Consider the following 43,154-nt stretch of genomic DNA (forward strand, 5'->3'; position numbering starts at 1 on the left):
CGCGATGCGCAGTTCATCGAACGGGCCGATGCAAGAAAAACTCTCCCCGCATCGACTGCGCTTCGCGCAGTCGATGCCCAGAGGTCCAGGGCTGGCCCTGGTTCGGGTCGAGGGGCGAACAGCCCCCGCGGGGTCCGGGGCAGCGCCCCGGCGCGACGGCTCTCCTTGTTACCGGACCGCTGGCAAGAGCGGATCGCTCCCCATTTTCGTCGCGACGATGGGGCCTTGCGCGCCCGAGCGCCACGGCAGATCGGGCCACCAGCGCGCGGGGGGCGGCGCCGCGCCCGGCTCGACGCTCTCGCCTGGCCGCGGCACTACGGTTGTCACGCCGGACGCTTGGGCGGCGACGAGCACGCGCTCGATGGGCTCGGTCCAGCCGTGGAAGGCGAGGTCGAAGAGCCCCCAGTGCACGGGGAGCAGCACGCGCCCTTGCACCATCTGGTGCGCGATGACGGCCTGCTCCGGCCCGAGGTGCCAATCGGGCCACGCGCGCCCGTAGGCGCCGACCTCGATCATCGTCACGTCGAAGGGCCCAAGCTTCGCGCCGATGTCCCGGAGCGCGGGAAAGAGCCCTGTATCTCCCGAGAAATATGCCCGATGGTTCGCCCCGACGAGCGCGTAGCCGGCCCATAACGTCGCGTCCTTGTCGGAAAGGAAACGCCCCGATGCGTGCCGCGCCGGCGTGCAAACGATTTCGAGCTCCCGGACGCGCGTTTTTCCCCACCAATCGAGCTCGACGATACGCGCCTCCGGCACGCCCCAGTACGCGAGGTGCGCGCCGACGCCGAGCGGCGCGACGAAGAGCGTGTCGCGATCCTTCATCGCCTCGATCGTTGGCTGATCCAGGTGATCGTAGTGATCGTGCGAGATGATGACCGCGTCGAGCGAGGGCAGATCCTCGAGCGGCAGCGGCGGCGCATAAAAACGCGCCGGGCCGATCCAGGTCAGCGGCGAGGCGCGCTCACCCCAGACCGGATCCGTCAAGATGCGGTGCCCGTCGATCTCGATGAGCATCGAGGAATGCCCGAGCCACGTGATGCGCAGGCCGCTCGGGGGCGGCGTTTCGAATCGCGCGCGGCCAGGCTGGACCGTGGGCAGGGCTTGGGACGGCGTGGCGTACGGGCTCACGTCGAGCATGCCTTTGATCATGCCCCATCCGTCGTTCCAGAGCGGCTCGGGGTTCTGAAATTGCCCCTCGTTATACTGGGGCGACGCTTCCATCCGTGCGCGCCGCGACCCCTCCGCGCGGCGCCCGAAGGCCCTCCAGCCGTCGACGATCCCGACGAGCACGAAGAGGAGCACCGAGGCCCCGAGGACCACGAAGGCCCGGCGCAACCAGAGGCGCCACGCGGGCTTCGCTTTCGGCTTGGGCTTCGAGGCCGGCTCTGCCGCGGAGGACATGCCGGCCACGCTATCGCCTTCCCCCCTTCACTTGCAAGCGGGGCACTCGCAGAGGACGTTCTTCTCCGAGGCCTGGATGCAGGTGAACCCATCCCCGCAGACCGGCTCCGCGCAGGCGCACGAGAGCGGATCCGGCCCGCAAGGATCGGGGACGCATTGGTATTCGGACCCGAAGGCCTGCTTCGTGACGCAGACGTACCCCTCGAGGCACTGGAGCATGTCGCCGCAGAGCAGGGGCACATGGCACAAGGACGCCGAGCCACTGTGCCAGCGGTCGTCGTCCCCGCACGTCACGGTGAACAACACGTCGCTTTGCGCGCAGTTATAGGTGCACGGCGACTCCTGCGCGCACCCCGACTTGCACGGGGCTCCTTCCAGAGGCGGTGAGGACGGGCAGGGATTGGGCGGCGCGCAATCGACGTCGGCCTCGGACCAGCTCCCCGCCGTGCACGAGAACAGGCGCGGGCAACACGCGCCGTACGTGCACTCCTGATCCGCCGACAGATGGCAAGGCGCGCCGTTGACCGGCGGATCGACCGGACACGTGGTGCTGCCGGAGCCGCCCTGACCCCCGCCGCCGGCGCCACCGGATCCGCCCTGGCCCCCGCCGCCAGGGCCCCCCGAAGTTTGCTCGACATCGACCTTCCCGCTGCAGGCCACGAGGACGGGGAGGACGAGAAGAAAAGCACGATGGATGGGAAAAAGCATGCGCGCGATTCTACACGAGCTCTCCCGCGCGGCGCGCTTTCTCGACAGCGGGGCGACGGGCACCGCCGTTGCAGTCTCGCCCGCGCATGCCGGCGACCGTGGCCCTCGTGCTCGCATGCCTCCTCGCGGCGCGCCCTGCCCTCGCGCTCGCGTGCCCGGACTGCCCACTCGCGCGGAGGACACGCGCGTTCATTCTGGAAGATCCGAATACGTGGGCCCACCTCGCGCTCCTGCTCCTCCCCTTCTTGGTCGTCTGGCTCGTGGCGATCTGGCTTCACCAGCGCGGGCAAACCGCGGGAACGGGAAAGGACGGGTGACGTGATGGGACGGGACAAGAAAAAGGGCGGTGGTCTCCTCGCGGCGGGGATCCTCCTCGGCGTGGGGCTCGGGGGGTTCGTGGACGGCATCGTGTTCCACCAGATCCTCCAGTGGCACAACATGCTCTCGTCGTGGCTGCCGCCGACGAACCTCCTCGACATGAAGGTCAACATGTTCTTCGACGGCCTCTTCCACGCCGTCGCGTGGACGACGACCGTGATCGGCCTCGCCTTGCTCTGGCGTGGCTTCAAGAAGGACACGATTCCCCGCTCGACGCCGATGTTCGTCGGCGCGATGTCGCTCGGCTGGGGCCTCTTCAATTTCGTGGAGGGCCTCATCGACCATCAGCTCTTCGGGCTGCACCACGTGCGGCCGGGCGAACGCGAGCTCGTGTGGGACATCGGCTTCCTGGCCTCCGGTCTTGTGCTCGGCGGTATCGGGTGGGCGCTCATCCGGAAGGGGCGCACCGCGAAAACCGCCTGAACGCCAAACTTGGCCAGGGCTCCTCGCACGCACGACGATGGCGCGGGGGAGAACTCGCGTGTCATCCGATCGCTCGTCCCGCTTCGGGCCTCCTGCCAGGCCCCCGCATCCGGCTACCGTGGCGCAGCGGCGTGCCGCCCCGCCCGGGCCGCCCGCCGCATTGCCGCCCCACGCCGCGACCGCACCGTTCGGGCCCTCCAAGGCCCTGCCGCCGCACGCGGCGACGGTGATGCAGCGGCGCCCAGCTCCGTTCGGAGCTGCCAGCGTGTCCGGAACGGCCCAGCGGGCGCAGCTCGTGAATGAAGTCAACCAGAAGGGAAAGATGCTCGCGTGGTCGACCGGGGCCGCCGTCCGCGTCGGCCGGCGCGTGGCGTTCTTCGACAATTCGCCCGCCACGCATGCCGTCTTCAGCGTGAACAACGTGGTCTACGGCCTCAAGGGCGACTTCAACGGCGGCGAGATCGACGTGGACGACAATTCTCTCGACGCGCCGTACACCTGGGTGACGGAGGTCGTCGGCCTGGGCTCCCAGGAGATGAACCTGTTCTGGGCCGTCGCGCAGAAGAAGGCCATCGAGATGACGTACACGCTCGTCACGCACAACTGCTACACGCCGGTGACGGCGGCGCTCGTGGTCGTGCGGGATGCGATGAACGAGCAGGACAAGCGCGTGCAGACCATCAACAAAATGCTGAAGGACCTGAGCGCGGACAACTTCGGCCTCGGCGCATACAAGCACACGCACAAGCACAAGGACGTGCTCTGAAAGGCCGCGCCCTCAGTACGTCGAGAATCCCGAGCAGCTCGACGTGATCTGCATCGACTGCGATCCGCTCGCCACGAAGCTCGAAATGCCCTGATCCCGATCGTCCACGATCCACACCGTCTTCGGCCCGCCGCCCGAGTACGACGAGGTCGTGTTCGAACCGAGCGACGTCCGCGTCCCGCTGCCGAACTTCGGGTTGTCCCCGAAGAACAATTTTACCGTACGCGAGCAGCTGTTGTGCAGCCTCAGCGAATACGTCGATCCGCCGCCGCCCGAGCTCGCCCCCCCTGCCCTCGCGGCGCGCTCCTGGTCCGCGCGCGCGCGGCTCGCGTCGAAGTCCGCGCGCATCTGCGCCGAGTGCGCCTCCTGCTCGGCCCGGTACGCCGCTTTTTGCTGGACGATCTCGTTCGTTTTCTGGTTGTAGAAATCGACGTCCGCCTGCCCCGCCCACGCGAGCCCCTTCTCCGCCGGGGCGCCGTGCGAGTGCTGCAAACAGCTATCGAGCAACGCGAACCGCTCCTCGTCGTCCCGGGCCGCCGGCCGCGCCTTCTTGCAATGGCCGACGACCTCCCCCGATCGCCCCGCGTCGTCGAGCTCCTTGAGCAGCGGCACGCACGCGAACACGGTGGGCCGCGCGGCCATCGAGGCCTCCAGCGTCGTCATCGCGTCCGCGTTCCGCTTCGCGTGGATGAACAGGATCCCCTTCGAGGCGAGCGCCTCCGCCTTCTGATCGGGGTTTTTCTTCGTGGCCTCCTCGAGCGCCGCGTCGACCTCGGCGAGCGCCGCCTCGCCGTCGAGCTTCTTCCGGTCGACGATCCCCAGGACGAAACAGGCCCCCACGCGCTGCGCGAGCAACCGCGCCGCGTTCATGTCGCCAGGGCTCGCCTTCACCGCGGCGCGTGACTCTTCGAGCTGCGCCAGGATCTGCGCGTCATTCTGCGCCTGCGCGTCGGCCATCACCTGCTGCTGCTGCGCTTGCATCGCCGCGGGATCGAAGAGGCCCGCGTAGGGGTTGAAGCAACCCGCGGAGGAGATCGCTGCGAGGGCGGCGGCGGTGAGGAGAGAAAAACGGTTCGTCACGGGGAGAGCTTTCTACCAGAGCTGCGCCGGGCGGGAAGAGAGAAGCTCGCCGGACGTGCAAACGGCTTCGTGGTACGCTGGCCCCGCCGGAGGCCCTCCATGACGACCGAAGCCGGGACGTTCCAGAAGACCGCGTGTATCCTCTGCAGCCTCAACTGCGGCATCGAGGTGCTCGTCGAGGATCGCAGGCTCACGCGCGTGCGCGGCGACCGAAAGCACCCGGCGTCGCACGGGTATCTCTGCGAGAAGGCCCAGAAGCTCGACCATTACCAGAACGGAAGGGATCGCCTGCACACGCCGCTCCGGCGGCGGCCCGACGGATCGTTCGAGGCGATCGACTGGGACACGGCGATCCGCGAGATCGCGGGCAAGCTCGCGAGCATCCGCGATACCCACGGCGGGGCGTCGATCTTTTATTACGGCGGCGGTGGCCAGGGCAATCACCTCTGCGGCACCTACGCCACCGCGACGCTCGCGGCGCTCGGCTCGGTGTACCGCTCGAACGCGCTCGCGCAGGAGAAGACCGGCGAGTTCTGGGTCGACGGCAAGCTCTTCGGCCGCCCCCGCTGCCACACCGCGCCCGATTTCGAGCACGCCGAGGTGGCCGTCTTCGTCGGGAAGAACCCCTGGCACTCGCACGGCTTTCCCCGCGCCCGCCACGTGCTCAAGGAGATCGCGGCCGACCCCGCGCGCGCCCTCGTCGTCATCGATCCGCGGCGCTCCGAGACGGCCCGGCTCGCGCAGTATCACCTCGCGGTGCATCCCGGCACGGACGCCTTTTGCCTCGCCGCCATCCTCGGCACGCTCGTGCAGGAAGACCTCGTCGATCATCGCTTCCTCGCCGAGCACACGACCGACGCGGAGCCCGTGCTCGAAGCCCTCGCGCGCGTGCCCGTCACCGAATTCGCGGAGCGCGCGGGCGTCGAAGAATCCCTCGTGCGCGAGGTCGCGCGGCGCATCGCCCGCGCGAAGAGCGTCGCGATCCAGGAAGATCTCGGCGTCCAGCAGGCGCCGCATTCCACGCTGGATTCGTGGCTGGAGAAGCTCGTGTACCTGCTCGTCGGCAGCTTCGCCAAGGAGGGCGGGATGAACATTCATTCGCGGATGGCCTCGCTCGGCGGGGGCGGCGGCGGGGGCAAACGCGGGAGCACCACGCCCGTCACGGGGGCGCGGATCATCACGGGGCTCGTACCCTGCAACGTGATCCCGGACGAGATCCTCACGGACCACCCCGGGCGGTTCCGGGCGATGATCGTCGAGAGCGCGAACCCCGCGCACTCGCTCGCCGATTCGAAGCGCTTTCGCGAGGCCTTCGCCGCGCTCGATTGCCTCGTCGTGATCGACGTCGCGCTCACGGAGACCGCGCGGCTCGCGCATTACGTGCTCCCCACCGCGTCGCAGTTCGAGAAATGGGAAGCGACGTTTTTCACGCTGGAGTTCCCGAAGAATGCCTTCCAGCTCCGCGCGCCCCTGCTCGCGCCGCTCGCCGGGACCTTGCCCGAGCCCGAGATCCATCGCCGCCTGGTGCGCGCCCTCGGCGCGCTCGACAGCGTGGATCTCGCGCCGCTCGCCGAGGCCGCCCGGGCCTCGCGGGGCGAATACGCCATGGCGTTCATGGGCCTCGTCGGGGCGCGGCCCGAGCTCATGGCGCTCGCGCCCATCATCCTTTACGAGACGCTCGGCCCGACGTTGCCCGAGGGCGCCGAGGCCACGGCCGTGCTCTGGGGCATCGCGCAATCGTGTTTCATGAGCTTCCCCGAGAGCGTACAACGCGCGGGTTTTCCCGACGCCGACGCGCTCTTCGACGCGATCCTCCGCGAGCGCTCGGGCATCACGTTCACCGTCGATCCGTACGAGGAGACGTGGGCGCGGCTCGATACCCCGGACAAACGAATTCGCCTCACGGTCCCGGAGCTCTTGCCCGAGCTCGTCGGCCTCGCGACGGAGCCCTCGCCGGCCCGAGACGCGCGTTATCCCTTCATCCTCGCGGCCGGCGAGCGACGATCGTCCTCGGCGAACACCATTTTTCGCGATCCCGCGTGGCGCAAGGTCGACCTCGACGGCGCCCTTCGAATGAGCCCGGCGGACGCCGCGGAGCTCGGCGTCTCCACGGGCAGCGTCGTGCGCATCGTGACCGAGGGCGGCAGCGCGACCGCCACCGTGGAGGTGAACGACGGCATGCGGGCCGGCCACGTGAGCCTCCCGAACGGCGGCGGGCTCGTGTATCCGGATGCGGCGGGCGGAGAGCGCAAGCACGGCACGGCACCGAACGAGCTCACGCACCACGCGCAGCGCGATTGGCTCGCGGGCACGCCGTGGCACAAGCACGTGCCGGCGCGGATCGAGCGGATCGACGCGGCGTAGACGTCAACGACGCCGCTTGCCGATCCCGTAGGCGATGCCCTGCTCCAGGCTGCCCAGCGTCACGATCCCGCGGAGATCCGAGCCGAGCTCGATGAGGGTCTTCGCAACGTCGCGGCCCACGCCAGTCAGCACGAGCTCGGCCCCGAGCAGGCCCACGGCGCGCGCGGCGCGCGTGATCGCGTCGGCGGCGTCGTGATCCACGTGCGGGACGCCGGTGACGTCGAGCAGCACCACGGAGGCGCCGCGCTGCGCGACGCCATCGAGCAGCACCTCGAGCAGCCGCTCGGCGCGCTCGGCGTTCACGCTGCCGACGAGCGGGACCGCGACGACGTGCCGGGCAATCGGCACGAGCGGGGTCGAGAGCGCGCGCAGGGTCTCGTTTTGCGCGGCGATGACCTGCTCGGCGAGCGCGCGACGTTCCTCCTCGACGGCGAGCGTCGCCGTCACGTCGGCGATGATGAAGGCCTCGCAGGAGGGCCCTCCGTCCTCGTGCAAGGCGAACGCCGTGAGGTGCCCCTGGAACACCGACCCGTCGGTCCGCCGGAACGTCCCGATCTCGCCGCACCCCTTGTGGCCTCGCGCGCGCTCCTCCGCCACGCGACCTCCTGCCACGAAGGCCGCGACGTCGATTCCGACCCCGGCGCCTTCCACACCGAAGAGCGCGCGGCTGGCGTCATTCGCATAGATCGGCTCCCCTCCCGTTCGGGTCACCGCGATCGCGCTCGGCGCATGATCGGCGAGCGCGCGAAACAGCCGAACGGAGCGCAGGGATTCTTCCAGCTCGGCGGTGCGGCGCGAAAGCGCCTCCCGGTTGAGGTGCGCCTCCGTCGTATTGCGGACCAGCATGACGATCTGCTCGGCATCCAGAGGGACGATACGCGCCTCGTACCACTCCACGCTGGGGCCCATCGTGAGCGAATACTCGGTTTGCCCCACCTTGCCACATGCGAGCGCCTTCGCGACGACGTGGAGGAGCTCTGCGCCCACATCGGGAGGCAATACCTCCTGCATCCGCTTGCCGAGGAACACCTCGGGCGGGACGTACAGGTCGCCGTCCGTCCTGGCCCGGTAATCGACGATGGTCCCGTCCCGCGTCAGCCGAAAGAAGAGATCCGGCAATGCACGGAAGAGCGCCCTCACGGTGTCGGCTTCCTTCGCCTGCGCCTCGCGCTCCTGTTCGAGACGCGCCACGCGCTGCCGGAGCGCCTCGTTCTCGTTCCGGAGCTCACAAACTTCCGCGTCGACGGTCATCAGCGCTGTCCCCCTGCGGTACGTCAGGGGCACACTAGCACGATTTCGTCGCCCGGGACGGAGTTCAGGGCGGGGCAGGACGCGATGGCTACGTCATGCCATTGACGCAGGCCGCGATCACGCCGCCCCGATCCACGACGCCACGAAATCGAGGTATGCCTCACGAAGCTCGGAGAACACCGTCACGTTCGGGATGTGGTTCAGCTCGAGCAGGTGCTTCGTGCCGTCGGGCTCGACCATGTAATCGATCGCGAACATCTCCAGGCCGAACGCCGCGCCGATGCGCCGCGCATCCTCCACGAGCTCCGGATCGGCCTCCGCCTCGGGCAGCAGCACCGATCCTGCATCGTGGATGGACTTGAGCCACGTCGCGCCGGCCATGCGGATCTGCCACGCGCGCTCGCCGAGCACGTGGATCCGCGTTGCCTCGCCGCGCACGAACGGCTCGATCAACGTCGGCTCCTCGGCGCGCCGCGCCCCCGTGAAGAGCTCTTTGTTCTCCCCGCAATGCCACTCGCCCCATTTCGCGACGAGCGTCTCCCCTTCCCTCGCCGAGACCGGCGAACCCCGGTCCGCGAGCCCGCGCTTCATTGCCCCAAACCGCGTGACCGCGAGCGCCCGCACGAGGCACGGGATGCGTGGACGCGCGTCCATCATCCCCCGCGCGAGCGGCAGACACGGGCCGCCCCAGAGCGCGAGCGCGGTCAGAAAGGGCATGTCGTCCTCGAAGATGCCGTGAAACACGACGCGCGAGACCGGCACGTACACTTCGTACGCATTCGGCCGCTCGACGAAGAGCTCACCCGCTTCGAGCTTGATCCGCGGCAGGACGGGGCAGGACAGGAGGGGGATCGGGGTTGAGAGGCGTGCGCGGAGATCACGCACCTCGGGCTCGTCGAGGCCCACGAGGAGGAGACGGGTCATGGGAGGTTACCTCCGCGCATCCGGCAACGGATCCCTTGGCGCGTCAATCACCAAACGGTCAACCATCTTTCGTCGCCCGCGACGGACGCACGGGGGAGCACGACGCGACGGCTACGTCGCGATGCGACGGTACGCCTCCGTCATCGTGCCGTCATTGATCCAGGAGGCCACGAAATCGAGGTAGGCTTCACGATGCTCGGGGAACACCGTCACGTTCGGGCTGTGGTTCAGCCCGAGCAGGTGCTTCGTGCCGTTGGGCTCCACCATGTAATCGACCGCGAACATCTCCAGGCCGAACGCCCAGCCGATCCGCCGCGCGTCCTCCACGAGCGCTCGATCGGCCTTCGCCTCGGCCAGCACCACCGCTCCGGCATGGTGGATGGCCGTGGGCCACCTCTCGCCGGCCATGCGGATCTGCCACGCGCGCCCGCCGAGCACGTGGATCCGCGTCGCCTCCCCGCGCACGAACGGTTCGATCAACGTCGGCTCCTCGACGCGCCGCTTCCCTGTGAAGAGCTCCTTCTTCTCCCCGCAATGCGACTCGCCCCATTTCGCGACGAGCGTCTCCCGTCCCCTCGCCTCGACGCACGCACCGAGGTCCGCATAGCCGCGCTTCATCGCCCCGAAGCGCGTGACCGCGAGCGCCCGCACGAGGCACGGGATACGCTGACGCGCGTCCATCATCCCCCGCGCGAGCGGCCAGCACGGGCCACCCCAGAGCGCGAGCACGCTCAGAACGGCGAAATCGTCCTCGAAGATGCCATGAAACACGACGCGCGAGACAGGCCTGTACGACGGGCTCGAATGCGGCGCGACGAAGAGCTCGCCCGCTTCGAGCTTGATGCGCGGCAGGACGGGGCAGGACTCGACGCGGGCCGAGTTGTAGAGGAGCGGGCGGAGATCACGCACCTCGGGCTCGTCGAGGCCCACGAGGAGGAGACGGGTCATGGGAGGTACCTCCGCGCATCCGGCAACGGATCCCTTGGCGCGTCAATCCCCCAACGTTCACAATCGTCCCCCTGGAGGACCGAACTTCATGCGCGAACGGACCATCGCTTTCCTCGTCTTCCCCGAGATCACGCCCCTCGACCTCGTCGGGCCCTTGCAGGTGCTGAAGGCCCTCGAAGGGTCTTCCGATCTCCGGACCGTCACCGTCGGCGAGCGCGTCGAGCCCGTCGAGACCGATTTGCCTTTTCGTATCGTCCCCGAACGCACGCTCGATGAGGTGCCCGAGCCTTACGGCATCGTCGTCCCGGGGGGCCTCATCGGGCCTTTTCACGCGATGGCCAGCGATCGCATCATGGGCTGGCTTCGCGCGGCTGCGCCGAAGGCTGCCTTCGTGAGCTCGGTGTGCACGGGCTCGCTCGTGCTCGCGGCGCTTGGCTTGCTCGAAGGCAAGAAGGCCACGACGCACTGGTCGTTCCTGCCGCACCTCGCGCGCTTCGGGGCGACGCCCGTCAAGGGGCGCTGGGTCGAGGACGGCAACGTGATCACGGCGGCCGGCGTCTCCGCGGGCATCGACATGGCGCTTGCGCTTGGCGCTCGCCTCACGAGCGAGGCTGCGGCGAAGGCGGCGCAGCTCGTCATCGAATATGAGCCTGAGCCGCCTTTCGGGCCCATCGCCTGGGAGGGCACGGGGCCGCTCGTCCAGGCCATGGGCGGCGTCGTCGCGCAGCGGCTCCCCGCGATTCTTCGCGACAAGCCGGAGCTGCTCGCGAAGTTCGCGCCGTAGCGCTCGTCCTCGGGGGCGTGGATGTGCAAGGATGCGCCCTCCATCATGACGAACATCGCACAAGGGCAAACCCTGGAGATCGGCCCCCACCGCGCGCGCTTCGAACCACCGGACGTCATTCGCGTAAGGTGGCAGGGATCCATGAACGCCGACGTCTTCGACACGCTCTTCCAGTGGTCGGACGAGCTGCTCGGCGGCGCGAGGCATTTCGTGATCTCCGACATGACGCACCTCGATACCGTGAGCCCGTCCGCGCGCAAGGCGGCGGCGACGGATCCGAGGTCCCCGCGCATTGCGGGCATCGCCATCGTCGGCGCGAGCGCCCACATGCGGGCGCTCATGGGGCTCTTTTTGAAGGCCCTCGAGCTCATGTACGGCGAGGGCACGTTCCGGAGGGCCTTTTTCGATTCGGAGGACGAGGCCCTCGCCTGGGTGAATGCGCAGCGCGCGGAGCTCGGCCCCGCGTCGCAGGCGGGGTCCGAGCGCGCCCGGTTCGCGCCTACTTCGGGATGATGATCGGATCGCAGTTCGTGAAGCTCAGGGTCGACTGAACCTTGAAGTTCGATCCCGTGCTGTGCCGCTCGGCGTGGAAGAAGTCGAGCGTGTACTCGTTGCCGGGCACGATGCCGAGCTCGGCGGCCTTTGCGTCGAGGTTCAGCGTGTCGGTCTGCGGCGGGTGCAGGCCGCCGAGATCGATGGCGAGGCGGTTGTTCACGAAGACCCAGAGGTCGTCGTCGCCGCTGAACGCGAACGTCTCGCCGCCCTTGTACTTGAACGTCATGTGCAGCTCGTAGGTGAACCCGTAGTTGTGGTCGAAGTCCTCGTTGCCGAAGAGCTGCCCGTCGATCGGGAAGAACGCGGTGCTCTCGAACGTGGCGATTCCGGTCGCCGGGTCCTCGGTCAGCGTCACCTTGAACGGCATCGACATGTTCACGCCTTCGACGTCGCGGTACCACTGGTTGAACTCCGTCGCGCCCGTCGTGTGCGCGGTGGGGCCATCCGGGGCGTACACGGGCTTCTTGTCGGCCCCGAGATCGAACTTCACGAGGCCCTTCAGGCCGTCGCCGCTGAAATGCTCGAAATCGGGGTGACCATTCGGATATCCCTTGAAATCGCGCACGATGCCCACGAGCTCGGGCGAGCAGTTCCCGCCGCCCGCGCCGCCTGCGCCGCCGCTGCCGCCGGGGCCGGCGAAGATGAAGCCGCCGTCGCCGCCTTGACCGCCCATCCCTCCGAGACCGCCCATCCCTCCCGAGCCGCTCTGGGAGGACGAAGAATTGCCCGCGCCCGCGCTGCCGCTCGGGTCGCCGCCGCCTCCGCTGCAGCCGATCGCGGCGCCGGTCAAAAGGAGCGACGTCGTCATGGTGAATGTAAGGGCCGCCTGTCGTAAAAGCATCATTCCTCCTACGTGAAGCTGAATCGCATCCGCGTGAGCAGACGAACGCGAGCCTACAGCTTGAATTTCTTTCTTGCGAGCAAGAACGTGGCTGCTATCTTGCTCGCCCCTCTCGGAGGACTCCGCCCTTGCGCCTGTTTTCCTGAATCCAGCCGTTCATAGACGTGCCGTGACGCCCGGCGCCCTGCCCCGACGATGAAACGCGGGGGACGCGCGGGCCACCGATTCAGGAGAACAGAATATGTTATCGCTTCATGCGCTGCGCGTAGCGTTTTCCCATGGGGATGCGACGTCTCTGCTCGAGGACGTCGAGCTTCACCTCGGCCCGGGATGGACCGGGATCGTGGGCGAGAACGGCACGGGCAAGACCACGCTGCTCCGCCTCCTCGCCGGTGTTTTGCGGCCCGAGCGCGGACATGTGCGGCGTGATCCGGCCGAGGCTCGCGTGGTGCTCTGCCCGCAGACCGTCGATTCGCTCTCCGATTCGATCGCGCGGTTCGCCGAGGATCTCGACGGGGAGGCCGCTGTGCTCCGGGGCAGGCTCGATCTCGTGGCCGAGGACCTCGAGCGCTGGCCCACGCTCTCGCCCGGCGAGCGCAAGCGCTGGCAGATTGGCGCGGCGCTCTTCGAGGCGCCGGAGATCCTCATGCTCGACGAGCCCGCGAACCACCTCGACGCCGAGGCGCGGCGGCTCCTCGTCGGGGCGCTGCGCCGCTTCGACGGCGTCGGGCTTCTGGTCTCGCACGATCGGGCCTTGCTCGACGCGCTCACCACGACGACGCTCCGGATTCATCAATGCCGCGTGCACCTCTACCGCGGCCGTTATGCCGATGCGCGGTCCGCGTGGGAGGCCGAGTCGGCGCACGCGCGGGACGAGCGCGAGGCGGCCAAGAACGAGGAGAAGCGCGCCGCGCGCAGGCTCGATCAGGCGCGGCGCGAGCACGCGATGGTCGACGCCTCGCGCAGCATGAAGAACCAGATGAAAAACAAAAATGATCACGACGGCCGGGGCATGCTCCGGAAGATCGCGATCGAATCCGCGGAGAAGCGCGCCGGGCGATCCGTGGGCGTGGCGCGGGCCGAGCTCGCGCGGGCGAGCGCCGAGCTTTCGCGGCACCACGTCGAGAAGGAGCTCGGCGGCGAGATTTACGTCGGCTGGGAGCGACCGACGCAGCCCTGGCCTTTCGTCCTCGATCTGCCCGTCCTTCGCGCGGGCGAGACGGAGCTCGTTCGGGACGTGCGCCTCTCCGTCCCGCGCGACGGCCGCATTCGTATCGAGGGACGAAATGGCGCGGGCAAGAGCACGCTGCTCGGCGCGCTCGCGGCCGCTTCGCGTATCCCGAAAGAGCAGCTCCTCTACCTGCCGCAGGATCTCCCGGTGGAGGCGCGGCGGGCGCTGCTCGCGGAGGTCCGCGCCCTCGATCCCGAGGCGCGCGGACGCACGCTCTCGCTCGTGGCCACGCTGGGCACGGATCCCGAGCGGATCCTGGCCTCGGCCGAGCCTTCGCCGGGCGAGGCGCGCAAGCTCGCCATTGCGCTCGGGCTCGGCCGCAGGGCCTCGGCGCTTTTGCTCGACGAGCCCGAGAACCACCTCGACCTGCCCTCGCTGGAGCGCCTCGAGCGCGCGCTGGAAGGGTATCCGGGGGCGATCGTGATGGTCAGCCACGACGCCTCGTTCGCGCGCCGGGCGACGCGCACGGTCTGGCGTATCGAGCAGGGCCGCGTCCGCGAGCTCGACGCGGCTCAGGGCACGGCGATCTCCACCGGCGTGCGCTGAATGGGCTCGCGATCTCCCAGCGCGAACACGCTCCCCCAGCAGTAAATCTCTCCCTCCCGCGTGAGGCCGCAGTCGCGCGCGATCTGCACGACCCCGGAAGCGGGCAGCCCCTCGATCCGCCGGAACGTCGCGACCTCGCCTTTTTTCGTCGCCGTGCGGTCGAAGCAAAACACCTCGCCTCGCTCGGTGCGCACGCAATCGGTGTCGACCTCCGCCACCTCGGTCAGGACGACCTTCGGTCCCTGGGCCGCGCCCATGCAGACGAGGCGCGCGCCCTCGTCGACGGCGCAACGCGCGGCGTACAGCACGGCGCGGAACTTTCCGGGGACCCGCGTCTTTTCGCCGAGGGAGTCGTCCGGAAAGACGGCCGTCCCGTCGGCGAGGATGGCCCTGCGAAAGAGGGTGAGGTACGTGGCGTTCGCCAGCTCGTCCTTCGGGTCGAACCATTCCACGCGGAGGGGCTTCGGCCTTCCCTCGTAATGGAACATCCCCGCGCCGCCGCCCCGCTTGGCGACCGCGATGCCGACCCCGTTGTTGACGTTCACGGTGACGTCCTTGACCGCCGCGCCGCTGGTGTCGACGAGCAAGGCGAAGTCGTCCTTCATCGTCCCCAGGAAAAACGAACGGTTCCGGCAGTACCATTGCCCCGACTTCGCGCCGCGCACACAGAGCGGCATGCCACCTTCGATCGCATCGACGGCTGGCTCGGGCAGCACGAGATCCTGTCGGGGCACGTGCACCATGTTGGCGATCGCGCCCCAGCAGGAGACGCGGGTCGTGCCGAAGCGCGCGCAGACGACGCCGTCCTCGGCGCCGATCTCGCTCGCGCCCGTGATGCCGGGGACCATCGCGGCGCGTTCGAGCTCGCGCGACACGCCGTCGCCGAGCATGCCGCCGTTATGCGCGCCGAAGCAGCGCACGCGATGATCCTTCCCGAGCGCGCAGACGTTTCCCGGACGCACGGCCACCCCGAGCGACGCATCGACCGTCGGGAGCACGTCGTACGTCTTTTCAAATTCCCCGCAGGGCCGCTCGAAGGAGCAGGAGCAGCGCGACACGCCGTCCTCGCGGCTCACGCACAGGTTGTACCCAGCGGACGCGAAGAGCCGCGTCACCCGCTTGCCCTCGGCGAGCGCCTGGAGTTTTCGATCGACGAGGGAATCGTCGCAGAAGATAGTCCCGTCGGGCCGCCGCGCGCATACCTGGCGCCCGAGCTTCTTGACGCGGGCGACGAGCGCTTCTTCCACGGGCCCTTTCAGGGGCATGAGCGTCACGCCGTAGCCGGGGACGGGCTTGCCGAAGCGCGTCGTTTCGGCCCTGTCGAGGTTCCAGCAATAAAAGCCGCCGTCCACGCCCATGCCGCATTCCTGATCGGAGAGGGCACGCATGGGCGGGGCCTGCACCCGTAGAAAGGCCGCGTCCGTGGAGTCCATGCCGAGCGAGCAAAACACCTCGCCCTTGTCGGACAGCAAGCAATCGTGGCTGCCGGCGACGATCCGCGCGGTCCCGGGGGTCGTCATGCCGAGCGAGTACTGCGCGATGTCCTCGGGCTTGGGCTGCGCGACCCGGAAGCCCTGCACCACGCGGAAGGGTTTCGTCGCGTCATCGCGCACCACCCGGAACAGCGTGCCGGCCGCGTCCCAGCCGACGAGCACGCCGCCGGTGAGGATGGTGAAGCCTTTCAGGTTGGAGAGACCTTCGATGCGCACGGGGCGGTCGTGCCCGTGTCGGGCCATCTCGCCGGGGAGGGCCATGCCGCCCCAGCAATAAAGGGAGCCCTGCTCGGTGCGGGCGCAAAACCCGCCCTGCCCGCCGCGGACCTCGACGAACGTGTGATCCTCGGGGGGCGGCGCGGCCGGTGCGGACGAGGCCGCGGGGGCCGGGATGGCGAGCGTCGTCGGAGGCGCGGGCGCGAGGTCACGCGCCGTGGGCGGCGGCGGCTGCGCGGCGGTCGTGCAGCCAAGGAGGAGGAGGGCGGAAGCGGGGGCGAGCGCGCAGCGCATGGCGGTCACTCTACCGCAGGGGCCCGTGACCGAGGAAGGATCCGGAGGGCGCGGGGATCAGGCGGGCAGCGCGGCGGAGGCGGGGGCGATGGGCGGGGAGGCGCCGTTCGTGGGCTCCTTCGTTTTCGAGGACGTGGACGACTTCTCGCGAAAGAAGAACGCCTCCGCCGCTTGCGGGCTCGCCTTGTAATGGTCGCGGAGCCGGCCGAACGCGCTCACGAGTTGCTCCCGCACGGCGCGACGCGCCTCGCGCTCCTCCGCGAAACGTATCTCGACCTCGGCCACGACCATGTTCACGGTCTGCAAGGCCGCACGATGTTGCGCCTCCGCGAGATCGAGGCCGGCGAGGGCCTCGTCCATGTCGCCCTTCCCTGCGAAGGGCGCGAGCCGGATCCGGAGGGGCGGCAGCACCTCGAGCTGCGCCGGGCCGTCGGGCTTGATCACCGGGGTGATGCCCGCCGGGAAGATCGTGCGTTGCGCCGCGAGCGAGGGGTCTTTGCGGTCGATCTTCTTCGCGGCGGCGTCGATCTCGCGGATCGCGTTTTCGAGGAGGCCTTCGGTGCGGGCGAGGCAGGCCGATGCGGCGGTGGCCGCGTCCTCGGCGTCCTCGCGGGCGCGCAGCGCGTCGCGCAAGCTCGCGTAAAGGATGCTCGCCTCGGCGTGCAGCGTGTCGTGCAAGGGGCTCACGCCCTTGGTCGCGGATGCATGAAACCGGATATGGCGGCGGTGAACGGAGCTTCCATCGATCTCACGAGGGCAACGCATGGCTTCTCTCCTCCCCTACCCCCGCGAGCGGGAGCGGGGTCGTCTCGGGTTCGCGCGTTAGACGTTCGGAGCGGATCAATCGTGCGACAGCGGACGCAGAGGAGCATGAAAACGTCGGAAGCCCACGGGGAAACGGTGCAACGGGCGCTTCCCGGCGGGGAAACGAGCCGCGAACCGTGGCGGGGTGCATTTCCTGGCGGAGAAACGGGCCGCGGCGTGGAGGCGCAAAGCGTTTCCCGGCGGGGAAACGGCGCTGGATTCGGCAGCGAGGGGGGATGCGAGGAAGGGAAACGCTTGCGGAAGCGTGGACGGGTGTGTTTCCCGGCGGGGAAACGAGGAGGGAGGCGGAGGCGCGTGGCGTTGAGTCGCCGGGAAAGGGGCCGCGTGGTGGCGGCGGGGAGCGTTGAGAGAAAGGGAAATCGGTTGGGAAGCGGATCCGCGACGGTTGCGAGGGAGTGAAGGCGGTTTCGAAGGGGAGCTCGGGCCGGAGGCGAGGGCGGAGGGGAGCCGCAAACGCATCAGTCCGGTAGCAATGCCAGCAGGTCGTGGATGCCGGCGAGGATCGTCCGGGGGCTGAGCGTCCCGGCGACCCGCTCTCCGAGGCCGTCACGGTCGCTGTCGACGCCGAGAATGGTTGGCTCCACTTCCGGATCATTTTCGACGCCGAGGTAACGTTCGACCAAGGAATCGCCGAGGTCGTAGACGACCAGGTTCCCATTCGAAGCCCCAACCGCGAGGAGGCCATCGTCCGGTGACACGCTCAGGCAAGAAAGGGTCGCCCCGGGCACCTCGAAGGGCAGCAGCCCGAGCGCTCGCCCGCTGCGAATCGAATGGAACATCACGCCGCCCTTGCCGACGCTCGCGACCCAGCGCTGGCTCCGGGCCATCGTCAGCAGCGGTTTGTCGCCATAGGGATGTCCCAAGATCTCCGTGCCCCATACATGCACGTCGGAATCGAGGTTCCACTTGTAGATGCGCGGCCGGATCGGATCGTCATCACGGTTGAGCATGGATTGCACGACCACGGCGCATCGCTCGGAGGAGAGCATGAGGCCCTCCCCGAAGGCCGTGTCCCTGTCGCCATGAATCCGCGCGATCTCCGCGCCCGTCCGCGTGTCGAAGCCCACGAGATCCCACTCGAAGAAGCACCACAGCTCCTGGCCGTCACGCGCCAGCGACAAGCTACAATCAGGCTCGAAGGAGTGAATGTCGCGGAGGAGCGACTTCGGGGCCTCACCAGGGAGCCACGACCACACGACGGTGCCATCGTCGCCGAAGCCCGCCCAGTACACCCCGCCGGCCGGAGACACGCAAAGCGCCCGGGGACGGAGCATCTGGTGCGCACGCGCGAGCTCGCTGCCGCTTTCGAGCTCGTACACACGCGCGACCCCGTCGTCGAACGTGGCAGCCAGCCGGTCCCCGGTCGGGAACAGGCGAGCCTTGTTGACGCCTTTCGCGATCTCGAGCCTTGATATCGTTCGCGCGGCTTCGACGTCCCACACGCACACGGTGGGGTCGTTCGAGGCCACCGAGACGAGCCGGGACCCGTCTCGGGAAAAGTCTGCGGCGAGGATACTCGTAAAATGGCCGCTGAGCTTCGTGCCCGGCCTGTGAAGGTGCTTCGTCATCGAAATCATGAGGAGTGGGGACGCACCCGTCCCGCGCGTCAAGCCCAAACCGCGGATCCGGCCCCGTCCCTCGCGCCGCCTCCTCAGGCGCTCGCGACCTCCTTCGGCGCGGCGGATGCCGCTCGAGCGCCGACCCTCCAGCAGGCAGCGGTATCGCCCTGGCCGCTAGGCTAGAATCCGCCCCATGCCCGGCGGCCTGATCCACCACGACGACGGCCCCCCCATCGCCCGCTGCACCCGCTGCGGCGCCGTAGCCGCCGGCCCCTGCGCCCGCTGCCAAGCCCCCGTCTGCGGCGACTGCTGCGTCCTCACCGAAGGAGGCACCCGCGTCTGGGCCATCTGTCTCGCCTGCGAAGACCGCGGCGGTCGCTCCCTGCGCCGCAGATGGATCACCGTCCTCGGCTGGATCGGGCTGCCCATCGTCGGTCTCGCCGTGCTCGTCGCCTTGCTGGAGTGGCTCGCGAGGCGGTAGGGAGGCGCCGCGCCGGGGTTTCACCCCGCTCGCTCGTCGTCTTGACGCCGCCCGTGACACGGGCGACGGTCCCTCCATGACCGAGAGCGACTCGCTCGGCGCCGTGGTCGGAACCATGCGGCATCGGACGCGTTATCTTCTCTTCGGCGCGCTCATCCTCCTCGCCGTCTTCGCGGTGCTCGTCGCGTGGAACTGGCTCCGGCGCGGCGACCGCACCGCGATGCTGATGTCAATCCTCATCGGCGGCGCGGCGATCCCCGCGTTCGCCATGTACCTGAAGACGCCGAGGCGCGTCGTCGTGCGGGAGCGTGGCATCGTCATCGAGCCTTACGTGGGCGAAACGCGGCGCATGTCGTGGAGCGACATCGCGATCGCACGCTTCTGCGAGCCTACCGGCGGACAGCGTTCGAGGACGCTCTTGGTTCGCGGCCAGGCGCCGCCTTCCATCCTCTTCGGGGACGTTGTTTACGACGATTTCCGCGTGCTCGTCGACGCGCTTCACGAGAACCTCGGCGACCGCTTCGAAGAGGGTGGCGCACCGCGTTGACGCGCGAACCGCGACGGAAGCGGCGACAAGTCGAGATCGACGAGTCTCTCGCTCGCGCGGAGGATGATCCCGACTCACGGGCGCTCGAGGAGCGTGAGCTTTTTCTCCCCCTCCCACAACCACTATAGCTTTCGTGCCGATATCGGTGTATACACGCCCCGTCTATCGAGTGCGCACATCGACTTGCTGATGCCCACTCGCCAGGACCCCATCGTTCCTTTTTCTGACGACCACCACGGTCGTTTCTCCTGAGGTGTGCACATGAATAAGCTCGGTCTTTTTGGTGCTGCTGCGATCGCGACGGCTCTCTGCTTCCCCTCGGACGCGCAGGCCGATCCCGTGCTCAACGCGTCCATCTCCGCCCACGCGGTGGCCCTCATCGGCTCGAACACGGGCAACGGCGGCGCCTTCGTCACCAAGGCGGTGAAGGACGCTCTCGCCTGGTCGAGCAGCCAGTGGCTGTACTGCTTCGACTCCTCGACCCTGAGCGCCGCGCAGTGGTACGCAGACATCACCGCGGGCAACAACTTCGTCGAGATCACGAACATCGCGGACGTCGAGGCGGGTCACATCATCGCGATCAACGCCACCGGGTCGTACTCCGGCCATGCCGCTGTGATCGTCGGCGATCCGATCGACATCACGCCGCCGAACGCGTTCTACACGCCGTACCGCACGGCGCAGAAGCAGTGGGCGCTGCCGATCGTCGACTCGACAGGCAGCGAGCACGGCCAGAACGTGTCGTACCCCGATAGCCGCCGCAACGGCGCCGTCTTCACGCCGAACATCGGCGGCTCGGCCTACCTGCGGATTTACTCGGACGAGGCGACGGGCGAAATCCTGTCCTACGGCTGGAGCGTGACTTCGACCACCGAAGCGAACGTCTACGATCAAAGCGAGCGGCCGTTCGCCATCGGCGAGCTCGACATCACCGCCTGCCTCTGATCACGAGCCGCCGCGCCGGGGTTTCACCCCGAACCCGACCAGGGGTTGTCCACCCCTGGACCCGGACCAGGGCCAGCCCTGGACCTTTTGTGGAAGAACTGCGCGATGCGCAGTTCTTCCAACAGGAGCCCGTCTGGAAGGTCCGCGCACGTGCGAGCGTTCGACGCGACCATGCCTCCGCGCTGGACACGAAGACAAACGCTACTCGGCACCCTCGCCACGCTGGCGGCCGCGTGCGCCCCGTCCCGCACCGCCGTCCCACCGGTCACCCCAAGCCGCGCAGAACGCGTCCTCGCCGAGATCGAGGCAAGCGTCGGCGGGCGCGTGGGCGTCTTCGCCCTCGACACCGGCACCGGCCGGCAGCTCGCCCACCGACCCGACGAGCGCTTCGCGATGTGCTCGACGTTCAAGTGGGCGCTCGCCGCGGCCGTGCTCGCGCGCGTCGATCGCGGGCAACTATCACTCGAAGAGCGCGTGCCCTATGGCCCGACCGATCTGATCGAGCACGCTCCCATCACGAGCGAGCATGTCGCCGAGGGATCCATGACCGTCGACGCCCTCGCGCAAGCCGCCGTCACGGTCAGCGACAACACGGCAGCCAACCTGCTGCTCGCGAAGGTAGGCGGTCCCGCGGGCTTCACGCAATTCGTCCGTCAGCAGGGCGACGCGGTGACGCGCCTCGACCGCAACGAGTTGTCCCTCAACAACAACGAGCCCGGCGACCCCCGCGACACCACGTCGCCACGCGCGATGGTGGGCCTGATGCGTCAGGTCCTCTGCGCGGACGCCCTTTCGCCTGTCAGCCGCGAGCGTTTGCTGGGCTGGCTACGCGCGTGCGAGACGGGCAAGGACCGCCTCCGCGCCGGCCTGCCCCGGGATTGGACCACCGGCGACAAGACGGGGACGGGCCTGCGCTGCGCCGTCAACGACGTGGCCATCACCTGGCCGCCCGGTCGCGCCCCCATCCTCATCGCCTCGTACATGAGCGACGGAGAAGCGGGGCTCGCCCGCCTGAAAGCGGCCCATGCGGACGTCGGCAGGCTGATCGCGCAGGAGCTCTGAATCCACCCGGGAGATGTTCGGCGCGTCGGCCGATCGAAACGAGCCCGCGAACCGGTCAGGTGAATCCGTTGTCGTAGCGAGGCCCTTCGAGGAAGCGGGCCGCCGGCGGGTTCGTCCATCGCGCGACGCGCGCGGCGTGCTCCTCGGCCGTGAGGGGCGTGAGCGAAGGGAGTGGCAGGAGGGGCGAGCCGACGTGGAGCCGCACCGAAGGCCTGCGCGCGATGAGCCGCTGGCCCGCTTCGGGGAGCCAGACGGTCGCGGGCTCGACGACGCGGACCTCGACGAGGTTCGGGAAGAGCTCGGTGGATTCCAGCGCCGCCCAGGCCGCGGGGTCCTTGTCGTCGCTCATGCAGATGGAGACGTAGGGCACCGGCCGGTCGATGGCGCAGAGGAGCGCGGGCGTCGCTTGGAGCTGGCGCACGGGCGGGAGCAGCGCGACAGGGCCGGAGAAGATCACGCTCTCGACGGTGGACCAGGCGGGGTGGCCGACGAGGGGGTCGCCGGGCACGGCGTTCCACTCCACTTCGACCGGAAGGCCTTGGTGGAAGGTGCGCACGCGGCGGAAGGGGTGGTGCACACGCGGGTCGGCGAGGAGCTGCTCGTGACGCTTGAGCTTTCGGTGGGTGAGATTCTCGGCGCAATCGAGGGGGATGAACTCGCCGCGAGGGTCGCCGAGGGCGGTCAGCTCTTTCGCGCAGGCGAGGCGAACATCGAGGTCCGTCGGATGGGCCCACAGGCGCGCCAGGATGGCGTCGAGAGAACCGGCGTTCGCGCTGGGCGGGGGCGGCTTCGGAGCGGCGGGGGGCGCCCGGTCCGTCACGCTGGAGGGCCAGCCGCAGAGCGCGTCGGGGTCGCCGACGTCGAGCTTCCGGTCGTCTTCGTCGAAGTCGAGGCCGTCGCAGGGGTCGAAGAGCGACTCGGCGCGTGTGGCGAGGCGAGCACCGTAGCCCTTTGCGGCGAACGCGTCGAACCAGTTGATGCAAGCGATGAGCTCGGCTCGGGTGGACTCGAAGCGGTGGGTGTTGAAGACGAGCACGCCGGGATTGTGGGGGGCGCAGGCCTTCTCGACGGCGGCGAGGAACGAGTGCAGCGCGGCGTCGAGCTCCGGCGTGATGTGGGGCTTCAGTGCTTCGAGCCGTTCGTGGGCGCGGGCGACGGCCGGGGATGCGGGGCGGCGGAGGAGCGAGTAGGTGCTGCCGTCGTGGTTCGAGCGCACGGAGGCGAAGTCCGTGGCGTCGAAGAAGAGAAACCAAGCGGGCGGGAGGAGGCCCTTGGTGCTGAAGAGCCCGGTGCCGCCCGAGGCCGGGTCGAAGACTTCGGAGCCGTAGCACTCGAGAAACGCGGTGACGCCCATCGCCACCCCCCCTAACAGGGAGGCCTGAATCTGTAAATCTCCGACCTTCGGTCCCGTTCGATGAACTGCGCATCGCGCAGTTCATCGACCTTCGGTCCAGCGCGGGCGCTGGTCCAGGTCCAGGAGCGGACAGCTCCTGGTGGGGCCTGGGGCAACGCCCCAGCGAGACGCCCTCGAAAGAGAAAAAAGGACCCCTGTCGATTCTGCGTAACCTTTCGCGACCCCTGATCGTGCCTGCCCTGAGAGGTGCGATCATGGCGACGAACACGGCGGCACGGGTGGTGGTCATTGGGGGCGGGCTCGCGGGGCTCGCGGCGGCGGCGTATGCGGCGCGGGCTGGCGGGCGGGTGACTGTGCTGGAGAAGGCGACGGAGCTTGGGGGGCGCGCGGCGACCCACGAGAAGAAGGGGTTTTCGCTGAACATCGGGCCGCATGCGCTCTATCGAGGCGGCGAGGCTGAGCACGTGCTCACCGAGCTCGGGGTGGAGACGAAGGGTGGGCCGCCGCCGACGGGCGGGGGCGCGTATGCGATCGATGGGGAGATCCTTCGGGCTCTGCCGATGGGGCCCGTGTCGCTGTTGACGTCGTCGCTCCTGCCGTTCGTCGGGAAGATCGAGGTCGCGCGCTTGCTTGCGGGCCTCGGTTCGCTGGATGTCGCGACGGTCGCGGGGATGAGCTTCGAGGCGTTCCTCCGGAAGAAGGTGCGCACGCCCGAGGCGCGGGACGTGGTTCGGGCGCTCATCCGGCTCTCGACGTATACGTCGGATCTGGAGCGGCTCGCTGCGGATGCGGCCATTTCGCAGTTCCAGCTCGGGACGACCCGCGGGGTGATCTACCTGCACGAGGGCTGGCAGACGATGGTGAAAGGGCTCGCCGGCGTCGCGCGGGCCGCGGGGGCGGAGATCGTCGCGAGTGCGAAGGTGGTTTCCGTCGTCCGGGAGGACGGGCGTGTGAAGGCGGTCCGGCTCGCGGACGGGGCGGAGATTCCCGCGGATGTGGTGATCATAGCGGCGAGCCCTTCGCTTGCGGCGTCGCTGCTCCCCGACGTTCCGGCCCTTTCGGACTGGGCTGCGGCGGCCATCCCGGTCACGGCTGCGTGCCTCGACGTCGCGCTCTCGCGCTTGCCGCAGCCGCGGAACACGTTTGCGCTCGGGATCGATCGGCCGCTGTATTTCTCGGTGCACTCGGCGGCCGCGCGGCTCGCGCCCGAGGGCGGCGCCGTGATCCACGTGGCGCGGTACGGCGCGCTCGAAGATCCGCGGGCCGCGGAGCGCGAGCTCGAAGAGGTGCTCGAACGCCTGCAACCCGGCGCGAAGCACCTCGTGGTCGAGCGGCGGTTCTTGCCTTCGATCACGGTGGCGCACGACTTCCCGCAGGCTTCACGCGGCGGCGCGCGCGGCAGGCCCGGGCCCATGGTGCCCGGCGCGCCCGGGGTGTTCGTCGCCGGCGACTGGGTGGGGCCCGCAGGCATGCTCGCAGACGCGAGCCTCGCGAGCGGGCGGGCGGCGGCGCAGGCCGCGACGCGGCGGGAGGCGAAAGTGCTTGGCGAGGTGGGGCGAAAGGTCTTGGATGCGAGGGCGTGAACGTGATGGCAGCGGCGGACGCGGACGGGCTCGCGCGGGAGCATCGGCGATATCTGTGGGGTCTCTGCTATCGGCTGACCGGGTCGGCAGCAGACGCAGACGATCTCGTGCAGGAGACGCTCTTGCGCGCGATCGAGCGTCCCCCCGTCCGCACCGATGAACCCGTGCGGCCATGGCTCACGCGCGTGGCGGTCAACCTCGGAATCGACCGGCTGCGCGCGCGGCGGCGTCGCGCATACGACGGGCCCTGGCTGCCGTCGCCCGTCGAGACGGAGGGCGATTTCGAGCAGGAGATCGCAATCGAGCCAGTCGAGACCGAGGGGCGTTACGATCTCCTGGAAAGCGTGTCGATGGCGTTCCTCGTGGCGCTGGAAGCACTGACGCCGCGGCAGCGGGCGATCGTGCTGCTCTGCGACGTGTTCGACTGGTCGGTCAAAGAGGCAGCCGACGCGCTCGAGATGACAGAGCCAGCCGTGAAGACGATGCACCACCGGGCACGGCGCGCACTCTCAGCCTACGAGGCGAGCCGAACACGCCGCACACCCGAGCACGTGGAAAAGACGCGCGACGCACTCGGGCGGTTCCTCCTGGCACTCGCGGCCACGGACGGAAAAGCGCTGGAATCGCTCCTCGACGCCGAAGTCCGGCACCTGAGCGACGGCGGCGGCGAATTCTTCGCAGCACGCTTGCCCATCCTCGGACGAGATCGCGTCAGCCGCTTGATGATGGGGCTCGCAAAGCGAAGCACCGGAACGGCCGAACGATTCGCATTTCGGATGGTGAACGGAATGCCCGCCGTGGTGCTGGAGCACGCGCCCGGCCGGAAGATCGCGCCGCGAACGGTGGTGCAATGCGACATCGGCGAGGATGGGGCAATCCGCGCGATCTACTGGGTGCTCGCGACGAAGAAGCTTTCGGCCGTGGGGCCCATTTGAGCATGGGGGCGCCTCGCTGGGGCGTTGCCCCAGGCCCCACCAGGGGTTATCCACCCCTGGACCCGGACCAGCGCAAGCGCTGGACTCGTGGTCGATGAACTGCGCTCCGCGCAGTTCATCGAACAGCCAGGGTCAAGACCACGAGCGATCCTGCCAGCCGAGACGGCAGCGCCGACGGCTCAACCGGCACGGCGGTTCCACCGGCCTGTGGGAAGAACTGCGCGGAGCGCAGTTCTTCCCCAAATGGTCCAGGGCTGGCCCTGGTTCGGGTCGAGGGGCGAATAGCCCCCGCGGGGTTCGGGGCAGCGCCCCGGCGCGGCGCTTCAGAATGCTGCCCCGTTCGCGCGCGTGCCTGGCGAGCTCGAGGCGGCGACGAGGGTTGTGTGGAGGACGAAGCTCGCGTTTTCGGCGGCGTCGGGGTTGCGGTTCATGGAGACGCCGTCGACGGCGGCGAGGGAGGCGGGGTAGCTGAAGGAGTCTTTGGTGGTGCTTGCGGCGTCGCGTAGGTAGACGGCGTCGCCGCCGTTTGCGAGGCCCAGGTTGCTTGTGGAGCTTCCGAGGGCGTTGGGGGTGCCTGCGGGGATGCCGGCGGCTGTGCCGAAGATGACGAGGCTTTTGCCGGGGGCGAGGGTTGTGCCGGCGGCGAAGGTGTGCCGGATGGAGGTGCTGTCGGAGAGGGTCCAGCCGTCGAGGGTGGCGGGGGAGCCGCCGATGTTGACGAGCTCGATGAATTCGCCGACGACGCTGCTGCCGGGCTCGTTTGCGCAGATTTCGTTGATCACGACTTGGGCGGGCTTGGCGGCGGCCCAGGTGTAGCGGCTCAGGATGGGGAAATGGTCGCTCGTCGTGGAGGCGTAGCTCGGGATGAACTCGGAGACGCGGTAGGCTTCGACGGAGCCGGGGATCAGGGCGAGGGCGAGCTCGTTTGTGAGGAGGTGGTGGTCGATGGTTGCGCCGCCGCTCGATGTCGAGGAGATGTTTGCGTCGGTGAGGGCTTTGGTTGCGAAATGGTAGTCGGCTGTGTCGGCGAGGTAGTTTGCGTAGGGCGTGGCGTTGCCTGAGATGGACTTGTCGAGGTCGTCGTTGAAATCGCCGATGACGAAGACCTTTTGCGTCGGGTAGGTCGTGTCGAGGTAGGATTTCAGTGCGGCGGAGGCGTCGACGCGGCGCAGGTAGCTCGCGGAGTCGGCGAGGGCTTTCATGTGGAGGACGATGACGACCACGTTTTCCGTCGTGCCGTTCAGCGTGACCGACAGCTTTACTTCGAGCGGGGGCCGCCCGGCGAATTCGTAGTCGTAGGCTGTCAGGATGACGCGCGCGCTCTGCACCGTCGCGACCGAGGTCTTGTAGAGCAAGCCGAGCTTCTGCTCGGATGTGGTGTAATACGACGCGCCGTTCGTCACGATGGGGTCGTTCGACAGGATCCCCGCGTAGCCGACGAGCTGCGATTTGAGCGTGTTCCACTGCGAGACGCTCACGATTTCCTCGACGCCCCAGAGATCCAGGTCTGCGCCGCTGATCACGTCGTATGCGTTTTGCCGCTGCAGCGTGTCGTTCGAAGGGCCGCGGCTCGTGTCGCCGAACCACTCCAGGTTCCAGGCGGCGACGTCGAGCGTCGTCGCTGTCCCCTTCGCCGGGACGGTGTATGCGAACGTCGCCGTGTCGACGGATGCTTCTTCCTCCAGGTCGGGCGCGACGCATGCGGGCGCCCCGATGATCACGAGCGACGAAACGAGAATGACGAGCGATGAAGGTGCGCTCGTCCTGGATCCAGACCTCGATCGACCGTGCGCGTGTTCCATGCTTTCCATGGTACGCGAGGAGCTGGAACCTGGGCGAGGAAGTTCCGATCAGGGGCGCGCCATCGGGTACGAGCCGAGCACCTTCAGGTAACCGGCGCGCGCTTCGAGCTCGGCGAGGGCGCGGCGGAGGGCGACGTCCTCTGCGTGGCCCTCGACGTCGACGAAAAAGAGGTAATCCCAGAGACCTCGCCGTGAGGGGCGTGATTCGAGCTTCGTCATGCTGACTCCGTGCCGCGAGAAGGGGCGGAGCAGCGCCACCATCACGCCTGGGCGGTTCGGCGCCGACATCACGAGCGAGGTTTTGTCGTGGCCCGAGGGCGCGGCGCTCTTTTCGCCGATCACCAGGAAGCGCGTGGTGTTCGTTGGGTCGTCCTCGACTCCCTCGGCGAGGATGTCGAGCGCGTGGATCGCGGCTGCGCGCTTGCTCGCGAGGGCGGCGGTCCCCGTCTCCCGCGCGGCCAGGCGCGCCGCCTCGGCGTTGCTGGAGACTGCGACGCGCTCGGCTGCTGGGAGGGCATTTTTCAAGAATCGCTGGCATTGCGCGAGGGATTGCGCGTGCCCGTAGACACGGAAAATCCCTTCGAGCTTCCCGCCGCGCCGAAGCAGGTGTTGCCGGATCGGGAGCGCGACCTCGCCGGAGATGCGGAGCGGCCAGGCGACGAGGCGGTCGAGGGTATGGGCGATCGCGCCTTCGAGGGAGTTTTCCACGGGCACGACGCCGAAGGGCGCCGCGCGCGCCTCCACCACGTCGAAGACGTCGTCGATCGAGGTGCAGAAGACGGGCCGGGTGGCCTCGCCGAAATGGCGCGAGGCCGCCTCCTCGCTGAACGTGCCCGAGGGACCGAGGCAAGCGACCGAGATCCCCTTCACGGTGCCTCGGGCCTCGATCAAGCGGCGTGGGGCTCGGTCGCGGAGGACGCCGCGCCCGGGCCGAATTCGCGGACGATTCCTTCGTAGGCGAGCCGCACGCTCTCCACGTACCGCGCGAACCGCGGCAAGGCCTGTAGCTCCAGGGCTTGCGGGCCGTCGCAGAGCGCCTCGTCGGGCCGCGGGTGGAAATCGACGAGCACCATGGAAGCGCCCGCGATGATCCCCTGCCCCACCACGTGAAAGATGTCCGGCAGGCCGTCGGGCGCGTTGTCGAGGCGGCCCACGGCGTGCGAGGGATCGATGCACACGGGCAGGCGCGTCTGGCGGCGGAGGACGGGCACGTGCGAGAAGTCCACCAGGTTGCGGTGGGGATCGCCGAGGTGCGTCTTCACGCCGCGCAGGCAAAACACGATGTTCGGGTTGCCCTCGCTCGCCACGTATTCGCAGGCATTGAGCGACTCTTCGAGCGAGATGCCCATGCCGCGCTTGAAGAGCACCGGGAAGCGGCGCTGCTGGCCCACTTGCTTCAGGAGCTCGAAGTTCTGCGTGTTGCGCGTGCCGATCTGGAGCATGACGCCGGTCGGCTCGCCCGCGGCCGCGAGCGCCGTGTTGATCTCCTCGATGTGGCGCGCGTCGGTGACCTCCATGGCGATCACCTTGATGCCGTGCTTGCCCGCGAGCTCGAAGACCCACGGCAGGCATGCTCTTCCGAGGCCCTGAAAATCGTAGGGGCTCGTGCGCGGCTTGTACGCGCCCATGCGGGTCGTGCGGATGCCCGCTTGCTCGAGCGCGGCCATCATCTGGGCGACGTGCTCGCGCGTGTCGACGGCGCAGAGGCCGGCGAAGACGTGGACGTGCTTCTCGTCGAAGGGGACGCCGTTGTACTCGAACCCGTGCGTCTCGGCGTCCGGGTGGTGCCGGCCGATGAGCCGGTATTTCCGCGAGACGCGGACGACCTTGCGCACGCCGGGCAAACTTTCGAAGGGCTCCGTCGGTACGGCGCGCGTCGAGCCGATGAGGTGCACCTCGGTGATGGAGATGGATTCGCCCTTGAAGACGAATTTCTGGACCGAGACCCCCGGATACCGCGCCGCGAGGCGGACGACCGCCTCGGCGCGCGATTCGGGCGCGTCGGGCTCGAGCGTGACAATCATGAGAAGTTCCCCCTACAGTGCGTGTCCTCTTGGATGCCGCACAAGGCGCGGCCGGATCGCGAAAAAGATCAGTCCGTCTCTTCGATGGGCGCCTCGTGCTGCAAGCGCCTGGAGAATCGGAGAATGGCGTCGAAGATCTCGTGCACCGAGGCCGGATCGAGCTCGTGCTCGGCCGCCCAGCGCCGCCGCGCTTCGAAGAGCTCCGCCTCGCGCTCGGGATCCCGCACGGGACGGCCGAGCTTCGCCTTCTCGCGCGCCGCGCGCCGCGCGAGCTGCGCCCTGCGCCCGAGGAGCTCCACGATTTCGCGATCGAGATCGTCGATGAGATCCCGCGTCTCGCGCAAGGCCTGCGAGCCCGCCTTGGAGGGCAAGAGGACGAGCGCGGACGACGGCGGCGGCGCCATCCCGTCCGAGCCAGAAAGGTTCTGATCGGCGGCGAGCAGCGCGTCGACGAGCCTCCGGCGGGCCTCGGCGGCATAGGGGTTTTCCCGGTGGAGCGCGGCATAGAGGTGCCCCGCGTCCGAGCGCGCGGCCTCCACGGTCCGCGCGAGCGCTTGAAACGAGGGCGGCGCGTACGGGATGTCGAGGGGCACGGCCGCGTCGAGCATTCCCTTGGCGACGAAGAACGCGAGCGCGTGCGTCCAGGCCATGTTTCGGTCGTGCGTGGCCTCGTCCTCCAGGACGACGGTGCAGCCGATGCGCTCGTAGAGCTTGACGACGCGATCGACGGCCGCCGGGTGCGTGGCATTGGGACAGACCACGGCGACGAGGGGGCGCTCGCCTCGCGAGAGGCTGATCGGGCCGAACAGAGGATGCGTGGCGACCCATGGGATCTCGGCGCCGAAGCATTCGTTCATGGCGGCCGAGGGGCCGAGCTTGACGCTGCCCACGTCGACGACGATCTGCGAGGGCGAGAGGAGCGGCCGCATCGCCGCGAACGCGCGGCGCATCACGGTGACGGGGACGGCGACGACCACGACATCGCGACCCTGGACGAGGTCCGGGAGCGACTCCGCGCGCATTTCGTCCGGCACGGGGGAGCGGAGATCGAAGGCCCGCACGTCGACGTCCGCGTCCCGGAGGAGCGAGGCCATCGCCGCGCCGAAGCGGCCGTATCCGAGCAATGCGACGTTCGTCATGACGCCTGTACGGGGGCTTCGCCCCCACGAAGCATAGCGGATGAACAGCCGCGTGGGCGAGCAGTCCTCGAAGAGAAAATCGATCCGTCACGGACGCGTCCGCCGCGTCGTTTCCCGATAGCATCGATGATGGAAAGGATGCCGCTCAGGGGGCGCGGGGCGGCTCGGACTTCGTCACGACGAAGGCCCGGAGCGCGGCGATCGCGTCGTCGCGCCGGGGCTCGATCCAGTACATCCGGAACGGCGCGGCCGAGTCGATGCGCCGCGCGAGGATGCCCGCAAAGCGATCACAGGCGCGGAGGGGCATCTTCGTGTTCGAGGCCGCGGCGCCGGGATCCCGCGGATCGACCTGCTCGTGCTCGCGATCGAATTCGCCGTCGCCGTCGCGGCCCCACGTGGCTTCTCCGTAAGCGTCGAGCTCGATGGCGCCGATCGCCGTTCGATCCTCCAGCGCCGCGAGGACGAGCTCACGCATGCCGGGAATCGGGAGCAAATCGGGATCGAGCAGGTCGTCGCGCTCGCCGCGACGAAAGCGGAGGGCCCAGGGTGAGGTTTTGGCCCCGAACATCGCGCGGCCGGAGGCGACGATCGAGGGGCGCGTGGGCCGGAGGGCCAGGGGCGCGAGGAGCGTGGAGAGCGTGGCTCCGCGGAGGGGGACGGTCGCGGGATCGATTTCGCGGATCCATGATGCGTACTCGTCGAATGCCTTTTCGTCGCCCGAGGCGCCACGCGCCACGAAGAGCACGGAGAGGCATGGGCGCAGCTCGTCCGCGGCGTCGGCGTCCTTGTCGTCGTTCGCGCCCTTGCGCAAGGTCTCTGCGATCTCGCGGAGCGGGCGCGCGGCGCCCTTGGGATCCCAGAGCGCGAGGAGCACGCCCATTTCGCACGAGGCACGCAGGTTTCCGTGCGCTTTCCCTGCGGCGAGCTGCTTCATGCGTCGCGCGAGGAGCTCGGTCACCGAGGGGTTTTTCCGGGACGAGAGGCCCGCGAAATGAGGCTTGGGAGGCCCGTCCACGCGCACGAAGAGCGCGAGGAAGTCCGAGGCGTCGGAACGCCGGAGCGGCGCGTCCGTGGGCCCGACAATCCGCATGGCCGCCCTCCCCCAGCGCGCGGGCCCCGCGGTCTCGTCCGCGAGCTCGCGATACCAGCGTTCGTCCGCGGGGATCGATTGGAACTTTTCCGCGGCCTGCTTGAATCGTTCGGCCTTCTGGGGCCTGGTCTCGTCCGGGGGCGCGGGCGCGAGCGGGAGATCCGCGGCGAGTGTGTCGAGGGCGATCTCCGCGACGTCGCGGACCGTGAACAAGACGATGCCGTGCGCCTCGTACCATATCGATCGCGTGTATCGTTCGTCGGTCGAGAGCGCCTCCGCGAGCGGCAGGACCGCCGCTTCGCCTTCCGCGAGCAGCGCCCGCAAGATCGGGTCGGCGAGGACCTGTCCCTGCGATCCAGGCCGCCCGAAAACGGGCTCGCGCACTTCGCCGAGCGCCGCGACGAGCGCCGCCACGCGCGCCGCCGGCTCCGCGGGCAAGGGCTCGGGCAAACCCTTTGGGGCCTTTCGCGCGGCCCGCATTTCCTGGTCCGCGAGCAAGAGGCCCGGCGGCGCGGCGAGGCTTTCCACGGTGGGCTCGCGCGACGCGAGCACGGGCGCGCGCGCGGAGAGCGCGGGAGCCAGCCGCGCGAGTCCGCGCAGGCTCGCGAGCGCGAGCGAATCGTCTCCCCGTACGTGGGCCCAGAGCCCGCGATCCCGCAGCACCTCCAGAAAATGCCCGGCGAGGCGCTCGAAAATGTCGCGCTCGCGCCCGGAGACTTCGGGGGTGTCGTCGGGCCCCCCGCCCGCGATCCAGGTCTGCCAGAGCGAGCGCGCGAGCGCATCCTCGCCGAGCTGCACGAGGATCGCGGCGTGCATCGGCAAGATCTGTTCGAGCTTGTGGGAATGGATCTCCGGCCGGGGCCCGCGCGTCCGGGAGCAAGGCATTTCCGGGAGATGGGCGGCCAGCTTTTCACAGATATGCTTGTCGCTGGCCCGGAGCGATTGGACGTCGGCGCGGAGGTCCGCCGCGCGGCCGACGGAGACGAGCGGATACACGAGGCCATTCCAGAGGACCCCGAACCGCGGCCCGCCCTCGGGCCCCGGGAGCACGAACCCCTTCGTCGCGACGGTCTCGCCGGGCCCTTCCGGCTGCGTCGTGAGCGTGATGGCGACCTCGTGATAGGGCAATCCACGCGGATCGGCGATCCCAAGTCGAAAAAGCATCTCCGCGGCGTGGACGAGGCCCTCGGGCAAACCCGGGCGCGGGCCGGGATCGGTCGGCTTTCCCTGGGCGGGCGGCGCAGGCAGGACGGTGTCCGCGAAGGGCCACGGCGGCGGCGGCGCGTCCTCGGTGGCCTCGTGCGGCGTCTCGACGGGCCGCGGCGCAGGGACGCTCGCGGGGCCACAGGCAGCGAGCGCCAGGAGGGCCAGGCGGAACACGCGGCGACGCATCACGGAACGAATGTACCGCGGCTCGCAGGGCGTGGGCAATCACGTGCGCCTGGATCCCACCCGCCTCGCCGGGTACCGTGCCCCGGATGGCAAAAACGGCGGACGTCGCCGCGCGGGGGCTGCTCGGGATCACGGCATTCTGTCACGCCGCGGGAGGTTTTGCGTATGCGCTCTCGCAGCCGCGGGGATTTTCCGTCGCATCGGCGGCCTTTTTCGAGCACGAGCTCCTCGGGCCGCTCGTCGTCGTGGTCGCGACCGTCCTCGGCTTCGCGCTCGTCACGCGCCGGGAAAAGCTCGTCGCCGCGGTGACGGGCGCGTTCGCGGGGTTCTGGTTCGTCGTGGCGGGCTACGGTCTGTTTACAGGCACAACCTCGTATGCGCGGCTCCTCGTGCTCCCTTTTGCAGGGGCGTTCCTGCTCGCCGCCCTCGCCCATCGAATGCACCGGCGCCTCGTCGTGGTCGTGCTCCCTGCCCTCGCGGGCGCGCTCTCGGGCGCCGGGTTCTGGGCCTCGGTGATGGCCCCGAGGGCGTCGACGTTTCCTTCGAACCATGCGCCGAAGACGGGCACGATCCCCGAAGCGGAGCCGGCGCTTCACAAAGGCGGGCTCCGCGTGCGTGTCGAGGGGACGTCGGTCGTCGTCGACGCGGGGATTCATCGGGCGCAGATCGTGCCCTCGTTCGATTACGACGCCGTGGCGGACGGCTGCGGGCTGACCGTGCTCGACCATCGCTCGGCGAGGCTGCCCCCCTTCCGCGCCGGCCGCGACGGCGATCGGATCGTATTCGCCGCGGAGGACGCCGATTTCGAGGCGTTTGGCATGGTCGAAATCCAGGGCGCGTCCACCGTGCGGATCGACGTCTCCACGACCGTGCGGCGCGAGCTCTGCGCGCACCTCGGGTCGGTGGTGGCCGTGCGGCTGTCACGGCTGCGAGGATCCGGCGACTTCATGCAGGGAGAGGAGGCCTCGATCAACGGGTTTTCCTGGCCCTCGGGAGACACGGGGGAGCCTTCGTTTTTCGTCGCGTTCCGGGGCGGCGAGCTCGGCTTTCATCGGGCGACACGCGACGAAAAAGGGCCGTTCACGACGCTCGGCACGATCGACGAGCCCGTGATCACGACCCGCGGCCTCCGGCTCCGCGTGCCGTCATGGAAGGATCAAGCCTCGCGCGAGCCCTCCCCCACGGCCGGCTGGGGCATTTCGCAAGGGGCGATCGAGCATTACGGCGCGTGGTTCTTCTGGCACATCGCCGCGACCTCGATCGGCCGCGGATGGCATACGGTGCGGACGGCGCCCGGCACGTACGAGACGACGATCCTCGTCGACGCGCTCTGACGGCTCCCCGATCGCGCGCATTCGCGGTACAAGGCAGCATGGATCCGCGCCCCGTCACGCTCGAAGGACGTCACGTCCGCCTGGAACCTCTCACGCTCGCGCATGCGCCGGCGCTGCTGTCGGCCCTCGCGGAGGACGAATCGATCTGGCGGTGGATGTCGATCGAGCCGCCGCTCTCGCTCGAAGCGATGGAAGCGTACATCGCGGACGCGCTGGAGGCGCAGGCGTCGAGGGCGCAGGTTGCGTTCGCGCAGGTGAGCCTCGCCGACGGGCGCGCGTGCGGCTCGACGCGGTACCTCAACATCAGCCGCAACGATCGGGGCCTGGAGATCGGCTGGACCTGGATCGGCAAGCGCTGGCAACGCACGGCGATCAACACGGAGGCGAAGTTCCTCCTCTTGCGGCACGCGTTCGATACGCTCGGCGCGGCGCGGGTGCAGCTCAAGACGGACGCGCGCAACCAGCAATCGCAGGCCGCGATCGAGCGCATCGGCGGCGTGCGCGAGGGCCTCTTGCGCAAGCACCAGCGGACGCGCGGCGGCACCCTCCGCGATACGGTGATGTTCAGCCTCGTCGAGGACGAGTGGCCCGCCGCGAAGGCGCGGCTCGTCGCGAAGCTCGGCGGCTGATCCGATCGCCACGGCGAGCGGTTTGTCCGGCTCGAAACGCACTTGGGGCCGCCGCGCCGGGGCGCCGCCCCGGGCCCCGCGGGGGCTGTTCGCCCCTCGACCCGAACCAGGGCAAGCCCTGGACCTCAGGGGGAAGAACTGCGCGATGCGCAGTTCTTCCCACAGGCCGCCGCTGGTGCCACGTCGCCCGTTGAACCGTCAGCGCGGCTGTCTTGGTTGGCAGGGTCGGTTGCGGTCTTGACCTGGCACGTTCGATGAACTGCGCATCGCGCAGTTCATCGACCCCGAGTCCAGCGCTTGCGCTGGTCCGGGTCCCGGGGCGGACAGCCCCGGGTGGGGCCTGGGGCAACGCCCCAGCGAAGCGCTTCCCGGATGAGACTCCGTCAGCCCGAGGTCGCGAGCGCCGCGAGGCCGTGGTGCATGCGGGAAAACGTGTTCTGGTGCGCGACGAGCGTGATCGCCGCGAGGATCGCGGGATCGTCGAGGCCGTGGGCCCGCAGCGTCGCGGCGTCGGCGGCGCCGACGGCCCACGGCGTGCGGGTGAGCTTCGTCGCGTAGGCTGCGAGCGCTTGCTCGCGGGGATCCCGCGGGCTCGCGTCCTCGTGGCGGGCGACGGCGCCGGCATCGCAGAGCTCGGCGGCGGCGGCGCGGGCGAGGATCCGACGCTCGCGGCGCGAGAGTTGCGCGTCGCGCTCGAAGTGGTAGGCGTGCCACTCTTCGAGGAGCGGCTGGGCAAACGCGCGACGTGGAAACACGGGGACGCGTGATCCGTCGACGGCTGGATTCCAGTCGCTCGGCGGAGGCCGCGGGAGAGGTTCTCGCGTCGGATCGATCGAGAGGCGCGGCAGCGGCGAGTCGTAATCGAACTCGATGCCGGTGCCGTCTGCGACGCGCGTGTAGTAGTTGAAGAACGACGCGACGCAGATCGCTTGCTCGACGCCGTCCTCGGACACGCCGACGGCGCGGAGGCGGTCGAGATCCGCGGCGTCGATGGACCACGGCGCTTCGGTCATGACGACCGCGAAGCCGGAGAGGGCGCGATCCCGCGGGGAAGCGCGCTGCATGTCGGTCCCCGTCACGACGTCCGTGGCGAGGGCCTCATCCCGAGAAGCGACACGCAGAAACTCTGCGTGAGCGGTCGTTCAGTAAAAGCACTGGTTCGTGCGCGACGCGGCTGCGGCGATGAGCTCGCGCTCGGCCCACGAGAGCCCGTCGCCGCGGTGGAACGTGCCGGTCGCGGTGAACGTGATCCGGAGCAGCTCGGGATCGAGGCTGTGCGCGCGCTGGATGCCGGCCGGGCCGCCGTGCGGGGCGCGATAGGCCGCGGGGATGGGGCGGGACATCATGGCGTCGTAGACGGCGCGGAGGGGGGCGTCCGCTTCGTGGTGCTCGACGATCCGGATGTGGGGCATGCAAGGAGGCTATCACGGTTCGGGCGGCCGAGTGAAATCCGGACGTGCAGGCGAAAACGCAAAAGTGAGCGTCCGGAGATTGGCGCGCCGTGGGGGCAAACCCGGCAAGGCGCGGTGATTATCGAGGCCCCGGCGGGGCGAAAGGGCGCGTGATATCGGCGTGCTGCACGCGGAACGTGCCACGCCGAACGGGGCGGAAGGGATGGCGAGCTTGGCGTGAAGAACCGATAACCGTTCGTGCCCCTCGATGAACGAGCACGAAGGACACCATCCGGGATGGTGACGGACCGGGGGGTTCGTGTAAGCTGCGGGCACTTCGTTCCTCGGAAAGGACCTCTACGGGCGATGGACTCCAAGGAGATGCTTGACAAACGGATCGCGCTGGCCACGAGCACCGACAACATGCTCGGGATGGTGCTCGACGGCGCGCTGAACCACCTCGGGCAGGCCTACGGGCCCGCGAAGGTGAGTGCCATCCGCACGCAGGTGATGGGGGACAAGACCATCCGCTCGTTCTTCTGGTACCCCGTGAGCTCGCTGCTCAAGGTCGCGCGCCGCCTCGTCGACGAGCCGAGCCTCGGCTTGAGCTGCGACGAGATCATGCGCGGGTGTGGCGAGCACGCCTTCAGCTCCCTGCTCGAGTCCCCCGTCGGCAAGATGCTGGCCCGGTTCGGCCAGGGCAACCCCCAGGCCCTCGTCGCCAACGGCCCCTACGCCTATACGCTGGCCGTGAGCTTCGGCGAACGCGAGTACAACAAAACGGGCGAACGCTCGGCCGACGTGGTCTTCACGCGTGACCTGTTCGGCCCCACGTTCACCGTCGCGGTCTACAAGGTCGCCTACAAGCTCGTGAGCAACGTCGACGCCGCCGTCTCCGCCACGGTCACCAACGACGCCGGGACCGACTTCATCGTCCACTCACGCTGGTGAACCGAAGGCCGGCCGCGCCCCTCGCTTGCGCGCGAGCAGCAGGTGGAGGCAGCCGGTCGGGTCCGTCCAGACCTCCGCCTCCTCGACGTTCGGCAGTCCTACGGCGAGCCCCAGCATGTCGGGCTCGTCCCTGTAGATGAGATACCAGTCCATGGCCGCCTCGATGAAGCGGCGCATGGGGTTGTGGCCGTTGAAGTTGCCGATCGCCAGGAGCCCGCCCGGCGCGAGGTTGAGCCAGAGGCGCGCCGTCAACGCCGTCGCGAATCGTGGCGACAGGTAGTCGTACAATCCGATCGAATAAATGAAGTCCTGGTCGCCTGGGACCAGGCTGGTCTTGCCGCGGATGAGCGTGAAGACGGAGCCGGACCAGGTGCGCACGCGGGCGGGATCCATCCGGCGCCCGAGCGAGGTGGTCGCGGCGAACAGGGCGCCCTGGTCCTGATCGAGGAGCGTGACTTCCTGGAACGGGTTCGTGGGCACCACGTCGGCGAGCTCCGACGCGGACCCCGAGGCGACGTTCATGACGTGCCGGGCCCCGCTGGTCCACTCGTCGCGCAGGAGCGTCTCGAGCTTCGCTCGGCGGTTGCGGACCGCCACGAAACCGGGCTCTTCGAGCACCCATCGGTCCATCCAGCGCCCGAGGGTCGTCTCGCCCTTGGGGCGATTCCGATAGACGTCCTCCATCATCAAGAAGTCGCCGGCGTAGCCCCGGGGTTTGGCGAAGCAGCGGTGGATGATGGGGCTCTGCCAGAAATACTCGCCGAGGACCTCCTGGAAGCGGCGCTGGGCCGGAGAGTTGCGCAAGAGGCCCATGGGGCCGAGAGCGTCGCTCGCCGCCCAGATGCCGCGCAGCATTTCCCCGAGCCGGGCGCTGTCCTCCGGCGACGGGGGCAACGCGCACCGGGGGGACGCCTCGAGGTCCCTGCACCAGGTGGCGAGCTCGGCGAGGCGCCGCTCGCATTCCGGTGAGACCGGAGGCCCGGAGACCTCGTCTTCCAACGGCTCACGCGACCGTCGGGCGGCCGGCGGCTCCACCGACGCCGTCTCCTCGGGCCCTTTCGTGATGCTCTCCCTGGCTAGCTGCTGGGCCATGGCCGGGCTCCTGTCTTCATCTTGCACGAACCGCCCGAGAGCATCGCCGAAAAACCCCCTCGCTGACAACCCTTCAGCACGCCGCGGTGCGAAACGCGTGAGGGGGTGAGTTCGACCACGAGGACCTCCAGGTGTACCCGTGCGCGGGACGGACGCAGGTTTGGCTCGTGGAACCAATCCCCCGAGGGGGGGCCTCTCTCCCGGTGACACGCAAACCTTGCCGTGTAGAATGGCCACGAAGAAGGGGGAGCCCATGACGGCGAAGAGCTCGTATGCACCCGGCCAGTTCTGCTGGACGGACCTGATGACCACGGATCCCGCGGCCGCGAAGGCGTTCTACACGGCGCTGTTCGGCTGGAGCGCCGCGGAGAGCCCCTACCCCGGCGGCGTGTACACGATGTTCCGAATGCGCGACCACGACGTGGCGGGGCTCGGCGGGCAACCGCCCGAGGAGGCGTCGCGCGGGATCCCGCCGCACTGGAACGTGTACGTCTCGGTGGACGACGCCGACGCCGTCGCCGCCAAGGCCACGTCGCTCGGGGCGACCGTCCTCGCGCCGGCGTTCGAAGTGATGGATTCGGGGCGCATGGCGATCCTCGCGGATCCCACGGGCGCGGTGTTTTTCCTCTGGCAACCGCAGAAACACATCGGCGCGACCTTGTGGGGCGAGCCGGGCGCGCCTTGCTGGTTCGAGCTCCAGACCACCGATCCGGAGAAAGCAAAAGCGTTTTATTCGGCGCTCTTCGGCTGGTCGACCGGCGGCGACGCGACGTACGGAGAGTGGATCGTGGGCGGCGAGCACGTGGGCGGGGTCTTGAAGATCGACCCGAGCTGGGGCCCGGTGCCGCCGAACTGGAGCGCATATTTCGCGGTCGAGAATGCGGACGACGCGGTGGCGAAGGCGCGTGGTCTCGGCGCGAAGGTGTACATGCCGCCGAAGGAGATCGGCACGGGGCGGTTCGCGGTGCTCGCGGACCCGCAGGGCGCGGTGTTCTCGATTTACGAAGAAAAACGCCGCTGACCCGCCCCGCGCGATCGCCGGACCGACGTCACTCCGCGGGCAAGTTCCGGAGGAGCTCCTCGGCTGCCTTCAGGTGTTCCCGCAGAAGCGGCAGGTTCTTCTCCGCGAAGGCCTGGACGTCCCGGTCCTTCGAGAGAAGCGCCTGCGACAGGTTCTCCACGTCGAACCGGTGCGACTCGATGACCGTGTGCAGGTAAACCCTGTCGAATTGATTTCCCCGGAGGCTCGAGAGCCGCTGGAAGAGGTGATCGATCAGCGGCTCGAACGCCGTCTGCCTCTCGACGCGGAATTTCACCGCGAGCGCCTCGATCCCCTCGGTCACGTTGACGTGCTCGGCGATCTCCTGCAGCGCGAACGCTTGGACCTTGGAGTTTTGCGCGCGCTGCACGGCGAGCCGCGCGGCCTTCACCGCCCATAGATTGCTCTTCGCAGCCTCCAGCACGATCTTCGCGTCGCCGCTCACGGCCGAAAGCTCGGACGTCGCTTCCTCGTCCAATGTTTCCGCCAGGGCCACGGACGACATCCCCATCATCGCGAGCGCGGCCACCATGAATACCTTTTTCATCATGACATTCCCTCCCCCGTTGGGTGGAAGCCACTTCGGCTGTCCTGGCTGAAACCTGCGACACAGGAGGCTTCGCCGGGAGTGCCGGAGGGGCGTGTGGAACCCATCCGCGCAGCGTTCCGGGCATGTTGCCTGCAATCGGGACGGCGGATCGGAGGAACGTCATGAAGAAGCTCGTGGGCGCCGCCGTGGCGGCGGCATGGACGGCAGTTTCCGCGATCGGGATCGCGCAGCCCTTCGAGACGTGCGTGGATGCGCGCAACTACGGCCAGAACATCAGCGAGGTGGCGGTGGGGCAGGTCATGGCGCGCGTGAACTGCAATGCCTCCATGCTCCCGGAGGCGGAGAGCTCCCTCGTCGCGGCCCTGCAGAACCTCGTCGCGACCTGGACCGGGAACGCGGACCTGAAGCGCTGTTATTACGAGGGAATCTACGAAAACGCTGTCGAGAGGCTCCAGCGTGATTACGCGCGCTGCAGCGACCCGGCTTTTCATGCGCCCTCGCTGGAGACGATCTCCCGGATCGCCGTCGCGACCTTCGTCGCCATGATTGATACCGGCAGGGGCCTCGTCACCACGACCAACACGAAAGCGGTCTTCGACATCGACTACGGCTTCCTCGGGGTGATCGATCCGCGCGTGTGCCGGCAGGGGGTCGAGGCCGCAGAGCGCGAGGTGCTCGGGATGGAAGCACCGGTGTACACGCGGTTCCTGAACATCATCGAGGCGCAGATCTGCGAGGACCGCTGACGGCGGGCGCGCTTTTTTTTCGGAGGACGAGCGAAAGAGGGGGAAAACATGAAGCTGAACACCGTATCGCTGGGCGTGTTTCTGGTCGGGCTCTGCTTCGCGGGCGAGGCGCTCGCGGTGATGCCGCCGCCGCGCTGCTCGCAGCCGCGGGACCGGCGGGCCTTCGACGCAGGGGTGATGTCCGGCGCGAGCCTCGTGGAGTCGGCGTGGAACTCGGTGAACGATTGTGATCAGATCGAGCGGTTCGCCGATCTCGTGATTCGCAACCTGGACAGCATCGATATCCCGCGAGAATCGAGCAATTACGTCCTCTGCCGCGTGGCCGGGATCGTGCAGGGCGCCGAGGAGGTGGTCGATCACACCTGGAATCGCTGCGACTGGGAGTGCCGGAAGGAAGGCGAGCTCATGGCGCGGATCGGCGGAAAGCTGTATTGCGATCTCTCGATCAGCCTCGGGGGCCTCGGCCTCGCGTCGGACATCATCCGGCTGCCCGTGCGGACGTGCGGGCTGGCCTTCCAGATCGGGTGCGACGCCGAGTTCATCGGGTACACGCAGAATTATCCCATGTGCGGAGCGTTCACGAGGGACCCGTTCACGCCGGTATGGAACCAGACGCGGAACAACCAGTGCGTCTACAACCCCGCCCCATGAATATGGCAGGGAGGAGGAGGTTTCCGATGAAAGGCAAAGCTCTGACGTTCGGGGTCTTGGCGGTCGGGCTCGGGCTCTCCGGGACGGCCATGGCGCAAAACGCGCCGCTCGGGTGTAGCGCGGCGCGCGAGGCGCGGGCCTTCGAGTCGGGCCTGCAATCCGGCCGGAGCCTCGTGCAGCAGGCGTGGAACTCGGTGACCTCGTGCGGGAACCTGGAGAGGTTCTCGACCGTGGTCATGGAGACCCTGACAAACGTCACGCTGCCGCCGGGATCCGACGATTACGTCGTCTGCCGGACGGTGGGAACGCTCGCGGGCGCGGTGGATCAGGTCGACGAGATCTGGGGCCTCTGCGCGATCGCGTGTTGTGACGAGGGCGAGCTGGTCGGATGGATCATGGGCAAGCTGTATTGTGATCTCTCGATCTGCCTCGGCGGCGTGCGCCTCACGAACTTCCTGGTGCAGCGGCCGATGGGCTTCTGCGGGGCCACGGCGCAGTCGTGCTGCAGGAGCGAGTTCACGTCGATCACGCCGTCGTACCAGGGGCCGTTCGGATCGTGCAGGCCCTACACGCAGGGCATGTTCCGCGCGACGTGGTCGCAATCGCGGGACAGCGTGTGCGCCTATCGCCAGTAAAAGCGAGGATCGCCATCCAATGAAATGGGCATTCGCGATCTTGGCCGTCGCGTCCTTGGGGTTCGGGGGGGAGGCCTCGGCGCAGCCGGGGCAGCCCCCCCGCGCTTGCCAGGGCGCCGAGGAGCGCGGCGCATTCGAGGAGGGACGCGCGCCCGGCCGCGCCCTCGCGCGAGGGGCCGCGGGCGAGGCGCGTTGCGCGCACCTCGAACAGGTCGCCGAGCGAGTCCTCCGCAAAGCACGCCGTCTCCGTCCGCCCCGCGGAATGCGCGGCCATCGCGGCGCCGCCTGCAAGCACGCGGGCAACGTCGCCGGCGTGATCGAGGAACTGCACGGGATCTGGGCGCGTTGCGGTGCACTCTGCTGCCAGGAGGGGCAACTCATCGCGGAGATCACGGGCCAGCTTTATTGTGATCTCTCGATCGACCTCGGAGGCGTCGACGTGGACGAATTCCTCCCGCGTCCGGTGCAAGCGTTCTGCGGCGAAGCCTTCCAGACGTGCTGCGACACGCGGTTCTCCGAATTCACGCAGAGCTATACCGACGAGGAAGGGCAGAGCTGCAAGGCCTATACGGAGGGGGCATTCTCCTCCGCGTGGGAAGGGGCCCGCGGCGCGCAGTGCAGCTACGACGGGGGCTAGCCGAAGCCGTTTCGCTGGGGCGTTGCCCCAGGCCCCACCCGGGGCTGTCCGCCCCGGGACCCGGACCAGCGCCCGCGCTGGACTGAAAGTCGATGAACTGCGCGATGCGCAGTTCATCGAACAGGCCGGTTCAAGACAGGCAACGACCCTGCCAACCAAGACGGTTTCAACCGGCAACGCTGTCCCTGGTCTTGCCACCGGCCTGTGGAAGAACTGCGCATCGCGCAGTTCTTCCAACAAAGGTCCAGGGCTGGCCCTGCAAAGAGGGGGCGGACAGCTTGAAAAACTCTCCCCGCATCGACTGCGCTTCGCGCAGTCGATGCCCAGAGGTCCAGGGCTGGCGCTGCTGAAGAGGGGGCGGACAGCTTGAAAAACTCTCCCCGCATCGACTGCGCTTCGCGCAGTCGATGCCCAGAGGTCCAGGGCTGGCCCTGCTAAAGAGGGGGCGGACAGCTTTCAAAACTTTCCCCGCATCGACTGCGCTTCGCGCAGTCGATGCCCAGAGGTCCAGGGCTGGCCCTGGTTCGGGTCGAGGGGCGAACAGCCCCCGCGGGGTCC

The 43,154-nt window shown here is 68.8% G+C and carries 41 protein-coding genes; 21 read left to right on the plus strand and 20 right to left on the minus strand.

The features are described from left to right. Window positions 1-168 precede the first annotated feature (168 nt). The gene (locus QHF85_RS43440) at window positions 169-1,401 is read right to left on the minus strand and encodes an MBL fold metallo-hydrolase (protein WP_281333372.1); all 1,233 of its coding nucleotides are present in this window, start codon (window positions 1,399-1,401) and stop codon (window positions 169-171) included. A gap of 27 nt (window positions 1,402-1,428) precedes the next feature. Then, on the minus strand, window positions 1,429-2,109 hold the full coding sequence (locus QHF85_RS43445; RefSeq protein WP_281333373.1) for a hypothetical protein: 681 nt from the start codon (window positions 2,107-2,109) through the stop codon (window positions 1,429-1,431). A gap of 86 nt (window positions 2,110-2,195) precedes the next feature. Here QHF85_RS43445 and QHF85_RS43450 point away from each other — a divergent pair, with 86 nt between their 5' ends. From QHF85_RS43450 to QHF85_RS43460, 3 genes are all read left to right on the plus strand, one after another. Further along, window positions 2,196-2,426 (plus strand): hypothetical protein, encoded by a 231-nt coding sequence (locus QHF85_RS43450; protein WP_281333374.1) that lies wholly within the window; start codon window positions 2,196-2,198, stop codon window positions 2,424-2,426. Between the two features lie 4 nt (window positions 2,427-2,430). Then, entirely contained in the window at window positions 2,431-2,910 is a 480-nt protein-coding gene (locus tag QHF85_RS43455; protein ID WP_281333375.1) for a DUF2243 domain-containing protein, read from the plus strand. Window positions 2,911-3,175: 265 nt separating this feature from the next. After that, the gene (locus QHF85_RS43460; RefSeq protein ID WP_281333376.1) at window positions 3,176-3,676 is read left to right on the plus strand and encodes a hypothetical protein; all 501 of its coding nucleotides are present in this window, start codon (window positions 3,176-3,178) and stop codon (window positions 3,674-3,676) included. A gap of 12 nt (window positions 3,677-3,688) precedes the next feature. On the opposite strand, the gene QHF85_RS43465 is transcribed toward QHF85_RS43460, so the two are convergent. After that, window positions 3,689-4,756 carry a hypothetical protein gene (locus tag QHF85_RS43465; RefSeq protein WP_281333377.1) on the minus strand — a complete coding sequence of 356 codons (1,068 nt, stop codon included), beginning with the start codon at window positions 4,754-4,756 and terminating at the stop codon, window positions 3,689-3,691. A 99-nt stretch (window positions 4,757-4,855) separates the two neighbouring features. On the opposite strand from QHF85_RS43465, the gene QHF85_RS43470 reads away from it, so the two are divergent. Then, window positions 4,856-7,120, plus strand: coding sequence for a molybdopterin-dependent oxidoreductase (locus QHF85_RS43470; RefSeq protein ID WP_281333378.1), 2,265 nt, complete (start codon window positions 4,856-4,858; stop codon window positions 7,118-7,120). A gap of 3 nt (window positions 7,121-7,123) precedes the next feature. Here the strand turns inward: QHF85_RS43470 and QHF85_RS43475 are convergent, their stop codons facing one another. The 3 genes from QHF85_RS43475 to QHF85_RS43485 all read right to left on the minus strand — a co-directional run bounded on the left by QHF85_RS43475 (window position 7,124) and on the right by QHF85_RS43485 (window position 10,243). Beyond that, the gene (locus QHF85_RS43475) at window positions 7,124-8,371 is read right to left on the minus strand and encodes a PAS domain-containing protein (RefSeq protein WP_281333379.1); all 1,248 of its coding nucleotides are present in this window, start codon (window positions 8,369-8,371) and stop codon (window positions 7,124-7,126) included. A 117-nt stretch (window positions 8,372-8,488) separates the two neighbouring features. Then, window positions 8,489-9,295 carry a hypothetical protein gene (locus QHF85_RS43480; RefSeq protein WP_281333380.1) on the minus strand — a complete coding sequence of 269 codons (807 nt, stop codon included), beginning with the start codon at window positions 9,293-9,295 and terminating at the stop codon, window positions 8,489-8,491. A 111-nt stretch (window positions 9,296-9,406) separates the two neighbouring features. Then, window positions 9,407-10,243 carry a hypothetical protein gene (locus QHF85_RS43485; RefSeq protein ID WP_281333381.1) on the minus strand — a complete coding sequence of 279 codons (837 nt, stop codon included), beginning with the start codon at window positions 10,241-10,243 and terminating at the stop codon, window positions 9,407-9,409. 88 nt (window positions 10,244-10,331) lie between these two features. Between QHF85_RS43485 and QHF85_RS43490 the strand changes: the two genes are divergently transcribed. Next, window positions 10,332-11,027 carry a DJ-1/PfpI family protein gene (locus QHF85_RS43490; protein ID WP_281333382.1) on the plus strand — a complete coding sequence of 232 codons (696 nt, stop codon included), beginning with the start codon at window positions 10,332-10,334 and terminating at the stop codon, window positions 11,025-11,027. Between the two features lie 45 nt (window positions 11,028-11,072). Beyond that, a complete protein-coding gene (locus QHF85_RS43495; protein ID WP_281333383.1) occupies window positions 11,073-11,540 on the plus strand; it encodes an STAS/SEC14 domain-containing protein in 468 nt (155 codons plus the stop codon). Here QHF85_RS43495 and QHF85_RS43500 read toward each other — a convergent pair. After that, window positions 11,527-12,390: a fibro-slime domain-containing protein gene (locus QHF85_RS43500; protein ID WP_281333384.1), complete on the minus strand. Its 864-nt coding sequence runs from the start codon at window positions 12,388-12,390 to the stop codon at window positions 11,527-11,529. The two genes, QHF85_RS43495 and QHF85_RS43500, sit on opposite strands and share 14 nt — an antisense overlap. A 274-nt stretch (window positions 12,391-12,664) precedes the next feature. Between QHF85_RS43500 and QHF85_RS43505 the strand changes: the two genes are divergently transcribed. Continuing rightward, window positions 12,665-14,200, plus strand: a complete 1,536-nt coding sequence (locus tag QHF85_RS43505; RefSeq protein WP_281333385.1) for an ATP-binding cassette domain-containing protein — start codon at window positions 12,665-12,667, stop codon at window positions 14,198-14,200. On the opposite strand, the gene QHF85_RS43510 is transcribed toward QHF85_RS43505, so the two are convergent. The 3 genes from QHF85_RS43510 to QHF85_RS43520 all read right to left on the minus strand — a co-directional run bounded on the left by QHF85_RS43510 (window position 14,167) and on the right by QHF85_RS43520 (window position 18,596). Beyond that, window positions 14,167-16,203 (minus strand): hypothetical protein, encoded by a 2,037-nt coding sequence (locus QHF85_RS43510; RefSeq protein ID WP_281333386.1) that lies wholly within the window; start codon window positions 16,201-16,203, stop codon window positions 14,167-14,169. The genes QHF85_RS43505 and QHF85_RS43510 overlap by 34 nt on opposite strands. A gap of 57 nt (window positions 16,204-16,260) precedes the next feature. Continuing rightward, entirely contained in the window at window positions 16,261-16,968 is a 708-nt protein-coding gene (locus QHF85_RS43515; protein WP_281333387.1) for a hypothetical protein, read from the minus strand. Window positions 16,969-17,486: 518 nt separating this feature from the next. Then, window positions 17,487-18,596, minus strand: a complete 1,110-nt coding sequence (locus QHF85_RS43520; protein WP_281333388.1) for a WD40 repeat domain-containing protein — start codon at window positions 18,594-18,596, stop codon at window positions 17,487-17,489. 184 nt (window positions 18,597-18,780) lie between these two features. Between QHF85_RS43520 and QHF85_RS43525 the strand changes: the two genes are divergently transcribed. The 4 genes from QHF85_RS43525 to bla all read left to right on the plus strand — a co-directional run bounded on the left by QHF85_RS43525 (window position 18,781) and on the right by bla (window position 21,622). Further along, window positions 18,781-19,068: a hypothetical protein gene (locus QHF85_RS43525; protein ID WP_281333389.1), complete on the plus strand. Its 288-nt coding sequence runs from the start codon at window positions 18,781-18,783 to the stop codon at window positions 19,066-19,068. Between the two features lie 76 nt (window positions 19,069-19,144). Beyond that, window positions 19,145-19,615 (plus strand): hypothetical protein, encoded by a 471-nt coding sequence (locus tag QHF85_RS43530; RefSeq protein ID WP_281333390.1) that lies wholly within the window; start codon window positions 19,145-19,147, stop codon window positions 19,613-19,615. Window positions 19,616-19,876: 261 nt separating this feature from the next. Next, window positions 19,877-20,560 carry a hypothetical protein gene (locus tag QHF85_RS43535; protein ID WP_281333391.1) on the plus strand — a complete coding sequence of 228 codons (684 nt, stop codon included), beginning with the start codon at window positions 19,877-19,879 and terminating at the stop codon, window positions 20,558-20,560. Window positions 20,561-20,710: 150 nt separating this feature from the next. After that, entirely contained in the window at window positions 20,711-21,622 is a 912-nt protein-coding gene (gene bla / locus QHF85_RS43540) for a class A beta-lactamase (RefSeq protein ID WP_281333392.1), read from the plus strand. Between the two features lie 55 nt (window positions 21,623-21,677). On the opposite strand, the gene QHF85_RS43545 is transcribed toward bla, so the two are convergent. After that, a complete protein-coding gene (locus QHF85_RS43545) occupies window positions 21,678-22,976 on the minus strand; it encodes a hypothetical protein (protein WP_281333393.1) in 1,299 nt (432 codons plus the stop codon). Between the two features lie 254 nt (window positions 22,977-23,230). Between QHF85_RS43545 and QHF85_RS43550 the strand changes: the two genes are divergently transcribed. Both QHF85_RS43550 and QHF85_RS43555 read left to right on the plus strand, forming a co-directional pair. Next, complete coding sequence (locus QHF85_RS43550; protein WP_281333394.1) at window positions 23,231-24,559, plus strand: FAD-dependent oxidoreductase; 1,329 nt, start codon at window positions 23,231-23,233, stop codon at window positions 24,557-24,559. A gap of 5 nt (window positions 24,560-24,564) precedes the next feature. Beyond that, window positions 24,565-25,494, plus strand: coding sequence for a sigma-70 family RNA polymerase sigma factor (locus QHF85_RS43555; RefSeq protein WP_281333412.1), 930 nt, complete (start codon window positions 24,565-24,567; stop codon window positions 25,492-25,494). A gap of 323 nt (window positions 25,495-25,817) precedes the next feature. On the opposite strand, the gene QHF85_RS43560 is transcribed toward QHF85_RS43555, so the two are convergent. The 5 genes from QHF85_RS43560 to QHF85_RS43580 all read right to left on the minus strand — a co-directional run bounded on the left by QHF85_RS43560 (window position 25,818) and on the right by QHF85_RS43580 (window position 32,944). Next, window positions 25,818-27,296, minus strand: coding sequence for a lamin tail domain-containing protein (locus QHF85_RS43560; RefSeq protein ID WP_281333395.1), 1,479 nt, complete (start codon window positions 27,294-27,296; stop codon window positions 25,818-25,820). A 48-nt stretch (window positions 27,297-27,344) separates the two neighbouring features. Next, window positions 27,345-28,166 carry a prephenate dehydratase gene (gene pheA / locus QHF85_RS43565; RefSeq protein WP_281333396.1) on the minus strand — a complete coding sequence of 274 codons (822 nt, stop codon included), beginning with the start codon at window positions 28,164-28,166 and terminating at the stop codon, window positions 27,345-27,347. Between the two features lie 17 nt (window positions 28,167-28,183). Next, window positions 28,184-29,320, minus strand: a complete 1,137-nt coding sequence (locus QHF85_RS43570) for a hypothetical protein (RefSeq protein ID WP_281333397.1) — start codon at window positions 29,318-29,320, stop codon at window positions 28,184-28,186. 68 nt (window positions 29,321-29,388) lie between these two features. Continuing rightward, window positions 29,389-30,459, minus strand: a complete 1,071-nt coding sequence (locus tag QHF85_RS43575) for a prephenate dehydrogenase/arogenate dehydrogenase family protein (protein WP_281333398.1) — start codon at window positions 30,457-30,459, stop codon at window positions 29,389-29,391. A gap of 145 nt (window positions 30,460-30,604) precedes the next feature. Beyond that, on the minus strand, window positions 30,605-32,944 hold the full coding sequence (locus QHF85_RS43580; protein ID WP_281333399.1) for a hypothetical protein: 2,340 nt from the start codon (window positions 32,942-32,944) through the stop codon (window positions 30,605-30,607). A gap of 83 nt (window positions 32,945-33,027) precedes the next feature. On the opposite strand from QHF85_RS43580, the gene QHF85_RS43585 reads away from it, so the two are divergent. Both QHF85_RS43585 and QHF85_RS43590 read left to right on the plus strand, forming a co-directional pair. Next, window positions 33,028-34,275, plus strand: coding sequence for a hypothetical protein (locus QHF85_RS43585; RefSeq protein ID WP_281333400.1), 1,248 nt, complete (start codon window positions 33,028-33,030; stop codon window positions 34,273-34,275). A 38-nt stretch (window positions 34,276-34,313) separates the two neighbouring features. Next, on the plus strand, window positions 34,314-34,904 hold the full coding sequence (locus QHF85_RS43590; RefSeq protein WP_281333401.1) for a GNAT family protein: 591 nt from the start codon (window positions 34,314-34,316) through the stop codon (window positions 34,902-34,904). A gap of 383 nt (window positions 34,905-35,287) precedes the next feature. On the opposite strand, the gene QHF85_RS43595 is transcribed toward QHF85_RS43590, so the two are convergent. Beyond that, a complete protein-coding gene (locus tag QHF85_RS43595; protein WP_281333402.1) occupies window positions 35,288-35,968 on the minus strand; it encodes a hypothetical protein in 681 nt (226 codons plus the stop codon). Window positions 35,969-36,046: 78 nt separating this feature from the next. Continuing rightward, window positions 36,047-36,316: a carboxymuconolactone decarboxylase family protein gene (locus QHF85_RS43600; protein ID WP_281333403.1), complete on the minus strand. Its 270-nt coding sequence runs from the start codon at window positions 36,314-36,316 to the stop codon at window positions 36,047-36,049. A gap of 345 nt (window positions 36,317-36,661) precedes the next feature. Here QHF85_RS43600 and QHF85_RS43605 point away from each other — a divergent pair, with 345 nt between their 5' ends. After that, window positions 36,662-37,246, plus strand: coding sequence for a TIGR02265 family protein (locus QHF85_RS43605; protein WP_281333404.1), 585 nt, complete (start codon window positions 36,662-36,664; stop codon window positions 37,244-37,246). Here the strand turns inward: QHF85_RS43605 and QHF85_RS43610 are convergent. Continuing rightward, window positions 37,235-38,338, minus strand: a complete 1,104-nt coding sequence (locus QHF85_RS43610) for a class I SAM-dependent methyltransferase family protein (protein WP_281333405.1) — start codon at window positions 38,336-38,338, stop codon at window positions 37,235-37,237. The two genes, QHF85_RS43605 and QHF85_RS43610, sit on opposite strands and share 12 nt — an antisense overlap. 229 nt (window positions 38,339-38,567) lie before the next feature. On the opposite strand from QHF85_RS43610, the gene QHF85_RS43615 reads away from it, so the two are divergent. Then, window positions 38,568-39,359, plus strand: a complete 792-nt coding sequence (locus tag QHF85_RS43615; protein WP_281333406.1) for a VOC family protein — start codon at window positions 38,568-38,570, stop codon at window positions 39,357-39,359. A gap of 28 nt (window positions 39,360-39,387) precedes the next feature. Here QHF85_RS43615 and QHF85_RS43620 read toward each other — a convergent pair whose 3' ends face one another. After that, entirely contained in the window at window positions 39,388-39,927 is a 540-nt protein-coding gene (locus QHF85_RS43620) for a DUF4142 domain-containing protein (RefSeq protein ID WP_281333407.1), read from the minus strand. Window positions 39,928-40,088: 161 nt separating this feature from the next. On the opposite strand from QHF85_RS43620, the gene QHF85_RS43625 reads away from it, so the two are divergent. Genes QHF85_RS43625 through QHF85_RS43640 form a run of 4 tightly spaced genes read left to right on the plus strand, consistent with a single transcriptional unit; the run spans window position 40,089 to window position 42,596 of the window. Continuing rightward, a complete protein-coding gene (locus tag QHF85_RS43625) occupies window positions 40,089-40,673 on the plus strand; it encodes a hypothetical protein (RefSeq protein WP_281333408.1) in 585 nt (194 codons plus the stop codon). Between the two features lie 48 nt (window positions 40,674-40,721). Further along, window positions 40,722-41,324 (plus strand): hypothetical protein, encoded by a 603-nt coding sequence (locus QHF85_RS43630; protein WP_281333409.1) that lies wholly within the window; start codon window positions 40,722-40,724, stop codon window positions 41,322-41,324. A 26-nt stretch (window positions 41,325-41,350) separates the two neighbouring features. Continuing rightward, the gene (locus QHF85_RS43635) at window positions 41,351-41,959 is read left to right on the plus strand and encodes a hypothetical protein (RefSeq protein ID WP_281333410.1); all 609 of its coding nucleotides are present in this window, start codon (window positions 41,351-41,353) and stop codon (window positions 41,957-41,959) included. A gap of 19 nt (window positions 41,960-41,978) precedes the next feature. After that, window positions 41,979-42,596, plus strand: coding sequence for a hypothetical protein (locus QHF85_RS43640; protein ID WP_281333411.1), 618 nt, complete (start codon window positions 41,979-41,981; stop codon window positions 42,594-42,596). Window positions 42,597-43,154: the final 558 nt, after the last annotated feature.

The organism is Polyangium sp. 6x1 (genome assembly GCF_029946515.1).
In the GTDB taxonomy this organism is placed as follows: domain Bacteria; phylum Myxococcota_A; class Polyangia; order Polyangiales; family Polyangiaceae; genus Polyangium.

Bases quoted from the DNA above. Each gene is read 5' to 3' on its own strand.
- QHF85_RS43490 (WP_281333382.1), top strand. From the start codon at position 10,332: ATGCGCGAACGGACCATCGCTTTCCTCGTCTTCCCCGAGATCACGCCC.
- QHF85_RS43450 (WP_281333374.1), top strand. From the start codon at position 2,196: ATGCCGGCGACCGTGGCCCTCGTGCTCGCATGCCTCCTCGCGGCGCGC.
- QHF85_RS43555 (WP_281333412.1), top strand. From the start codon at position 24,565: ATGGCAGCGGCGGACGCGGACGGGCTCGCGCGGGAGCATCGGCGATAT.
- QHF85_RS43535 (WP_281333391.1), top strand. From the start codon at position 19,877: ATGAATAAGCTCGGTCTTTTTGGTGCTGCTGCGATCGCGACGGCTCTC.
- QHF85_RS43610 (WP_281333405.1), bottom strand. From the start codon at position 38,338: ATGGCCCAGCAGCTAGCCAGGGAGAGCATCACGAAAGGGCCCGAGGAG.
- QHF85_RS43635 (WP_281333410.1), top strand. From the start codon at position 41,351: ATGAAAGGCAAAGCTCTGACGTTCGGGGTCTTGGCGGTCGGGCTCGGG.
- QHF85_RS43495 (WP_281333383.1), top strand. From the start codon at position 11,073: ATGACGAACATCGCACAAGGGCAAACCCTGGAGATCGGCCCCCACCGC.
- QHF85_RS43515 (WP_281333387.1), bottom strand. From the start codon at position 16,968: ATGCGTTGCCCTCGTGAGATCGATGGAAGCTCCGTTCACCGCCGCCAT.
- QHF85_RS43615 (WP_281333406.1), top strand. From the start codon at position 38,568: ATGGCCACGAAGAAGGGGGAGCCCATGACGGCGAAGAGCTCGTATGCA.
- QHF85_RS43480 (WP_281333380.1), bottom strand. From the start codon at position 9,295: ATGACCCGTCTCCTCCTCGTGGGCCTCGACGAGCCCGAGGTGCGTGAT.
- QHF85_RS43475 (WP_281333379.1), bottom strand. From the start codon at position 8,371: ATGACCGTCGACGCGGAAGTTTGTGAGCTCCGGAACGAGAACGAGGCG.
- QHF85_RS43640 (WP_281333411.1), top strand. From the start codon at position 41,979: ATGAAATGGGCATTCGCGATCTTGGCCGTCGCGTCCTTGGGGTTCGGG.
- QHF85_RS43560 (WP_281333395.1), bottom strand. From the start codon at position 27,296: ATGGAACACGCGCACGGTCGATCGAGGTCTGGATCCAGGACGAGCGCA.
- QHF85_RS43525 (WP_281333389.1), top strand. From the start codon at position 18,781: ATGCCCGGCGGCCTGATCCACCACGACGACGGCCCCCCCATCGCCCGC.
- QHF85_RS43590 (WP_281333401.1), top strand. From the start codon at position 34,314: ATGGATCCGCGCCCCGTCACGCTCGAAGGACGTCACGTCCGCCTGGAA.
- QHF85_RS43550 (WP_281333394.1), top strand. From the start codon at position 23,231: ATGGCGACGAACACGGCGGCACGGGTGGTGGTCATTGGGGGCGGGCTC.
- QHF85_RS43530 (WP_281333390.1), top strand. From the start codon at position 19,145: ATGACCGAGAGCGACTCGCTCGGCGCCGTGGTCGGAACCATGCGGCAT.
- QHF85_RS43630 (WP_281333409.1), top strand. From the start codon at position 40,722: ATGAAGCTGAACACCGTATCGCTGGGCGTGTTTCTGGTCGGGCTCTGC.
- QHF85_RS43585 (WP_281333400.1), top strand. From the start codon at position 33,028: ATGGCAAAAACGGCGGACGTCGCCGCGCGGGGGCTGCTCGGGATCACG.
- QHF85_RS43470 (WP_281333378.1), top strand. From the start codon at position 4,856: ATGACGACCGAAGCCGGGACGTTCCAGAAGACCGCGTGTATCCTCTGC.
- QHF85_RS43595 (WP_281333402.1), bottom strand. From the start codon at position 35,968: ATGCAGCGCGCTTCCCCGCGGGATCGCGCCCTCTCCGGCTTCGCGGTC.
- QHF85_RS43545 (WP_281333393.1), bottom strand. From the start codon at position 22,976: ATGGGCGTCACCGCGTTTCTCGAGTGCTACGGCTCCGAAGTCTTCGAC.
- QHF85_RS43600 (WP_281333403.1), bottom strand. From the start codon at position 36,316: ATGCCCCACATCCGGATCGTCGAGCACCACGAAGCGGACGCCCCCCTC.
- QHF85_RS43575 (WP_281333398.1), bottom strand. From the start codon at position 30,459: ATGACGAACGTCGCATTGCTCGGATACGGCCGCTTCGGCGCGGCGATG.
- QHF85_RS43505 (WP_281333385.1), top strand. From the start codon at position 12,665: ATGTTATCGCTTCATGCGCTGCGCGTAGCGTTTTCCCATGGGGATGCG.
- QHF85_RS43500 (WP_281333384.1), bottom strand. From the start codon at position 12,390: ATGACGACGTCGCTCCTTTTGACCGGCGCCGCGATCGGCTGCAGCGGA.
- QHF85_RS43455 (WP_281333375.1), top strand. From the start codon at position 2,431: ATGGGACGGGACAAGAAAAAGGGCGGTGGTCTCCTCGCGGCGGGGATC.
- QHF85_RS43445 (WP_281333373.1), bottom strand. From the start codon at position 2,109: ATGCTTTTTCCCATCCATCGTGCTTTTCTTCTCGTCCTCCCCGTCCTC.
- QHF85_RS43440 (WP_281333372.1), bottom strand. From the start codon at position 1,401: ATGTCCTCCGCGGCAGAGCCGGCCTCGAAGCCCAAGCCGAAAGCGAAG.
- QHF85_RS43485 (WP_281333381.1), bottom strand. From the start codon at position 10,243: ATGACCCGTCTCCTCCTCGTGGGCCTCGACGAGCCCGAGGTGCGTGAT.
- QHF85_RS43620 (WP_281333407.1), bottom strand. From the start codon at position 39,927: ATGATGAAAAAGGTATTCATGGTGGCCGCGCTCGCGATGATGGGGATG.
- QHF85_RS43605 (WP_281333404.1), top strand. From the start codon at position 36,662: ATGGACTCCAAGGAGATGCTTGACAAACGGATCGCGCTGGCCACGAGC.
- QHF85_RS43520 (WP_281333388.1), bottom strand. From the start codon at position 18,596: ATGACGAAGCACCTTCACAGGCCGGGCACGAAGCTCAGCGGCCATTTT.
- QHF85_RS43625 (WP_281333408.1), top strand. From the start codon at position 40,089: ATGAAGAAGCTCGTGGGCGCCGCCGTGGCGGCGGCATGGACGGCAGTT.
- QHF85_RS43510 (WP_281333386.1), bottom strand. From the start codon at position 16,203: ATGCGCTGCGCGCTCGCCCCCGCTTCCGCCCTCCTCCTCCTTGGCTGC.
- QHF85_RS43570 (WP_281333397.1), bottom strand. From the start codon at position 29,320: ATGATTGTCACGCTCGAGCCCGACGCGCCCGAATCGCGCGCCGAGGCG.